Source organism: Caulobacter sp. GW821-FHT12A07, from assembly GCF_058807655.1.
The window spans coordinates 262441-317734 of record NZ_JBXAQX010000005.1; the positions used below are offsets into that span (position 1 = coordinate 262441).

A 55294-nucleotide genomic window follows, 5' to 3' on the forward strand; every position below is an offset into this window, starting at 1 on the left:
TCGAGGTTCGCGACCGACAGGCGGGCCTGGTAGACGTCGTCGACATAGATCCCGACGGGCGGCTCGGAGGTGATCATGCCGCCGGTCTGGTCCAGCGCGCCGCGCAGGGCGACCTGGATCGTCGAGGGCGAGGCGCTGATCTGCGAGACGTAGAGGCTGGGCACGGCCGCGCCCAGTGTCTCGACCTTGGTGATCTGCAGCTGGTCCAGCGCCTTGGCCCCGAAGGCGCTGACGGCGACGGGCGCGTCCTGCAGCTTCTGCTCGCGCCGCTGGGCGGTGACGACCAGGTCCTCGACCGTGGTCGGGTTTTCCTGGGCCAAGGCCGGCGTGACCCCGGCCAGGATCGCGCTGACCGCGGCCGCGCCGCATAGAACCGATTTTCGCATTTCCGCTCCCCCTCTGGTGGAGCGTTCAGGAGGGAAAGGCGCGAGCCTGCGCGCAAACCCGCCCTGCGCGGCGCCCGATGGTCGGACAGCGGCGCGGGTCGGCGTCGGCGGATTGTCAGGAAAGCGGCGCGGCTGCGCCGGAGGCTACCAGTTGGCCTTGACCAGCTTGACCATGAAGCGGCCGTCCTGGACGCGTTCGTCCTCCGCGCGGACGCTGACCGAGAACTCGGCCGGGATGTCGAACGGGCGGATCAGGCTGAAGTCGACGCCCTCGTCGCCCATGGTGCCGCCGCCGAAGCCGATGGCGACGACCTGGCGGCCGTCCAGCGTCAGAGCCGAGCGCAGGTTGGCGCGGGCCAGCGGGATGGCGGCCGGGACGATCATCGAGCGCGTGGCGTTCATGTCGACCGACAGGCTGACATAGTTCGACTTGGGCAGGTCGCCGAAGCCGAACAGGCGCGACATCGACGAGCGGAAGCCGGCCTCGCGCTTGTTGAGCGAGGCGCCCAGGGCCATGGCGTGCGGGCTGGGGCCCTGCTCGGCCTTGGCCGTCAGGTTCAGGTTCACGTCGTAGGTGGGCTGCTCGATATTGCCCGCCACCTTGGCCGTGAAGTCGACGCGCTCGGCGTCGGTCGACAGGTCCATCGGCAGGGCGGCCGAATAGCCCGTGAAGCGGCCGTCGTTGGACGACACCGACAGGTCGGGCTTCTTCAGCAGGGCCTGGGCGAGCGTCGGGGCGGCCGACATCATGAGCGCAAAAGCGCCGCCGACGATCAGGCTCTTGAGGATGCTGCCCCGCATGCCTCTTCCCTAGCCACCGAAGGTGTTAACGGCAAGCTGACTTCCGCGACGAAAGCCTGTTTCGAGGTCGAAATCGACACGAAGGTTTCGGAAGGACACAGACCCGCGCCGCGGCGCACGCATTTCGGGCGCCATAGTATAAGGCCTCCGCTGGGCCTCCATCGGGCCTCTACCGGGCCTGGACCCGATCCTCGCCTTGCCTCCCGGCCCTGTTTCCTGTAATAGCGCGCGCTCTCACGGAAGGCGGTCTTGCGCGAACCCTTCATTGGGCCGGGATTTTCCCGCTCGTCGCACAGGATCCATCGTGGCCGTCGGACTTCCGTCGCCGACCACGCCGCCTTCCTCAACGGAAGAAGGAAAACATGTCGTTCTACGAACACGTGGTCATCGCGCGGCAGGACATCTCGCCGCAACAGGCCGAAGCTCTCAACGAGCAAATCAAGACCCTGATCGAAGAAGGTGGTGGTCACATCGCCAAGATCGAATACTGGGGTCTGCGTAACCTCACCTATCGCATCAAGAAGAACCGCAAGGGCCACTACTCCCTGCTCGCCATCGACGCCCCGGCGCCGGCGGTGAAGGAACTGGAGCGCCAGCTGTCGATCAACGAAGACGTGCTGCGTTTCCTGACCATCCGCGTGGAAGAGCTGGACCTGGAACTGTCGCCGGTTCTGGCCCGTCGCGACCGTGAGCGCAGCGATCGCCCCGAGCGTTCGGACCGCCCTGAGCGTTCCGAGCGTCCGCGCGAAGACTTCGCACCGCAAGCGTAAGGGAGAAATAGATCATGACCGATACGACTGCTCCCGAAGCCGCGGCTCCGGCCGCCGCCGCCGGCGGCGCCCGCCGCCCGTTCTTCCGTCGCCGCAAGGTTTGCCCGTTCTCGGGCGCCAACGCGCCGAAGATCGACTACAAGGACGTGAAGCTGCTGCAGCGTTACGTTTCCGAACGCGGCAAGATCGTGCCGTCGCGCATCACCGCGGTGTCGGCCAAGAAGCAACGCGAACTGGCCAAGGCCATCAAGCGCGCCCGCTTCCTGGCTCTGCTCCCCTACGTCGTGAAGTAAGGGAGACGCCACGATGAAAGTGATCCTGCTCGAACGAGTCGAAGGCAAGGGCGTCCTGGGCGACGTGGTGACGGTGAAGGACGGCTACGCCCGTAACTTCCTGCTGCCGCGCCAGAAGGCTCTCCGCGCCAACTCGAACAACCTGAAGGCTTTCGAAGCGCAACGCGCCGAGATCGAAGCCCGCAACGTCCGCAACCGCGAAGCCGCCGGCAAGTCCGGTGAGTCGCTGGACGGCACGCAGTACGTCCTGATCCGTCAAGCTGGCGAAAGCGGCCAGCTGTACGGTTCGGTCGCGGGCCGCGACGTCGCCGACGCCATCAAGGCCGAAGGCGGCAAGGTCGACCGCTCGATGATCGTGCTGGACAAGCCGATCAAGACGCTGGGCGTCCACGAAGTGAAGGTGAAGCTGCACGCCGATGTGACCGTCACGGTCACCCTCAACATCGCGCGCAGCCAAGACGAAGCCGATCGCCAAGCGCGCGGCGAAAACGTCATCGCCTCGCAATTCGAAGAAGATCGCGCCGCCGACGCCGAAGCCGCCCAGGACATGCTGGAAGGTGGCGCCGGTTCGCACGAAGGCGACCACTACGAAGCCTGATCCGTCAGGTCATTCGCAGACTGATGAAAACGGCGCGGAGCAATCCGCGCCGTTTTTTTCTGCGCCAACAGCTAGAATTGCTCAGATTGTAAGCTGCGCCCCGGTCAACCAAGTTCGTGTCCGTCTAGCCACCTGTCGGATACAAGAGCCGCATCCATGCGACCCCGCCCGACAGAGTTCGAGAGGGGTTATCTCATGCGTATCAAATCCATTCTGCTGGCCGCCGCTTCGGTGTCCGCCTTCGCCGCCTCCGCCCACGCCCAGGAAGCCGCCGACCAGACCACGGTCGAGGAACTGGTCGTCACCGGCACCCGCACCGCCGGCCGCTCGCGCCTCGACACGGTCTCGCCGGTCGACGTGGTCGACAGCAAGGCCCTGACCCGCCAGGGTTCGACCGAACTGGCCCAGGCGCTGTCGACCCTGGCGCCGTCGCTGAACTTCCCGCGCCCGTCGGCCGTGGACGGCACCGACTCGGTGCGTCCGGCCACCCTGCGGGGCCTCGCCCCCGACCAGACCCTGGTGCTGCTGAACGGCAAGCGCGGCCACGCCGCCGCCCTGGTCAACATCAACGGCGCGGTCGGCCGCGGCTCGGCCGCCTTCGACCTCAACACCATCCCGACCGCCGCCCTCGACCGCGTCGAGATCCTGCGTGAAGGCGCCGCCGCCCAGTACGGCTCGGACGCCATCGCCGGCGTCGTCAACCTGCGCCTGCGCGAAGCCCGCACCGGCGGCGGCGCGACGGCCAGCTACGGCCTCTACGACACCGAGGTGAAGACCGCCCGCGACACCGACGGCCGCAAGGCCCACGACGGCGTCACCTACACCGCTTCGATCTGGCAGGGCTTCACCCTGCCCAACGACGGCTTTTTGACGCTCACCGGCGACTGGTCCAAGCGCAACCCGACCAACCGCAGCGACGTCTCGTCGGCCTTCAGCCCGGGCGTCGTGACCGGCCGCTACGGCGACGCCGAGGTCGAGAGCAAGTCGATCTTCGCCAACGCCGGCCTGCCGCTGAACGAGACCTGGAGCCTCTACGGCTGGGCCGGCTACCAGAAGCGCGAGGGCGAGAGCGCGGCCTTCCCGCGCCTGGCCAACAACGCCAACAACATCGCCTCGATCTATCCGAACGGCTTCCTGCCGAAGATCACCACTGACATCGACGACTACAACTTCGCCTTCGGAACCAAGGGCGAGCTGGGTGCCTACACGATCGACGCCAGCGTCACCTATGGCGAGAACGACATCGACTATGGCGTGAAGGACAGCCTGAACGCCTCGTACGGCCCGACCTCGCCGACCTCGTTCTACGCCGGCTCGATGAAGTACCGGCAGACGGTGGCCTCGCTGGACATCACCCGTCCGCTGGAGATCGCCGCCTTCGCCCAGCCCTCGACCCTGGCGTTCGGCGCGGAATACCGCAAGGAAGGCTATGAGATCGTGGCCGGCGAGACCGCCTCGTGGGCCAACGGCGGCTACAACAACCTGGCCGCCGGCGCGCAGGGCTTCCCGGGCTTCCGTCCGAGCAACGAAGTCGACGTCACCCGCGACAACTACAGCCTCTATATCGACCTCGACAGCCAGATCACCGACAAGCTGGACATCGACGTCGCCGCCCGCTTCGAGGACTATTCCGACTTCGGCTCGACCACGACCGGCAAGATCGCCGCGCGCTACGACTTCACCGACAGCTTCGCCCTGCGCGGCGCGGTGTCGACCGGCTTCCGCGCCCCGGCCCTGCAGCAGCAGTACTTCACCGCCACCTCGACCAACATCATCAGCGGCGTGGCGACGGAAGTCGGCACGTTCCCGGCCACCAGCGCCGTGTCGCAGGTGCTGGGCGCCAAGGCCCTGGAGCCTGAAGAGAGCACCAACTACTCGCTGGGCCTCGTCTATCGCCGCGGCCCGCTGGAAGTGACGGTCGACGCCTACCAGATCGACATCGACAACCGCATCGTGCTCTCGGAGAACATCCAGGGCAGCGCCACCGGCACGGCGACCCAGCAGGCGATCTACACCCTGCTGCAGCCCTACGGCGTGACCACCGCGCGCTTCTTCATCAACGGCGTCGACACCACCACCAAGGGCGTCGACGTGGTGGTGCGCTACCGCCTGGACGCCGAGGAAGCCGGTCGCTTCGACCTGACCCTGGCGGGCAACTACAACGAGACCGAGGTCACCCGCCTGCCGACGACCAACACCCTGTCGTCGCTGCCGGTCCCGCCGACCCTGTTCGGCCGGGTCAACGTCCTGACCTTCGAGCGGGGCACGCCGCGCACCAAGTTCGTCGCCAGCGGCGACTGGAGCAACGGCCCCTGGGGGGCGACCCTGAAGCTGACCGGCTACGGCACCGTGCTGCAGCCCAACGCCACGGCCTCGCTCGACTACTGGACCGGCCGCAAGGCGGTGATCGATCTGGAAGCCCGCCGCGCCTTCGGCGAGAACCTGACCTGGGCCGTCGGCGCCAACAACCTGTTCGACGAGTATCCCAACCGCACCCCGGCGGCCGTCAACAGCACCAGCGGCGTGGTCGGCTTCCCCAACTACTCGCCGTTCGGCTTCAACGGCCGGTTCCTCTACACCCGGGTCAGCTACAACTGGTGAAACCTGACCTGACGTAAGGCGCGAGGGGGACGTGGCGGACGCTGCGTCCCCTTTTGTCGTTCAACAGAGATATACACAGAACATCCCCATTCATCTTCGCCGTTCATCATGCTCTTCCAAGCGTCCGGACGGCGTTCGCGTTAACTTATGACGATGTCGCTCGTACCCGCTCTTGATCTGCGTCCTCCGACGCAGGACTCCCCCGTTATCGCCGTCGCCCCGCACAACCTGGAAGCCGAACAGGCGCTGCTGGGCGTGCTGCTCTACGACAACTCGGCCTATGAGCGGCTGACCGACAGCCTGCAGGGGCGCCACTTCTACGAGCCCTTCCACCAGCGGCTGTTCAGCTCGATCGAGACCCACATCCGCAAGGGCCAGCTGGCCGAGCCGATCCTGCTGGCCGACGAGTTCAAGCACGACACGGCGTTCCAGGAGCTGGGCGGCATCCGCTACCTGGCCGACCTGGTGGACCGCGCCCCGCCGGCCGCCAATGTCGGCGACTACGCCCGGGCGGTGTTCGACCTGGCCCTGCGCCGCGACCTGATCCGCATCGGCGGCGAGATCGCCGCGGCCGCCCACGGTCATGGCGACGAAAAGCGTCCGGCCCGCGACCAGATCGAGTCCGCCGAACAGCAGCTCTACACCCTGGCCGAAAGCGGCACGGCCAGCTCCGGCTTCGTCAGCTTCGGCGACGCCCTGCGCGGCGCCGTCGAGATGACCGCCGAGGCCTTCCAGCGCGACGGCGGCATGTCGGGCCTGGCCTCGGACCTGATCGACCTCGACCAGAAGATCGGCGGCCTGCACCCTTCCGACTTGATCGTGCTGGCCGGCCGCCCGTCGATGGGCAAGACCGCGCTGGCGACCAACATCGCCTTCAACGTCGCCAAGAAATACGCCTGGGAGCCCCAGCCGGACGGCAGCCGCAAGACCGTCAGCGGCGGGGTGGTGGCCTTCTACTCGCTGGAAATGAGCGCCGAGCAGCTGGCCCTGCGTATGCTGGCCGACGCCTCGGGCGTGTCGGGCGACAAGCTCCGCAAGGGCGAGATCGACGCTTCGGAGTTCGGCCGGGTGCGCGACGCGGCCATGGAGCTGCAGGAAGCGCCGCTCTATATCGACGCCACCGGTGGTATCTCCATCGCCAAGCTGACCGCCCGGGCGCGACGCCTGAAGCGCCAGGTCGGCCTCGACCTCGTCGTCGTCGACTACCTCCAGCTGGTCACCGGCTCGGACCTGGGGTCCAACGCCAGCCGCGTGCAGGAAGTCTCGCAGATCACCATGGGCCTCAAGGCCCTGGCCAAGGAACTGGCCTGTCCGGTCATCGCCCTGTCGCAGCTGTCGCGTCAGGTCGAAAGCCGCGAGGACAAGCGGCCGCAGCTGTCGGACCTTCGTGAATCCGGCTCGATCGAGCAGGACGCCGACATGGTGTGGTTCGTGTTCCGTGAAAGCTACTATGTCGGCCGGGCCGAGCCGCGCGAGGGCACGCCCGAGCACCTGACCTGGCAAGAGGAAATGGACAAGCTGCAAGGCCTGGCCGAGGTGATCATCGCCAAGCAGCGTCACGGTCCCATCGGCACGGTGCGCCTGTCGTTCAACAGCGACACCACCCGCTTCGGCAATCTGTCGCGCGACCACTATTTCCACCAGATGCGGTCGGGCAGCGACGAATAGCGTTTCCTTCCGGACGCGCGCCGGGCCAGGCTCGGCGCGCGATTCAGGAAGAGGCCTCGCTCGATGGACTTCAGCCCCCTGCCCGTCACGACCTTCGTCGGGGCGTTCCTGCTGGCCTTTCCGGCCCTGTTCTCGATCGTCAATCCGGTCGGGGCGGCGCTGATCTTCCACCAGATGCTGGCCGACCATCCGGCCGAGACGCGCCGGCGCCTGGCGCCGACCATCGCGCTCTACGCCTTCTGCATCCTGCTGGGCTCGCTGCTGCTGGGCGGCTACGTGCTGAACTTCTTCGGGGTCAGTCTGGGGGCGCTGCGGGTGGCCGGCGGCCTCGTCGTGGCGATCCGCGCCTGGGCGCTCTTGATGACGCCCGAGGAGCACGAGGAGCGCAAGGCCGACCAGGCCGCCTCGCCCGCCAAGGGCCGGGCCGAGGACATGGCCTTCTTCCCGCTGACCATGCCGTTCACGACCGGCCCCGGCGCGATCTCGGTGGCCATCGCCCTCTCCTCCCAGCGCCCAGCCGAGGGCCATTCCGTGGCCCCGTTCTTCCTGGGTGCCAGCCTGGCCGTCGCCGTCATCGCCCTGATGGTCTGGGCGTTCTACCGCGCCTCGGACCGGGTTCTGGCCCTGCTGGGCGTCAACGGCGCGCGGGTGATGTCGCGGCTGATGGCGTTCCTGCTGATGTGCATCGGCGTGCAGATCGTCGCCAGCGGCGTCGAGGCCCTGGTGACGCAGTTCCTCTCCACCCGGTGATCCGGGCGCGCGCCGGGACGCATCTCCACAGGATCTGCACTGGCCTTGGCGACGCGGGTCGGCTACCTCCGCAGCCGTGACCGAAGCTCGCCTGACCCTCGACCTGGACGCCCTGGCGGCCAACTACGCGACCCTCAAGGCGCAGGCCGGCGGGACCGAGCTCGCGCCGGCGGTGAAGGCCGACGGCTACGGCCTGGGCGCGGGCCTGGTCGCCCGCCGCCTGTGGGACGAAGGCGCGCGCGCCTTCTATGTCGCCCGGCTGTCGGAAGGCGTGGCCCTGCGCAAGGCGCTAGGCGAGCGCGAGGCGGCGATCCACGTGCTGGACGGGGCGACGCCGGGCTCGGGCCCCACGCTGGTGCAGGCCGGGCTGATCCCGGTGCTCAACAGCCTGCCGCAGGTCGAGGCCTGGAACAGCCAGGCCGGCAAGGGAACGCTGGAAGCGGCGATCCACATCGACACCGGCATGAACCGCCTGGGTCTACGCCACGAGGAGGCCGCCGTGCTGACGGCCTCAATGGACCGGCTGAAGCATCTGAACGTCTCGCTGGTGATCAGCCACCTGGCCTGCGGCGGCGAGCCGGAGCATCCGCTCAACGGCCGCCAGCTGACCCGCTTCACCGACGCGGCCGCCCTGTTCCCCAACGCCCGCCGGAGCCTGGCCAATTCGGCGGGGATCTTCCTGGGCGAGGCCTATCGCTTCGACCAGTGCCGGCCGGGGATCAGCCTCTATGGCGGCGGGCCGCGCGACGTGGCCGACGACCGGATCAAGGCCGTGGCGACGCTCGAAGCGCCGATCCTGCAGGTACGGGTGGTGCCGCGCGGCGAGTCGATCGGCTACGGAGCGGCCTTCACGGCCGATGAGACCACCCGCGTGGCGATCCTGGCCTGCGGCTATGCCGACGGCGTGCTGCGCTCGACCAGCCCGACCGGCCAGGTGTGGTTCGACGGCGCGCGCCGGCGGATCCTGGGCCGCGTGTCGATGGACCTGATCGCCGTGGAGATCACCGACTGCGACGCCGCCCGCCCCGGCGCGATGGTCGAGCTGTTCGGCCCCAACCTGCCGGTGGACGACGCGGCCGCCGCGGCGGGCACGACCAGCTACGAGCTGCTGGTGCGCCTGACCGGCCGCGCCCGCCGCGTGGTGCTGGGCGAGGCCTGACAGGCCCCGCCCTTTTTCACTACTTCGCCAGGCCTTCCAGCCGGCCCGCATCGACCGACGCCACGGCCTTCTTGAGGTCGTCGACGCTGTCGGCCTCGCCATTGGCCTCGATCGTGAAGCGGTTGCCCACGACGACGCTGTAGCTGCCGGACTTGGCCTCGCGGTCCCACTTTTCGGAGACCAGGCGGCCGCCGGTGGTGCTGGTCTTCTCGTAGCCGGTGGCGGTTTCGGTCGAGGTCTGGGCGTTCATGGCCGAGGCCATGGCCGTCAGCCCCGCCAGCGCGCCCAGATCGGTGACGGCCAGGCTGAAGCGGCGGCCGTCCTTCTCGTAGTCGCCCTGGGCCGAGGCCATGCCCGCGCCGCCGGCGCCGGCCGAGTGGGCCTCGAGCGTGGTGCGCGCGAAGCCGCCCGACGAGGCCGGCAGGAAGCCCTTGAGCACGTCGGTCGAAGTCAGCGGCTTGCCCTTGCCGGCTTCGGCCGAAGCGGCGGCGGCTTCCAGCTGCTTGGAGGCGGCCTGCATCTTGCCGAGGTCGACCGTGTTGCCGCCGACCGTCAGCGAGCCGCCGTCGCCGGAGACCTTGGAACTGGCCGCATAGCTGCCGAGCGCGACCGCGCCCGCGATCGTGCTGGTGACCAGGGCCACGGCGAAGAACAGCGCGATGGCGCAGACCACCGTCACGGCGGTGTAGCCGAGCGACTTCTCCTTGGACGACTTCATCAGCCGCGGCAGGCCGGTATAGAGCAGGTAGAGGCCATAGAGCCCCAGCAGGCCGCCGATGATCCCCAGCGCCGGGAAGATGCTGAAGATCCCGGCCACCCAGCCGGCGGTGTTGGAATAGGCGGCGACCTTGAAGGCCTGGAGCCTGTTCTTCTGGCCGTCGAAGGACGGCGCCAGGGCGTCGATGATCAGCGCCAGCAGGAACACCGACAGCAGCGACAGGCCATAGGCCACGACCGTGCCGATGATGGCCGGGATCGGCGCGGGCTTGATGACGGCGAGGCCCGGGATCCCGTTGCCGAAGACCAGGCTGCCCACCAGGCCCGCGACCGCCGGAATAGCCGCCAGGATGCAGACGTATCCGACGTAGAGCCCCTTGATGGTGGCGGGTTCCGGGTCGATCCGCTCCCACTCGGCGGATGGAGAAAGTAGAAGCCGCTTCACGCGGCCTACGAGATCGGACGAAACAACTCCGGGTTCGACCACGGACATTTAGGCGCCTCCAGAAAGATCCTGAGTCTGCGCCCCCCGGTGTCTATCTATACGCAACGCGCGCAAAACGGGAACAAGGTTCGGCGACAGGCTGGGCCGATGCAGCTGCGTCCGGCTTTGGCGCAGCGACGCTCCAGCCTGTAGTCTCCACCCATTCGAGAATCAGGAAGACCCCATGGCCCGCGACGGCGCCGTCTACGCCTGCCAGTCCTGCGGAGCGGTCCAGAGCAAGTGGGCCGGGCAATGCCCCGCCTGCCAGAGCTGGAACACCCTCGTCGAGGAGGTCGGCGTCCGCGCGCCCGGCAGCCTCTCGGCCACCAAGGCCACGCGCAACCGCGGCCTTCAGTTCACGGGCCTCGAAAGCGACACCCCCGCCCCGCCCCGCATCCTGACCGGCGTCGACGAGTTCGACAGGGTCTGCGGCGGCGGCGTGGTGCCGGGCTCGGCGATCCTGATCGGCGGCGACCCGGGCGTGGGCAAGTCGACCCTGCTGCTGCAGGTCTGCGCCAACGCCTCGAGCCGGGGCGTGTCCTGCGCCTACATCTCGGGCGAAGAGGCCGTGGAGCAGATCCGCGGCCGCGCCGACCGCATGGGCCTGGCCGGCGCGCCGGTGAAGCTGGCGGCAGAGAGCAGCCTGCGCGACATCCTCGACGGGCTGAAGCGGGACAAGTTCGACCTGGTGGTCATCGACTCGATCCAGACCATGTGGAGCGACGCCCACGAGGCCGGTCCCGGCACGGTCACCCAGGTGCGGGCCTGCGCAACCGAGCTGGTGCGCCTGGCCAAGAAGCAGGGCGTGGCGATCCTGCTGGTCGGCCACGTCACCAAGGACGGCCAGATCGCCGGCCCGCGCGTGGTCGAGCACCTGGTCGACGCCGTGCTGAGCTTCGAGGGCGAGCGCGGCTATCCGTTCCGCATCCTGCGCGGGGCCAAGAACCGTTTCGGGGCCACCGACGAGATCGGCGTCTTCGAGATGGGCGACATCGGCCTGCGCGAAGTGAAGAACCCCTCGGCCCTGTTCCTCAACGAAGGCGGGGAGCGCGCGGCCGGGGCGGCGGTGTTCGCCGGCATCGAGGGCTCGCGCCCCGTTCTGGTGGAATTCCAGGCCCTGGTGGCCCCGTCCGCCTACGGAACGCCCAGACGCGCCGTGGTCGGATGGGATTCCGGGCGTCTCGCCATGGTGCTCGCCGTGCTTGAATCGCGGTGCGGCCTTGGTTTTGGCGACAAGGACGTCTATCTGAACGTCGCCGGCGGGCTGAGGATCACCGAACCCGCCGCCGACCTCGCGGCGGCGGCCGCTCTGGCCTCTTCGGCCATGGATGTCGCCCTGCCGCAGGACTGCGTGGTGTTCGGCGAGGTCAGCCTCTCCGGCGAGATCCGGCCAGTGAGCCGAATGGAGTCGCGTTTGAAGGAAGCCGCCAAGCTGGGGTTCGGCCGCGCGCTGGGACCGCTGTCGGGCCTGCCCGAAGGCGGCGGCGCCCTGCCGGTGGCCGGCGCGGCGCGACTGGCCGACGCGGTCCGTAGAATCGAGAACGACATCTGGAGCTCGCACGCGTGACGCCGTTCGACATCATCGCCGGACTGATCCTGCTGGTTTCCGGCGCCGTGGGCTTCTTTCGCGGCGCCTCGCGCGAGCTGACCTCGGCGCTGTCGTTCATCGTCGCCGCCGTCGTCGCCCTGCTGGGCCTGCGCCTGACCGGCCCCCTCTTCCGCGAATTGATGGACCCGGACTGGGCGGCCACGGCCGCCGCGATCCTGGTCACCTTCGTCGTCGCCTTCGTGACCTTGCGCTTCATCGGCGGCCAGCTGACCAAGACCCTGCACGCCGATGGCGCGCTGGGCATGCTGGATCGCCTGGTGGGCCTGGGCTTTGGCCTGCTGCGCGCCCTCGTCGTTCTGGGCGTCTTCAACCTCGTCTTCCACATGGCCACGCCGCGCGACCGCGTGCCGGCCTGGGTGTCGGACTCGATCTTCTATCCGCTGTCCAACGCCAGCGCCCGGGTGCTGAAGGTGTTCGCCCCGAAGGGCGCCGGACTTGCCGGCAAGCTGGCCCCCGCCATCGAGGACGCGGTCCGCGACGGCGCCAGCGACAAACCGTCCGACGCCGACCGTGGCGAAGAAGGCTATGATAAGGACCAGCGTCGAAAGTCCGACGATCTGGTGGAGAAATCGCGATGACGTCTTTCGGCCAGTCGACCGACCGCTTCTCGTCCATGCCCTGGCGTGATCCCGAGGATGACACCCTGCGCCTGGAGTGCGGCGTGTTCGGCGTTTTCGGCGCACGGGACGCCTCGGCCATCGCGGCGCTGGGCCTGCACGCCCTGCAGCACCGGGGGCAAGAGGCCTGCGGCATCGCCGCCTTCGACGGCCAGCGCTTCCACACCGAACGCCACATGGGCCACGTCGGCGACGCCTTCACCGGCGCCGACCTCGTCCAGCGCCTGCCAGGCCACATGGCCATCGGCCACACCCGCTACTCCACGGCCGGCGGCAGCGGCATCCGTAACGTCCAGCCGATGTTCGCCGACCTGGAGACGGGCGGTCTGGCCCTGGCCCACAACGGCAACCTGACCAACTTCCTGACCCTGCGCGAGCGCCTGGTGCAGGAAGGCGCGATCTTCCAGTCGACCTCGGACTCTGAGGTCATCCTCCACCTGATCGCCCGTTCGCGTAAGGCCCGCATCGTCGACCGCTTCATCGACGCCATCGGCCAGATCGAAGGCGGCTACGCCCTGGTGGCCATCACCAACAAGAAGATGATCGGCGTGCGCGACCCGCTGGGCATCCGCCCGCTGGTGCTGGGCGACCTGGACGGCAAGCCCGTCCTGGCCTCGGAAACCTGCGCCCTCGACATGATCGGCGCCCGCTTCGTGCGCGACGTCGAGCACGGCGAGATGGTGGTGATCAGCGACACCGGCGTGAAGTCGCTGCGGCCGTTCGCGGCCCCGGCCGCCCGCCCCTGCGTGTTCGAATACGTCTACTTCGCCCGTCCCGACAGCGTCGTGAACGGCCGCTCGGTCTATGAGGTGCGCAAGCGCATGGGCCGCCGCCTGGCCATCGAGACCGGCGTCGAGGCCGACGTCGTGGTGCCCGTGCCCGACAGCGGCGTGCCGGCGGCGATCGGCTACGCGGCCGAAAGCGGCCTGCCCTTCGACCTGGGCATCATCCGCAACCACTATGTGGGCCGCACCTTCATCCAGCCGACCCAGGGCGTTCGCGAACTGGGCGTGCGCATGAAGCACAGCCCCAACCGCGCCGTGCTGGAAGGCAAGCGCGTCATCCTGATCGACGACTCGATCGTGCGCGGCACCACCTCGCTGAAGATCGTCCGCATGGTCCGCGAGGCCGGCGCCAAGGAAGTGCACCTGCGCTCGGCCAGCCCGCCGATCAAGTGGCCCGACTTCTACGGCATCGACATGCCGGAGCGCGAACAGCTGCTGGCGGCGACCAAGTCGCTGGAAGAGATGGCCAAGTTCCTGGAAGTGGACAGCCTGGGCTTCCTGTCGGTCGAAGGCCTGTACGAGGCCCTGGACTGCGCGCCGCGCGATCCGGCCGCCCCGCAGTTCACCGACCACTACTTCACCGGCGACTACCCCACGCGCCTGACCGATCGCGAAATCGCCGAGGGCCGCAACGACCAGGTCGAAAAGCAGCTGTCGCTGCTCAGCGCCTGACGCCAGCCTTTCGGGTCCTTCGGCTTGTTCGAAGGACCCAAGCTGCGCTACCCCGGTACACGGCCAATTCGCTTTGATCTTCCGGCCGCTCGGGTCGCCCGCCAACGCCGGGCGACGACCTTTGTGAGAGTCGCCCCTTGGCCAATCCCGTCTCCGCCGTCCTCTCCAAGCTGAAGATCGACGCCTACATCATCGCGCTGTTCAGCATGGTGGTGCTGGCCTCGTTCCTGCCGGTGCGGGGCCAGGCGGCCGAGATCACCGGCTGGGTGGTGAAGGTCGCCATCGCGCTGCTGTTCTTCCTGCACGGCGCCAAGCTGTCGCGCGAGGCCGTGGTCGCCGGGATCACCCACTGGCGGCTGCACCTGACGATCCTGGCCTTCACCTTCCTGCTGTTCCCAGTCCTGGGCCTGGCCATCAGCAAGGCTGGCGTGCTGTCGCCGACCATGGCGGCGGGGATGGTGTTCCTGGCCTGCCTGCCTTCGACCGTGCAGTCGTCGATCGCCTTCACCTCGATCGGGCGCGGCAACGTCGCCGCCGCCGTCTGTGCGGCCTCGGCTTCGAACCTGTTCGGCATATTCCTGACGCCAGTGCTGGTGGGCCTGCTGATGAACGCCCACGGCGACGTCGGCGGCTGGGAGTCGATCCAGTCGATCGTCGTCCAGCTGCTGCTGCCGTTCGTGGCCGGCCAGTTGGCCCGGCCGCTGGTCGGCAAGTGGATCGAGAAGCACAAGACCCTGGTCGGGCGCGTGGATCGCGGCTCGATCCTGCTGGTGGTCTATTCGGCCTTCAGCGCCGCCGTGGTCGAGGGCCTCTGGCATAAGGTTTCGCCGCTGGAGCTGATCGTGCTGCTGCTGGTCTGCGGCGTGCTGCTGACGCTGGTCATGCTGGCCACGATGTTCGGCGCCCGGGCGCTGGGCTTCTCCAAGGCCGACGAGGTGGCCATCGTGTTCTGCGGCTCCAAGAAGAGCCTGGCCACCGGCGTGCCGATGGCCGGCATCCTGTTCCCCGGCGCGACGGCCGGGGTGCTGGTGCTGCCGCTGATGATCTTCCACCAGATCCAGCTGATGGCCTGTTCGGTGCTGGCGCAGCGCTACGGAGCGCGGCCAGCCGACGAGGCCTGACTAGACAAAGACAAACGCCCGCCAGAGCGTGATAGCCGAAAGCGTAAGCGGTTTCGGCGGCCATCACGCTCTGAACGTAAAATGGAGGCGCAGGAAACGCTCATGACCACCACCGACACGCCGCTGGCCGGCCGCATCGCCCTCGTCACCGGCGCCACGCGCGGCATCGGCCGCGCCATCGCGCTGGGCCTGGCGCAGGCCGGCGCTCATGTCGTGGCTCTGGGCCGCACCCAGGGCGCGCTGGAGGCCCTGGACGACGCGATCCTGGCCGCCACCGGCGAACACGCCACCCTGGTCCCCCTGGACCTGCGCGAGGCCGACGGCCTGGATCACCTGGGCGCGGCCCTGCACCAGCGCTTCGGCAAGCTCGACATCCTGGTCGGCGCGGCCGGCGTGCTGGGCGCCCTGACGCCGGTGGGTCACCTGGACCCCAAGGGCTGGGACATGATCCTGTCGACCAACCTGACGGCCAACTGGCGGCTGATCCGGGCCATGGACCCGCTGCTGCGCGCCTCCGACGCCGGCCGGGCCATCTTCCTGACCAGCAGCGTCGCCAAGAGCCACCGGGCCTTCTGGGGCGCCTACGCCGCTTCCAAGGCCGGGCTGGAGGCCATCGTCGACTGCTATGCCGACGAGATGGAGAACACCGCCGTGCGGGCCTTCTGCATCGACCCGGGCGCCATGCGCACCAAGATGCGGGCGCTCGCCTTCCCGGGCGAGGATCAGGCCACCGTGCAGGATCCGGCCGAGATCGCGCCCTTCGTCGTCGACCTGGCTCGCCCTGAGCGCGAGCCTCCGCGAGGCGTCGTTCGCTTCAAGGAACGAGGCCAGGAAGCCGCCAGTCTCGGCTGAACGGATGGCTGTTAAGCAATCCCAGGTGCAGATTACGTATTCCAAGTAAAATCAGGATATCCGAAATCGCGGATTTCGCCGGATCGTCTACGATCTGCAATAGGCCACTAAGTCGACAATGGGACTTAAGGCGTTGAAATTGTTGTTCGCGTCAATCCGACGCACCTGATGCAAGATTTCGAAGAACGTTGTTAAGCGGGAGATAACGGATCGAAGCTCACCCTTGGGTCGTGGCGAAACTCGCCGCTGCCTCCGGCGGAGCTCGGATCCGAATGTCTTTCCTGTCGTTCAAGCGCGGTCGCGACACCGCCGACCAGCGCCTCGCCGAGCTCGAAGCCACCGTCGCGGCGATCCATCGCTCGCAGGCGGTCATCGAGTTCGAGCTCGACGGCACGATCCTGACCGCCAACACCAACTTCCTGAAGACGGTGGGCTATTCGCTGGACGAGATCCGCGGCCGCCACCACAGCATGTTCGCCGATCCGGAGTTCGCCCGCAGCGACGAGTACAAGCAGTTCTGGCTGAACCTGGGCCGCGGCGAGTTCTTCGCCGGTAAGTTCCAGCGCCAGGGCAAGGGCGGCGTCGAGATCTGGATCCAGGGCGCCTACAACCCCGTGTTCGACGCGGACGGCAAGCCCTGCAAGGTCATCAAATTCTGCACCGACATCACCCAGGCCGAGCATGAGCGGCTGGCCAACGAGACGCTGCGCAAGACCGAGGCCGAGCAAGGCGCCGTGGTGCTGACCCTGGCCGACAACCTCAAGCGCCTGGCCGCCGGCGACCTGACCGCCGACATCACCGCCGCCTTCGACGGCCGCTTCGCCTCGATCAAGAGCGACTACAACGCCGCCCTGGCCGCCCTGCGCGACGCCATGAACCAGATCGGCTCGTCGACCAACGGCGTGCACAACGGCTCCAACGAGATCACCGGGGCGTCGGAGGACCTTTCCAAGCGCACCGAGCAGCAGGCCGCCGCCCTGGAAGAAACCGCCGCGGCCCTGGACGAGATCACCGCCACCGTGCGCCGCAGCGCCGAGGGCGCCCGTTCGGCCTCGACCGCCGCTTCGACCACGCGCCAGGAGGTCACCCGCTCGGGCGAGATCATGCGTGACGCCATCGAGGCCATGGGCGAGATCGAGCAGAGCTCGGGCAAGATCGGCCAGATCATCGGGGTGATCGACGAGATCGCCTTCCAGACCAACCTTCTGGCCCTGAACGCCGGCGTCGAGGCGGCCCGGGCCGGCGAGGCGGGCCGCGGCTTCGCCGTCGTCGCCCAGGAAGTGCGGGCCCTGGCCCAGCGCTCGGCCGAGGCGGCCAAGGAGATCAAGACCCTGATCGCCAACAGCAGCGCCCAGGTCGACCGCGGCGCCAAGCTGGTGGTCGACACCGGCCAGTCGCTGAACGGCATCGTCGGCCGCATCGCCGAGATCGACACCCTGATTTCCGAGATCGCCCAGTCGGCCCACGAGCAGGCCACGGGTCTCAACCAGGTCAACACCGCCATCAACCAGATGGACCAGGTGACCCAGCGCAACGCGGCCATGGTGGAGGAAGCCACCGCGGCGGCCGCCTGCCTGCGCAACGAGGCCTCGTCGCTGGCCGAGCTGGTCTCGCGGTTCGACACCGGGACCCAGATCGCCAAGGTCGCGCCGGCCGCCGCCGCGCCCCGCGCCCCGGCGCCCCGCAGCCCAGTCGCCGCCGCGCACGAGCGCATCGCCCAGTCGTTCCGCCCGGGCGTGGCCGTGGGCCAGGACTGGGAAGAGTTCTAGACCCCTCCCCGCCCTGGCTGACGGGTTAGCGGCCCTTGGGCTTGCCGCCGGGCGTCTTGTTGCCGCGCACCACGCGCGAACCGGCCACCGGACGGCGCGGACCGCCGGCCTTGCCGCCCGCGGCCTTGGCCCCGACCTTGTAGCTCGGGGTGGTCGAGACCTTCTTCTGGGCCTTGGGGCCCTGCGGCTTCACCGACTTGACCGCCGCCTTGCCGGTGTCGGCCTTGGCCGGCGCCTCGCCCTTGGCGGCATCGGCCTTGATGGCGCCAGCGCGCTTACCAGAAGCGGGCTTGCTGGAAACAGCCTTGGTCGGGACAGGCTTGCTGGGCGCGGCCGCGCTGTCGTCCGCCGGCGCCTCGGCCAGGATCGCCGCCCTCTGGGCCGACTTCTTGACCGTGTTGCGCGAGGCCTTCAGGCGCGCCTTCTCGGCTTCCTTCTTCTCGAAGGCGCGTTTGCCACGAACCACATGCCCCTGCTCAGGCTCGGCATAGGGGTTGGCGCCCGACTTGATGGTGATGCGCAGCGGAACGCCCGGCAGATCGAAGCTTTCCCGCAGGCTGTTCACCAGATAGCGCCGGTAATGGTCGGGCATCTGGTCGGCGCGGCTGGAGAACAGCACGAAGGTCGGCGGACGGGCCTTGGTCTGGGCCATGTACTTCGGCTTCACGCGCTTACCGCCGACCGAGGGCGGCGGGTGGCGCTGCATGGCCAGCTGCAGCCAGTCGTTCAGGTCGCGGGTCTTGACCTTGGTCGACCAGTCGCGGTGCGTCTTGATCACGGCCGGCATCAGGCGCTCGACGCCACGGCCGGTCTCGCCCGACAGGGCCACGACGGGCGCGCCGCGCAGCTGGGGCAGCATGCGCTCGGCGTGCTCGTTGAATTCCTTCAGGATCTGGCCCGGATCCTCGATCAGGTCCCACTTGGCCAGCACGAAGACGACGCAGCGCCCTTCCCGCTCGGCCAGGTCGGCGATCTGCAGATCCTGGGTCTCGAACGGGTGGGTGGCGTCCATCACCAGCAGCACGACCTCGGCGAAGGTCAGCGAGCGGATGGTGTCCTGGGTCGAGAGCTTCTCGAGCTTCTCGTTGACCTTGGCCTTCTTGCGCAGGCCGGCGGTGTCGACGAGGCGGATCTTGCGGCCGTCCCAGGTCCAGTCGACCGAGATCGAATCGCGGGTGATGCCGGCCTCGGGGCCGGTCAGCAGGCGCTGCTCGCCGATCAGGCGGTTGACCAGGGTCGACTTGCCGGCGTTCGGGCGGCCGATGATGGCGATCTTGATCGGCTTGGTGTCGTCGTCGTAGTCCTCGAACTCTTCCTGCAGCTCGTCGGGCGTCACCGCCAGCAGCGCCGCATAGAGGTCGGCCATGCCCTCGCCGTGCTCGCCGCTGATCGGGATCGGCTCGCCCAGGCCCAGGCGGTGAGCCTCGGCGGCGCCGGCCTCGGCCTGCTTGCCTTCCGACTTGTTGGCGGCGACCACCACCGGCTTGTTCCGACGGCGCAGCATCTCGGCGAAGATCTTGTCGAGCGGCGTCAGGCCCTCGCGGGCGTCGAACACGAACAGCGCGACATCGGCTTCGTCGATGGCGAGTTCGGTCTGGGCGCGCATGCGCGCTTCCAGGCTCTCGTCGGTGACGTCCTCGAAGCCGGCGGTGTCGATCAGTTCCAGATCGAGGTCGCCGAGGCGGCCGTGCGCGAAGCGGCGGTCACGGGTGACCCCCGGCTGATCGTCGACCAGGGCCAGCTTCCTGCCGGCCAGACGGTTGAACAGCGTGGACTTGCCCACATTGGGGCGGCCGACGATGGCGAGTTTCAAAGGCATAGGCGGTCAGTAGTCGATTTTTCCGGTCCCGGCAAAGCAACAAGCCCGGGCCGGCGTTTCCGCCAGCCCGGGCCCGGGACGATTTGTGTTGCGCCGGGCTCCGAAGGGAGCCCGGAAAGTATCAGCGGATCGCGATCAGCTGGGCCTCGTCGGTCACCAGATAGACCTTGTCGCCGACCGCGATCGGCGACAGCAGGACCGGCGAACCGATCTTCAGGGTCTTTTCCTTTTCACCGGTCTTGGCGTTCAGGGCCACGGCCTCGCCGTAGCTCGACACCGTGATCAGGCGGCCCGAAGCCAGGATCGGGCTGGACCAGATGCGCGGATGCTTGGCCAGCTTCTTCTTCTGCTTCTTGCTGAGCTTGTCGCTCTCGTTGAGGTCGCGGATCCAGTGGACCTGGCCGCCGTCGCGCGAGACGCAGATCACCTGGCCGGCCTTGTCGACCACATAGACCACGTCGCCAGCCGCCCAGGGGGTGGTGATGGCGGTGACCGGCAGGCTCCAGCGGGCCTGGCCCGTGCGCAGGTCGGTGGCCGAGAACACGCCCGAGTGGCTGACGGCGTAGACGTCGCCCTTGTAGATCACCGGGCGGCCGGCGATGTCGCGGATTTCCGACAGGGCGTTGGTGCGGCTGGCGCGGCTGAGGGCCTCGCTCCACAGGTCGTTACCGTTGCCGGCGCGCAGGGCCACCAGTTCGCCCGAGGCGAAGCCGGCGACGACGGTGTCGCCGCTGACGGCAGGGCTCGAGGCGGCCAGGATGCGGGCCGGCTCGATCAGGGCCTGGTAGGTCCAGCCCGGGGTGCCGTCGGCCGCCGCGAAGGTCAGCAGTTCGTTGTCGGTCGAGACCACGAACACGCGGCCGTCGACCACGGTCGGGGCAGCGTGGACCGGCGTGCTGGTGGGCTGGCGCCAGTTTTCCTTGCCGTTGGCCGCATCGATCTGGGCCACGAAGCGGAAGCCCGACGAGACGTAGAGCTTGCCGTCGGCATAGGCGATGCCGCCGCCGAAGCCCTCGGTGTCGCCCTTGTCGCCGCCGATGCCGAAGAAGCCGCGCTTGCCCGGCTGGGCGGCCGGACGCAGATCCTTGCGCCACAGGGTCTCGCCCGTGTTCGCGTCAAGCGCCGAGACCTTGGCCTCGCCGTCCATGACGAAGATCTTGCCTTCGGCCGAGACCGGGGTCGCGGTGATGTGGAAGGTGCGGTTGGCCTTCTGGCCGAAGCCCTTGCGCCAGGCGATCTCGACGTCCTTGGCGGCGGCGACGTGCTCGACCGACTGCTCGGGCGAGCCGCCCGGCAGACGCCAGTCGGCCTTTGGCTGGGCTTCCGGCAGGAAGAAGTCGACGCCCTTCAGGCCGTCGGCGGCCTCGACCTTCTGGTCGAAGGCGATGACCGAGATCCGCTGGCCTTGCGTGGCCTGGGCCTTGTTCTTCTCGTCCTTGCCGAACGGATTGAGTTTCGAAACCGTCGAGCAACCGGTCACCGACACTGCGGCCGACATCATCGCGGCGAGCAGCAGGGAGCGCTTCAAAGTCATGGGTCGGCGGCTCATCGAGCTTGGGGTTGCAGGCCCGGCGGCAGCTGGCCGGGCGCGAGTTGGATCGGCGGCGGCAGAGCGACGGCGGCCTTGACGGCGGCCGGCAGCGACTTGGCCGAGCCGGAGTCGATCATCTGGATAGCGGCCTGGGCCCGCTGGCGCGTGTCGTCGGACGCATCCGACAGCAGCGACAGCACGACGAAGTCGCCGCGTGCGTCGGCGCTCTTGCCCGCCTGCAGCTTCGCGAAGGCCAAGGCCTCCTTGGCTTGCACGCGGTAAGGGCTCTTCTCGCCGGTCAACGGGGTCAGCCTCGACTCGATCTCCTGATAGGGAGCCGTGTCCATGAGCGCGAAGGCGGATTTGAGGCGAGCTATGTCACCCATGACAGGATCGGGAGCAATCTTGGCCGCTTCGTCGAAATAACCGACAGCTTCGGCCGTCTTGCGCTCGTCCAGGCGGATGCCGCCCATCTGCATCAGGGCCAGGGCGCGGTAGCCCGCATTGCCTTCCTTCGACAGCTTCTCGAACTCGCCGAAGGCCTTGGCCGGGCCTTCCTTCTCGTAGGATTCGAGGGTCGCCTGGACAGCTTCCGACGCCTTGTTGGCGCGGTTGGTCTCGTACGTCGTCCAGCCCCACCAGCCGCCGACGCCCAGGACCGCGACCGCGGCGACCGCGCCCAGGACGGGCAGCGACTTCAGCGCGAAGGTCTTGTAGCGGTCGGAGCGAAGCTGCTCTTCGACCTCGTCAAACACATCGACCACGAACGAGGCTCCGGTACGGGCGCGGAAAGCGCCGGGGCGTCGAGGACCGGAAGGGTTTCCGGACGACGCAAGGTTGAACATCAAGTCGCCACGGCCCCTGGCCGCGACGCAGGCGGCGAACCTATAGCGTGTCCGCCGCCGCCGCAACGGCGGGATCAGGGTCCTTCTCCCCTTGCGGGAGAAGGTGGCGGCGAAGCCGACGGATGAGGGGTTTCTCAAACGTTCGAGGCTTCGCCCAGGTTCGTGGCGGATAGTTTTGAGAGACCCCTCACCCGACCTCCTTCGGAGGCCACCCTCTCCCGCAAGGGGAGAGGGGAAAAGAGGTCAGTCCTTCTTGGCGTAGTACGTCTCGGCCGCGCCGGGGAAGCTGCGGTCCTTGACGTCGCGGGCGTAGTCGGCGGCGGCCTTTTCGATCTGGCCCTTCAGGTCGGCGTAGCGGCGCACGAACTTGGGCGTCCAGTCGAACAGGCCCAGCATGTCGTCGCTGACCAGCACCTGGCCGTCGCAGCCGGCAGAGGCGCCGATGCCGATGGTCGGCGGGGCGATCGTCTCGGTGATCTCGCGGGCCAGGGCCTCGGCGACGCCCTCGACCACCACGGCGAAGGCGCCGGCCTCGGCGGTGGCGCGGGCCTCGGCCAGGATCTTCTGGCGGCCTTCCTCGTCGCGGCCCTTGGCCTTGAAGCCGCCGTCGACCAGCACCGCCTGCGGGCGCAGGCCCACATGGCCCATCACCGGCACGCCGCGATCGACGAGGTAGCGGATGGTCTGGGGCACGGTGGGGCCGCTCTCGACCTTCACGGCCTGGGCCCCGGTCTCCTTCATGATGCGGACGGCGTTGGCGTAGGCCTCTTCCGGCGCGCCCTCGTAGGACCCGAAGGGCATGTCGACGACGACCATGGCCTTGCGGGAGCCGCGCATGACCGCCTGGCCGTGCAGGATCATCATCTCCATGGTCACGCCGACCGTGTTGGGCAGGCCGTGGACGACCATGCCCAGCGAATCGCCGACCAGCAGCACGTCGCAGGCGTCGTCGAGGGCGGCCGCCACCGGGGCGGTGTAGGCGGTGAGGCAGACGATCGGAACGCCGCCCTTGCGGGCGGCGATATCGGGGGCGGCGAGACGGCGGACCGTCTCCTGGCGATGGGCGGACAAGACTCGCTCCGGCTCTCTTCGATGACCGGAGCGCGACGGGGGCCGCCCTCCGGAATTAGAACTCTTCGACCAGTCGGGTGACGGCGAAGGCCAGAGCGATAGCCGCAAGCGCCGCGCCAAGCCACAGGGTTTCGACGCTGGCCGGCGTGGCGACGAACTGGTCGATCCGCCCCATCAGCTTGTCGACGCCCATGTCCATGCTGGTGACGCCCTGCGCGGAAGCGTGCTGCAGGTCCGAGGCGAAGCGGCTGGTGATCAGTTGCCCCACCGCCACCACGCCGGCGACGGCGCCGGCCGCGCCGATCAGCAGGCGACGCATGGCCCAGCCGCGATCGAGCCGCCGCTCGACCTTGGCCTGAAAGGCTTCGGCGTCGGAAAAGGCCGGCGGGGCGGCGAACAGCCGCGAAAGCTGGGCGTCGAAGTCGCGATCAACCATGACCTTCCCTCCGCGCAGATGAGTCCGGTGACGGGGCCAGTCTGGCCCGGAGCTTATCGAGACCACGTTTGACATGGGATTTGACCGTCCCGATCGGGATATTCAAGGCCTCCGCCGCCTCGGCGTGCGACCAGTCGGCGCCGTAGCACAGCGAGACGCACAGCTGCTCGCCGCGCGACAGGCCCTTGAGAGCCTCGTCCAGGTCGAGCCGGTCGCCCGGCGAGGCGCTGGTCGCGGGCGAAGGATCCTCCGGCGTCTCGTCCGAGAAGATCAGGCGCGAGTCGCGCTTGACCTTGCGCAGATAGAGCCGCGCGGCGGTCTTCTTGATCCAGCCGCCGAAGGAGCCCTCGCCGCGATATTCGGCGATCTGCTCGAAGCCGACCAGGAAGGCGTCCTGGGCGACGTCATCGGCCGTGGCCGGATCGGCGCCGAGGCGACGCAGCAGCCCCCGTACGGCCGAGCCGTGCCTGCGCACCAGCTCCCCGAAGGCGGCGCGGTCGCCGGTGGCGGCGAGGGCCGCCAGCTCGACGTCGTGACCGGTGGTTGGCGGGCGTTGAACACCCATGATGAAAAGTCCCCTCTTCCCCAGCGGACAGCCTCAGTTCAGAGGCCGCGCGCCCTTGTTGGGGTTGAAGAAGCTCAGGACCACATAGGCGACGCCGATCAGGGCCGGGATGGCGGCGACGCCGAGAATCGGGTGCAGCGCCTCGTCCTCGACCTGGCCGAGCATGAAGCCCAGCACGGCGAGACCGCCGCCGACGGCGATCAGGATCACGCCGACGCGCATGTCGCGCAGGGCCGAGGATTCCTTCGGCGGTTTGACTTCCTTGCTCAGCGCCTCGATCAGCTCGGGCGGCAGCGCCTGGCCCTTCTCGATGGCGGCGCGGACGGTGGCCTGCATCTCCCGGCGCTCGCGGCTCTTCAGCCACATCGGGATGCAGACGATGCAGACGACCATGATGAACGGCGCCAGCGGCACCAGGATGCCAAGTTCCATGACTCGTTCCCCTCGGAATGTTTTCGACGAGAGCCTGTCGCTTTCGTCTCGTACAGGGAAGAGGCTTTGGCGGCGCCGTTTGGAGGCGCCTAGCGAGATGAAACTTTCGTAAGGCGGATCAGGCCGTTGCGACGGCCGCGGCGGCCCGTTGCGGCGCGAGGCTGGCGACGATGTCCTCGACGGCGTCGAGCAGCACGGTCGGGGTGTGGTCGACCAGCAGTTGGCGGGTGGCGTAGCCCCAGGTGACGGCGCCGGACGCCAGGCCAAGAGCGTTGGCCGCGTCGATGTCGCGGGTCTCGTCGCCGATCGAGATCACCCGGCCGGGCCGCACGCCGGCGGTCTTGATCACCTTGAGGAACTTCTTGGCCTTGCCGAACAGCGAGGCGCCGCAGCCATAGTGGTCGATCAGCTTGGCGAGGTCAGGACCCAGCACGGTGCGGATCGTGGCTTCGCTGTTGGAGCTGACCACGGCCAGGCGCACGCCCCCGGCCGACAGGGCGCGCAGCATGTCCGGAACGCCCGGGAACAGTCCGATCGAGCCGATTTCGGCGGCCATCAGCTTCTTGCCGTGGGCGGCGATGATCGGGATCTTCCAGGCCGAGACGCCCAGGTACTTGATGATCTCGCGATTGGGACGACCACGGAGCATCTCGACTTCCTCGTCGGTGACGCTCTTGAAGCCGTAGATCCTGGCCATCGGATTGACGAGCTTCAGCACCACGGCGCCGCTGTCGGCCAGCGTGCCGTCGAAATCGAAGATCGCCAGATCGTAAGGAAGCCCCGAAGTCACGCCCACTCAATCATCCTGTCGCCGCCGCCCCTTCATGAAGGGAGTCCGGCCGTTTCCCAAAGACTTAGCCGCTGTTTGCCGCGGTTGTCGCCCCAAAGTTCGCCAACTCGCGTATTTCGTGCAAGCCCTGTTTCGCGCTTCAGGCGAGAGCCGCCGCATAGGCCTCGGGCTTGAAGCCGGCCAGCAGCTTGCCGTCGATATCCAGGATCGGGCGCTTGATCATCGACGGCTGGGCCAGCATCAGGTCGACCGCCTTGGCCGCGTCGATGCCGGTCTTGTCGGCGTCGGGCAGCTTGCGGAAGGTCGTGCCGGCGCGGTTCAGCACCGTCTCCCAGCCCAGCTGCGCGACCCAGCCCTCGACGCTGGCGCGGTCGATCCCGGCGATCTTGTAGTCGTGGAAGGCGTAGGCCACGCCGCGCTCGTCGAGCCAGGTGCGGGCCTTCTTCATCGTGTCGCAGGCCTTGATGCCGTAGATCGTCACCGTCACCGGACGCGCTCCAGAACTTCGCCCGCGAGTCGGGCTCTCCTCCGACGGATTAGCATTTTCGCCAAAGTACGAGGCGGATTTGATCCAGAGCAGTTGCGTCTCAATCGCGAGGGGGCGACATTCACCCCATGAACGCCATGACCGATCTCGCCAACGCTGAAAGCCTGGCCAAGCGCCTGAAGGCCGGAACCTCGCTGACCCACGAAGGGCTCGACAAGAGCATCATGGCCGGCCGGCCGTTCGAGGATCGCGAGCGCTATGGACGGTTCCTGGAGGTGCAGCAGCGCTTTCATCGCGACATCGACGGCCTCTACCAGCGGCCCGAACTGGCCCAGCGCCTGCCGGACCTGGAAGGCCGTCGGCGGCTGGCGGCGATCGAGGCCGACCGCGCGGATCTTGGCCTGCCCGCCCTGGAGGACCTGCCGCCGCCGGCTTTCACGGCCGACGCGGAGCCAGACCTGGCGACGGCGCTGGGCTGGCTCTATGTCGCCGAGGGCTCAAACCTGGGCGCGGCGTTCCTGTTCAAGGCGGCCGCCAAGCTGGGACTGAATGATACCTTCGGCGCGCGCCACCTGGCCGGGCACCCCGACGGCCGCGCCGCCCACTGGCGACAGTTCACAGCCGCGCTGGACGCGGCCGATCTCGACGCGGCCGGAGAGGCCCGCGCCATAGCCGGGGCGAAAGCCGCCTTTTCGCAGGTGCAGGCCTATGTCGACGCCGCCTTCCGCTGAGGCTCCCGCCGTTGAACTCCCCTCCACGGGGCTCGATGCCGTGAGCGCGCCCGCCACGTCGCGCGGGGTGCGGATCGGCTATCTCGTGGCCGGCTTCGCCTTCACGGCGTTGGGCATCGTCGGGGCGTTCCTGCCGCTGATGCCGACGACGGTGTTCCTGATCCTGGCCGCCGGCTGTTTCGGCAAGTCTTCGCCGAAGCTGGAAGCCTGGCTGCTGAACCACCCGAAGTTCGGCCCCTCGGTGCGGGCCTGGCGGGCGAACAAGGCCATTCCCCGCAAGGCCAAGATCGCCGCGTGCCTGGGCATGGCCGGCGGCATGGCGGTGTTCCTGCTGGCCGCGCGGCCCAAGCTCTGGCTAGGCCTGCTGGTCGGCGCGATCATGGCCGCCTGCGCGGCCTTCGTCGTCTCGCGGCCGGAGCCGCCGGCCGCCTGATACGCGCGCTCACCCCTTGAGGGGCCAGCGCCCGAGCACGATGTGCCGGGTCTGGCCCAGCAGGCTGTGGATCAGCACGAACTCGGAGACCGGCCACGACACCGGCTCCACCGCCGTCTCGGGCGCCAGGCCGCGGTCGTAGAGCAGCGTCACGTGCGGATTGAACTGCCTGGCGACCTGCTTGCCGAGGCCGGCATGGGCCATGGCCAGGCCCAGCGCCTTCTGGAAGGCGTGCAGATCAGCCAGCCCCTCCCCGCCTTGCAGGACGAACGGGTTGTTGCCGCGGTTGTTGAAGCTGGCGGCCTTGTCGAAGGTCACCTCGAACGGCGCCGAGGTCGTGGCGACAGCCGCACCGGCCTCCAGGGCCTGGGCGACGGTGCCGCGCGGCAGGCCGGCATAGTCGCCGATGTGATGCAGGGTGACGTGGAAGCGGTCGGGCGTCAGCGGCGCGCCGGAGAGGTTCAAGCGGCCCTTCAGGTCGCGCGCGCGTCCGGCGATGGTCTCGGCGACGGGCGCCTCGGGGAAGATCCCGAAGAACAGGCGGTCGGACGGCGGGACGTCGAGTTCGGGAAAGAGCGACATGCCCCGTTTCTTGAGCGGAATCGGCGGTCGTTGAAAGGGCGGACGGCGCTCGCCGCCCGCCCCTTCTCATAGCCTAGGGACGGGCTGGGATGTTGAGCCCGCGCTGCACGGCCGGACGGGCCAGACCCCGCTCCAGCCAGGCCGGAACGTTCTTCAGGCTCTTGTAGTCGACCAGATCGGCCGCCTCGTAGAAACCAACGAGGTTGCGCACCCAGCCGAGGGTGGCGATGTCGGCGATGGTGTAGTCGTCGCCCATGATCCAGTCGCGGCCTTCCAGGCGGGTCTCCAGCACGCCCAGCAGCCGCTGGCTCTCGGCGCGGTAGCGCTCCAGCGGGCGCTTGTCCTCGTATTCGCGGCCGGCGAACTTATGGAAGAAGCCCAGTTGGCCGAACATCGGGCCGACGGCCGCCATCTGGAAGAACACCCACTGCAGGGTCTCGTAGCGGGCGGCCGGATCGGTCGGCAGCAGCTTGCCGGTCTTCTCGGCCAGATAGACGAGGATCGCGCCGCTCTCGAACAGGCCGAAGGGCTTCCCGCCCGGGCCGTCGGGATCGATGATCGCCGGGATCTTGCCGTTGGGGTTGAGGCTGAGGAATTCCGGGGTCCAGGTCTCGTTCTTGCCGATGTCGATCAGGTGCGGCTCGTAGGGCAGGCCCAGCTCTTCCAGGATGATCGACACCTTCACGCCGTTGGGCGTGGGCAGCGAATAGAGCTGGATGCGGTCGGGATGGGCGGCGGGCCAGCGGCTGGCGATCGGGAAGGCCGAGAGGTCGGACATGGGAGCTCCTGGGAAGGGTCCCGGTCGATATAGGCGCCGCAGGGGCCAACCCCAGCCCCCTATCGCAACTTTATTGGTTTCAGTTCGGGTTTCAGCTCTTGGCGGCGGTGCGCAGGATGAAGCCCAGGATCTCGGCCACGGCGACGTAGAGCGCCTCGGGGATCTCCTCCTCCATCGGGATGGTCGACAGGGCCTGGGCCAGGGCCGGGTTCTCCTCCAGCGGCACGCCGTGCTCGCGGGCGGTCTCGACGATCTTGTCGCCCACCCAGCCACGGCCGCTGGCGACCACGCGCGGGGCGTCGGGCGCGTCGTAGCGCAGGGCGACGGCGATGCGGGGACCAGAGACGCGGGTCATGTGGCGCGGTCCACGAAGCGGCCGGGCGCGGGCGGCGCGGCGACCGGCGCCGGCGAGGCGTGGAAGGCCACTTCCGGTTCGAGGGCGGCCTCGCGCAGGGCGGCGTCGAGGATCTCCTGGCCGCCGCGCAGGCGGGTCATGGTCTCGGTCCGCTCGGCCCACAGCGACACGCGGGCCCGGTCGCCGGTCAGGGCCAACTGGGCGTCGATGCGGCCCATTGGCTCGACGTCAAGCGAGAAGCGGACCTTCCAGGTGCGGGCCTCGTCCGGTCCGCCGGCGGCTCCGCCGCCACCGCCGTCGCGGCTGATCTCGAACTGGGCGACGGACGAGCCCTGGGACGTGGCGAAGGGCACGTCGAACACCCAGCGGGGACCAGTCTTATCCTCGACCGGGCGGCCGTCGAGAGGCTGGACGGCCCGGGCGGCGTCGGCGCGCTCGGGCAGCGAGGCGGCCTGCATCAGTTCCTGGCGGGCCAGGGCGGCGTCGACGCCCTTGGACAGTTGATGAGCGACCGTGGCGGGCGGCGCGTCGTGGGCCAGGGTCGAGGTCACGGCCGCCTGGGCGACGACCGGTCCGCCGGCGAACGGCGGCGGCGGTCCCTTTCCGGGCGGCGTCAGAGGCGTCTGGACCAGGGGTTGGCGCACCACCGGTTCCTCGAAGCCCGCGGCGGCCTCCTGGGCCAGGACGAACAGGGCGGCGGCGGGCTGGGCGGCCTGCTGCGGCGTGGGGCGTGGAGCGACGGCGGCCAGGAAACGGGCGATGGGCGTCTCGGCTTCGTCGGGCGCGGCTGGAGCGGGAGGCACCGTCTCGGGCTCGACGGGCGTGGCGGAGGCCGACGCAGGGCGGGCAAGGGGGGTCGGAGCCCCCTCCTCCGCCACCGCGGGCTGTGCAGGCGCGCCGGCCGTCTGGATGGTCGAGGTCGAGACCGGATCAGCTTCGGCCTGGACCGGGGCGGACAAGGCCGGCGACGTCGCGGCGGCGGAGGTCGATCCGGAGGCCGACGGTGTCTGCGACGGCGTTGCGGAAGCCGCCGTGGACGACAGTCCGGCCGGGCCCGTCTGGGCGCTCCAGCTGGCGACGGCGGCGCGCAGCACCAGCATGGCGGCCTTGAGGTCCTTTGCCGCCAGCGGCGCGGCGCCGGGCTCGGCCTCCTCGGCCAGGCGCTGCTCCATGAACAGGCCCGAGCGGCTGAAGGCCTGCCGGATCTCGCCGGCGGTCACCGCGCCGTCGATCGGCGAGCGCAGGGCCAGCATGTTGGCGGCGGCCTGGCGGACGACGGCGGGGGCGTCCGGCGAGGTCGAGACCCGCTCCAGATCGGCCAGCAGCGGCGCCATGCCGCCCTGGGCCGGCGCGGCGCGGCCGACGAGGTCGGAGACGGCCTTGGCCTGCACCGTGGGGCTGGACAGCAGGATCTCGCGGGCCTGGCCGGTGGCGCCGCCCTTGAGCAGGCTCTCGACGGTGTCGGCGGTCTCGGGCGCGGTCTGGGCGCCGGCCTCGGTCGCGATCCGTCCCAGGGTCTCGGCGGCTTCGGCCAGGGCCTTCTGGGCCAGCATGGCCGGCGGCGGCAAGCCCGGCTGCCCGGTCTGGCCGCCTTGCGGACCGGCGGGCGCGACCATCGCCGTCGGCATGACCGAGGCGGACGTCGGGACAGCGGGTCCAAGCGGTTGAACCGACACGGCGGGCTCCACGAGCGCGCGATGCGCGCAGGGTTTCCGCAAGATTAATCCACAGGCGTGAAGCGGGTCTTAAGCCCGCCCAGCGCCTCGACTTTGGGCGGCTCGGCTTTCGAGGAAATCGAGCATGGCGTCGGCGGCGGCTTCGGCCGGATCGGGCAGACCGCGCCCCAGCTTGTCGAGGGCAGCGTATTGCTCGGCCACCTGGCGCTGGCGCAGGGCCGGGTCGTCCAGGCGCTTGGCCAGTTCGGCCGCCAGGCGCTCGCCGGTGCAGTCGTGCTGCAGCAGTTCGGGCGCGACCTCGCGGTCGGCGGCGATGTTGAACAGGGTCACCCAGCGCGGCGTCATCAGCCGCTTGAGGAGCGCGTAGCTGATCGCGCCGATCTTGTAGCCGACCACCATCGGCGCGCCGGCCAGGGCCAGCTCGATGGTCACCGTGCCCGAACAGGCCAGGGCCACGGTGGCGGCCTTCATGGCGTCGTCCTTGGCCAGGTCGTCCTCGATCACGTGAGCGCGGAACGGCCAGCCCGCGACGCGCGCCTTGACGGCTGTGACCACGGTCGAGGCGGCGGGCACGACGACGTGCAGGCCCGGCCGTTCGGCCTTCAGCAGGCGCACGGCGTCCTCGAAGGCGGGCAGCACGCGCTCGATCTCGGACGGACGGCTGCCCGGCAGGACGGCCAGGATCGGATCATCCGGCCCCGCCCCGATGGCCGCGCGGGCACGGGCGGCGTCGGCGCCGCTGAAGTCGCGGGCCAGGGCCGGGTTGCCGACGAAGACGCTGGGCAGGCCGACGGCGTCGAAGAACGGCTTGTCCATCGGCTGGGTGGCCAGCAGCAGATCGACGGCCTGGGCCAGGGTCGCCGCGCGGCCCGGACGCGAGGCCCAGACCTGGGGGGCGACGTACTTGATCAGGGCGATCGACGGGTCGAGCGCGCGCAGCCGCTTGGCCAGGCGGATGTTGAAGCCCCAGGAGTCGATCAGCACGGCGACGTCGGGCTTTTCGCGCACCGCCACGGCCTCGACGTCCTTCAGGCGGCGCAGGACGCGCGGATAGGCCTTCAGCCCCTCGAACAGGCCCAGGATCGACAGCTCGGCGATATCGAACGGGCTCTGCACCCCTTCGGCCGCCATGCGCGCGCCGCCTAGGCCGACGAAGCGGACCTGGTCGCCCAGGCGCGCCCGCAGGACCCGGGCCAGGCCCGCGCCAAGATTGTCGCCCGAGGCCTCGGCCGCGACCAGCATGACCGTCAGCGGTCGAGCGCTGGACACCTCGGCGGTCATCAGCCCGGCTCGACGCCGTAGACGAAGAGGCCCAGGTCGTCGGCGCAGGCGATGACCTGCTCGCGATCGACGATCAGCAGGCGGCCGGCCTCGCCGACCACGCCGGCCAGGCCCGCGCGCGCGGCGCGCTGGATGGTGGCGACGCCGATGGTCGGCAGGTCGACCTTGGTCTCCTGGATCGGCTTGGGCGCCTTGGCCAGCACGCCCTTGGGCGCCTCGGGACAGCCGCGGATCGCCTGGGGCAGGTCGGCCACCCGGCGCAGCATGGCGTCGGTGCCCTCCTGGGCCTCGACGGCCAGGACGAGGCCGTCGCAGACCACGGCCCCCTGCCCCACGTCAAGCCCACCGATGGCGCGGGCGACGGTCAGGGCGCGGTCGATGTCGGCGCCATGCTCGGCGCGCGGGGCGTAGCGGCCCAGCGGTCCGGACGGCAGGGTCATCTCGCCGCGCACCTCGTGGGCGCCCTCGACGACGAAGCCTTCCTTCTCGAACTCGGTCAGCACGCGGCGCAGCAAAGCATCGTCGCCCTCGCGCGCGGCCTTGATCAGGCCCGGCAGCACCTTCACGCCCCGGAAGTCGGGGATCAGGGCCGAGAAGTCGGGGCGATCGACCGTGCCGGCGAAGCAGACGGCCTCGCAGCCCTCTTCCTTCAGCGCCTTGAAGGCCTTGCCGAATTCGGCCAGGCCGACCTCGATGCCCGCGTACTGCTCCAGCGTCGCGTCGGCGAAGCCCTTGAGCCGCATGACGGCGAACGGACGGGAGGCGCGCTCGCAGTGGGCGGCCAGTTCGATCGGCAGGGCCCCGCCGCCGGCGATCAGTCCGAGCTTGCGCAAGGCTAGACCTCGCGCTCGGGCAGGCAGAGCGGGCGGTTGCCCTCGTCGCGGATGAACGCGATGATTTCCATCACCTCGGGAATGGAGGCGTAGGTCTCGGCCGCATCGTCCAGGCGCTCCTGGAAGGTGCCTTCGTCGGCGAACATCATGCGGTAGGCCGAGCGCAGGGCGTTGATCGCCTCGCGCGAGAAGCCACGGCGCTTGAGGCCCACCAGATTCAGGCCCTCGAGGTGGGCGTGGTTGCCCCACACCGAACCGTAGGGGATGACGTCCTTGGTCACGGCGGCCAGGCCGCCGATGAAGCTGTAGCGACCGACGCGCGAGAACTGGTGGATGGCCGCCAGGCCGCCGACGAACACGAAGTTGCCGACGTCGACATGGCCGCCCAGGGTCGCGCCCTTGGCCAGCACGACGTTGTCGCCGACCGTGCAGTCGTGGGCCACGTGGGCCTCGGCCATGAAGAAGCCGTCGGCGCCGATGGTGGTCACGCCGCGGCCCGAGGCCGTGCCGGTGTTCATCGTCACCTGCTCGCGGATCGTGTTGCGCGGACCGATGACCAGCTGGGTGCGCTCGCCCTTGTAGCCCAGGTGCTGCGGCGGCCCCCCCAGGGCCGAGAAGGCGTGGACCACGGTGTTCTCGCCGATGGTGGTGACGCCATCGACCACCACATGCGACAGCAGGCGCACGCGGTCGCCCAGGGTCACGTCGGGGCCGACGATGCAGAACGGCCCGATTTCGACGTCCTGACCCAGCTTGGCGGCGGCGTCGACGATGGCGGTCGGATGGACTTTGGTCATTTCGTCGGGGTCTCCACGACCATGGCGGCGAACTCGACCTCGGCGGCGACCTTGTCGCCGATCTTGGCCACGCCCTTGAACTTGAAGATGGTCGAACGCGCGCGCAGCACCTCGACCTCCATGCGCAGGACGTCGCCCGGGCGCACGGGGTTGCGGAAGCGGGCGTTGTCGACCGACATGAAGAAGATCGTCTTGCCCTCGGTGTCGACTTCCAGCGACTTGCTCATCAGCACCGCGCCCGTCTGGGCCAGGGCCTCGATGATCAGCACGCCGGGCATCACCGGGTTGCCCGGGAAGTGGCCCTGGAAGAACGGCTCGTTGACGGTCACGCACTTGATGCCGACGATCGACTGGTGCGGGACATAGGCTTCGGCGCGGTCGACCAGCAGGAACGGATAGCGGTGCGGGATCCGGTTGAGGATCTCGGCGATGTCGATGTCGGTCTGCGGGGCCGCGGTTTCGGTCTGGCTCATGCCTCGTCTTTCATCCCCCGACTGCGCGCACTGCGCGACAGCCATGCCGTTTCCCTCAGCCACCGCTTGATGGGGCGCGCGGGAAACCCTGTCCATGTCTCGCCGGCCGGCACGTTCTTGAACACCGAGGCCGAGGCCCCGATGCTGGCGCCGGCGCCGATCGTCAAGTGGTCGGCGACGCCGGCCTTGCCGCCGAAGGCGACGCCGTCGCCGACGACCGTGCTGCCCGACAGCCCGGTGTAGGCCGCCAGCAGGCAGTTTCGGCCAAGCTGCACGTTGTGCGCAACGTGGACCAGATTATCGATCTTGGTGTTTTCGCCCACCGTGGTGTCGTCGAACGCGCCGCGGTCGATGCAGCTGTTGGCGCCCAGGGTGACGCCGTCCTGCAGGACCACGCGGCCCAGCTGCGGCAGGTCGACGACGCCCTTGGGGCCGCCGGCCGCGCCGAACCCGGCCTCGCCCACCGCCGAGCCGGCGTGCAGGCTGACGCGGTCGCCGATCAGGGCGAAGCCGACCACGGCGTTGGCGCCGATCACGCAGTCGCGGCCGATGGCCACGCCGGGACCGATCACCGCGCCAGGTCCGATCACCGTATTGCGGCCGATGCGGACGTCCTGGCCGATCACCGCGCCGGGCGACAGGCGCACGCCCTCCTCCAGCACGGCGGAGGGATGGATGGCGGCCGAGCCCGGCTCGTGGCGGCGCGGCGCGTAGAGGCGCGCGACGGCGGCGGCCCAGGCGGCTTGGGGATGGGGGGTGAGCAGCGCGGCGCAGCCTTCCGGCGCGAACTCGCGATGCTGAGGCTTCATGAAGATCGCGCCCGCCTTGCAGGCCGACAGGCCGGCGGCCCGGCGCGGATCGGAAAGGAAGGAGACGGCGTCCGGCCCGGCGCCGTCCAGCGGCGCGACGGTGGCGATCAGGCGCTCGCCCAGGGTCGGATCGGCAAGTTCGGCGCCGCCGGCCAGGGCCAGATCGGACACGGAAACCGGACCCAGGGTCTCGAAAAAGCGGGGGTCCGGCATGGAAACCTCTCGACGACGGCCGTCCCGGGAATCGCCCGATACGGACGAAGTGTAGGCGGCCGAAAGCCGTCCCGAGTCAATGCCGTAACGGAAGGCGCCCGCCCGGCGAGAAGCCGGGCGGGGCCCTCTTAGTCCTTAGTTCCGTTGCAGTTCGGCGGCCAGCTGGGCGGCCTGCTGCGGGGTCAGCTTGGTGCGTTCCAGGGCCTGGAACGACGTGGCCTTGCCACGGGCGTCCAGCAGGCTGACGACCTGCGGGGTGATGTCCATGGCCGGGTTGAAGATGGCCACGGCGTTGCGCTCGACCAGCAGGCCGCAGGCCTTTTGCTGATAGGCGGCGATCACGGCCGGCTGCAGTTCCACCTGGTACTGCTGCTGGGCGGTGTTGGCCGTGGCGACCAGTTCCATCTGGGTGTGGGCGGCGTCGCGCTGCAGGGCGCTCTGCTCCAGTTCCAGGTCCGACTTCTGCTTTTCGCGAGCGGTGATGTCGGCGGCCGGGGTCTTGGCGGCGGCGTTGAAGGCGTCGATCTTGGTCTGCAGGGCCTTTTCACGGGCGGCCAGCGGCGACTCGGCCGTGGTCTGCAGGGCCTTCAGGCGGGCGTCGAGCGCCTTGCCGGTGGCCGAGGTGCCGCGAACGGCGCCGGCCGAGAACACGCACAGGCTCGGGATCGCCGCGCCGTGGGTGATCGGCGGAGCGGCCGGGGCGGCCGGAGCCTTGGCGAGCGGAGCGGCGGCTTGAGCGAAAGCGCCGGAAGCCACGGCGAGCGCGGCCAGGCCCGAAGCGGCCGCGGCGAAGAACTTGGAGGACATGCTGTCAGGAGCCTTGTGGAGATTAGAAACGGGTTGAAGTGGAGAAGCGGAAGGTTTCCGTCCGGTCGTAGTCTTCCTTCTTCAGGATCTGGCTGATGTCGAACCGGATGGGACCCATGGGCGACTTCCAGTCGATGCTGATGCCGGCGGAAGCCCGCAGACCGAGGTTGTCCCGGATGTTTTCGTCGAAGACTCCGGTCGAACTTTGGCGATCGACGTCATCCAGCTGACCGGCGGTGCCGAAGTCGGTGAACAGGGCGGCCTTGATGCCGTACTGCTCGGGCAGGAAGGTCGGGATGCTCAGCTCCAGCGAACCGATGGCGTACAGCTTGGCGCCCAGGGCGCTGCTGTCGGTCGAGGTGTCGCGCGGGCCGATACCTGCGGTCTCGAAGCCGCGGAAGCTGGAACCGCCCTTGTAGAAGCGGTCGTTGATGCGGACGCTGTCGCCGCCCCAGCCCTCGATGTAGCCGGCCGAACCGGTGGCCTGCAGGACGAAGTCCTTGTTGAAGCCCCAGTACCAGCCGCCGTCCACCTCGGTCTTGAGGTAGTTCACGTCGCCGCCGAAGCCGGCCAGGTCCTGGTTCAGGTCGGCGAAGAAGCCGCGGGTCGGACGCAGCGGATCGTTCCGCTTGTCCAGGCGCAGGCCGTAGCCGACCAGCGAGGTCATGTAGGCGCCGCGCTGCAGGCAGAGGATCGCCGAGACGGTGCCGGCGGTGCAGTAGCTGTCGGCCACGTCCACCTCGTCCTGGCGCAGGGTGTAGCGCAGGCTCATCGAGGTGTTCTGGGTCAGGCCGAAGCCCAGGGTGAAGCCGCCGCCGATCGACTTGGTATCGTAGGCCGCGTAGTCGCTGAGGTCGTAGCGGTACGAATAGAGGTTCACGCCGGCGGCCAGGTTGCGGCCCAGGAAGCGCGGCTCGGTGAAGGCGAAGTCGACCTGCTGACGCAGCGAGCCGACCGAGACGCGGGCGCGCAGGTTCTGACCGCGGCCGCGGAAGTTCCGCTCGGTGACGCCGACGTCGAGCACCAGCTGATCGACCGAGCTGTAGCCGGCGCTGAACGACAGTTCGCCCGTCGGCTGCTCCTCGACCTTCACGCGCAGGGCGGTGCGGTCGGGGGCGCTGCTCGGCACTTCCTCGATGTTGACGTCCTTGAAGAAGCCCAGGCGGCGCATGTTGTTGCGCGACCGGTCGACCAGCACGCGGTTGTAGGCGTCGCCTTCGGCGACTTCCATTTCACGGCGCAGGACGTAGTCGAGGGTGCGGGTGTTGCCGACGATGTCGATGCGGTCGACGTAGACGCGCGGGCCTTCACGCACCTGGAACACCACGTCGACCGTCTGGGTCTCGCGGTTGGGCACGTAGCGCGGACGCACGTCCACGAAAGCGAAGCCGGCCGCGCCCGCCGCGAAGGTCAGGGCGTCGGTGGCCTGCTCGATGCGCTCGTCCTCGTAGATCTGGCCGGTCTTGATCGGCAGGATCTGGGCCAGCAGGTTGCCGTCGAGCTTCTTCAGCTCGGTTTCGACGGTGACCTTGCCGAACTTGTACTTGGGGCCTTCGTCGATCGTGTAGGTGACCGCGAAGCCGTTCTTGTCGGTGGCCAGTTCGGCCGTCGAGGCCACGACGCGGAAGTCGAAGAAGCCGCGGTTGCGATAGTACTTACGCAGCTGCTCGCGGTCGTACTCGATGCGGTCCGGGTCGTAGTTGTCGTTGCTGGTCAGGAACTTGTACCAGTGCGACTCCTTGGTGACGATGACGTCGGCCAGCTCGTTGTCCGAGAATTCCTTGTTGCCGAGGAAGTTGACGCCGAGGACGCCGCTCTTGGGGCCTTCGTTGATCTCGAACACCAGGTCGACGCGCTTCTGCGGCAGCTCCACGACCTTGGGGGTCACGGTGGCCGAGATGCGGCCCGAGCGGCGGTAGAGCTCGATGATGCGCTGGACGTCGGCCTGCACCTTGGCGCGGGTGAAGATGCCGCGCGGACGGATCTGGACCTCGTCCTTCAGCTTGTCTTCCTTGAGCGCCGAGTTCCCCTCGAAGACCACCTGGTTGATGATCGGGTTCTCGACGACCTTGACCACCAGGTCGCCGCCGACCAGCTCGATCGAGACGTCGGCGAACAGGTCGGTGCGGGCCAGGGTCTTCAGCGCCAGGTCGAGGCGGGCCGGATCGACGGTCTCGCCGGCCTGGATCGGCAGGTACGACAGCACGGTGCCCGCTTCGATCCGCTCGTTGCCCTGCACGACGATGCGCTGCACCACGCCCGAGGTCTGGGCCTGGGCGAACGCCGCCTGCGGCGCGATCAGGGCGGTGGAGCCGAAGAGGAGCGCAACGCCGGTGGCGAACGCGGCGCTGTGTGCGCGAATTTTGCTCATGGGACCAATCATGGACGGGCGGGCGGCGTTCACGTGAACAGGCCGCCGATGAATTTGAACACGTCGAAGCGGTTGAGGTCGTTCCAGGCCGCGAACAGCATGAAACAAAGGATCAAGGCAAGGCCCGCCCGGAACCCGGCGGCCTGGAAGTCGGCGCGCAGAGGGCGTCGGAAGACGGCCTCGTAGGCGTAGAGCAGCAGGTGGCCGCCATCGAGCACGGGGATCGGCAGCAGGTTCATGAAACCGATGCTGACCGACAGGCTGGCGATGAACAGCAGCTGGTTGAACAACAACCGCAGCATCACCGTGCCGACGTCAGGCGCGCCTTCGACGCTGGCCTTGGTCACCGCGCCGGCCGAATGGCCGATGCCGATGATGCCGCTGATCTGGTCGGCCGGCAGCTGACCGGTCAGCAGGCGGCCCAGATAGAAGGCGATGGTCTTGAGCATGTCCCAGACCTGACCGACGGCGTCGGGAATGGCGCTGAGCAGGCTGGACTTCTGCAGGTAGGGCCGGCTGCGGCTTTCGAGGCCCAGCTGGCCGACCTTCACGCGGCCGCTGAACTGGTCCTTCTGCTCGACCAGGCGCGGCGTGGCCGTCAGAGAGACGGTCTGGCCGGCGCGCTCCACGCCGAACGCGATCGGCAGCTTGGCGCGCAGGGTCACGTAGCGCTGGACCTGCTGGAAGTCCTTCACCTTGCGGCCGTCGATGCGGACGATGGTGTCGCCGGGACGGAAGCCCGCTTCGGCGGCGGCGCTGCCCGGCGTCACGGCCGAGATGGTGGCGGGCGACTTTAGATCGCCGATGACCAGCAGCACGACGGCGAAGATCAGCGTCGCCAGCACGAAGTTGGCGAACGGACCGGCGGCGGCGATCACCGCCCGCTGCCAGATCGGCTTGAAATGGAAGTACTTGCCGACGGCCTCGGCGCCTTCGCGCTGGGCGATCTCGGCCTTCATGGCGTCGAGGTCGTTCTGGTCGGGCACGCTGGCGGCGTTCTCGTCGCCGGCGAAGCGCACGTAGCCGCCCAGCGGGATCGAGGCGATCCGCCACTCCACGCCGTGCTTGTCGCGCCACGAAAACAGGGCCGAGCCGAAGCCGATCGAAAAACGATCGATCGCGACGCCGCACGCGCGCGCCGCCCAGAAGTGTCCGAGCTCGTGCACCGTCACCACGACGGACAGCACGATGATCATCGACACGATCGAGATCAGAAGACTGATCATCGGCTTGGAATCAGAGCTCCCCGGTCACTTCACTAAAGGCGCTTGTGAGCGACAACCTCGGCCGCAATACGGCGGGCCGAGCCGTCGATCATCATGGCTGTGTCAAGAACGTCACCCGCCGTTACGGCGAGGTCCCCTACCCCATTCATGCGTTCAAGCGTCCCCTCAACCGAGGCGGCAATATCGAGAAAGCCGATCTGCCGGTCAAGGAAAGCCGCGACGGCGACCTCATTGGCCGCGTTCATCGCCGTCGGCGCGCCGCCGCCGAGGCGCAAAGCCTCCCGCGCGACGCCCAAAAGCGGGAACCGCTCGAGGTCCGGATCCTCGAAGGTCAGCTGGCCGTAAGCGCCCAGATCCAGGGGCTTGGCAGGCCAGGCCAGGCGCTCGGGCCAGGAATAGGCGTAGGAGATCGGGCTGCGCATGTCCGGCGGCCCCAGCTGCGCCAGGGTCGAGCCGTCGGTGTACTCCACCAGGCTGTGGATCACGGACTGCGGGTGGATCACGACGCCGATGCGCTCTTCCGGGGTGTCGAAGAGGTAGGAGGCTTCGATCATCTCCAGCCCCTTGTTCATCATCGAGGCGGAATCGACCGAAATCTTGGCGCCCATCGACCAGTTGGGATGGGCCACGGCCTGTTCGGGCGTGGCGGCGGCCATCTGCTCGCGGGTCCAGGTGCGGAACGGGCCGCCCGAGGCGGTGAGGATCAGGCGCGCGACGCGGTCCAGGCACGCCGGCTGCAGCACCTGGAAGATGGCCGAGTGCTCGGAATCGACCGGGATCACCGTGCCGCCGGCCTCGCGCGCGATGCGCAGCAGTTCGGGGCCGGCGCAGACCAGGCTTTCCTTGTTGGCCAGGGCCACGACCGCGCCGGTGCGGGCGGCCGCCAGGGTGGGCGCGAGACCCGCCGCGCCGACGATGGCCGACATCACCCAGTCGGCGCCCATGGCGGCGGCCTGCTCGACCGCGGCCGGACCGGCGGCGGCCTCGACGCCCGAACCGGCCAGGCGTTCGCGAAGCTCGCCCAGCAGGCGCTCGTCCTCGATCACCGCCAGCTTGGGCCGCCAATGCAGGGCCTGCAGCGCCAGGCGCTCGACGTTGCGGCCGGCGGCCAGGGCCAGGATCTCGACCGGAACCTTGGACTGCTCGAAGAGATCGAGGGTGGAGACGCCGATCGAACCCGTCGATCCCAGAACAACAACCTTACGGGACGCGGTCAATGAGCCCATCCCCAGTGGTCGATCAAACGCACGGCGGCCACCACGATGGCCGCGAACATCAGGCCGTCGACGCGATCCAGCAGGCCGCCGTGGCCGGGGATCAGATCGCCGCTGTCCTTCACGCCGAAGCGGCGCTTGAGCATCGATTCCCAGAGGTCGCCGGCCATTGTGGCCAGGCCGCCGAGCAGGCCGATCAGCGCCGCCGCCGGCCAGACCAGCCGCAGGCCGGCCAGCTCCGACACCGCCACGGCGCCCAGCGTGGCCGCCACGAGGCCGCCGACGAAGCCCGACCAGGTCTTGTTGGGCGAGATGCGGGGCCACAGCTTGGGGCCCTTCAGCACGCTGCCGGTCGCATAGGCGAAGATGTCGGCGAACCAGGTGACGACGAACAGCAGCAGCGTCCACCACAGGCCGTCCGACAGCGAGCGCACCCAGACCATCGCGATGACGGCGGGGGCGATGTAGATGACGCCATAGGCCGCGTCGGCCCGGCGCTCGACAGCGCCGCGCGCGATCAGGCCAGCCAGGAAGGCTCCGGCCAGCACGACGGCCCAGGCGACGAAGAAGTGGGCCAGGAAGGCGGCGATCACCGCCACGGCGCAGAAGACGGCGACGACGGCGCCGACGGCGTTGGGCGCCTTGGGGGCGCTGATCTTGCCCCATTCGCGGGCCAGCAGACCCACGCACACCAGGGCCAGGGCCAGGAACCAGTAGCTCCCCAGCCAGACGGCGGCCACGACCGTGGGAACGAGCACGGTGGCCGAAGCCACGCGCGTCCAGAGATTGCCCCAGTTGAAGCGCTTAGCCGGCGACGGCGACGTCATCGGCCGCAATGCCTCCATAGCGCCGGTCACGGCTACGATATTCCGCGACGGCGGCGGCCAGGTGCTCGGGGCCGTAGTCGGGCCAGAGAACGTCCTGGAAGATCAGTTCGGCGTAAGCGCATTCCCACAGCAGGAAGTTGGAGATGCGGTGCTCGCCGCTGGTGCGGACGATCAGGTCCGGCGCGGGCGCGGCCGAGGTCGACAGGAAACCGCCGAACATCTGCTCGTTGAGGTCAGCCGCCCTCGCCTCGCCTCGCTCGACCTGCTCGGCGAAGCGGCGCGCGGCGTCGGTGATGTCGGCCTGGCCGCCGTAATTGAAGGCCACCTGCAGCAGGAAGCGGTCGTTGCCCGCCGTGCGACGCTCGGCGCGCTCGATCACCTCGAGCACGTCGGGCGACAGGCCGGTGCGCCGGCCGACGATCCGCACACGGACGCCTTCGCGGCTCAGACGCTCGAGGTCCGATTCGACATAGGCCTTGAGCAGACCCATCAGCTCGGAGACTTCCTGGGCCGGGCGGCGCCAGTTCTCGGTCGAGAAGCCGAACACGGTCAGCACGGCGACGCCGGCCGAGGGCGCGCCCTCGACCGTGCGCTTCAGCGCGTTGACGCCGGCCCGATGGCCCAGCGCGCGCGGCATGCCGCGACGCTTAGCCCACCGGCCGTTGCCGTCCATGATGATGGCCGCATGCAGACCCGCGCCGGCCTCGCCCCCGGGGCGCGCGGTCTTGGTCTGCAGGCCGGTCTTCGGCGACATGCGCTCTTAGCCTTCCCTTCTCATCCCCCAGGCGTCCAGCTTAGAGGACGATCAGACCTGCATGATCTCTTGTTCTTTGGTTTTCAAGGCCTCGTCGATGCGCTTGATGGCCTCGTCGGTCAGCTTCTGGACCTCGGTTTCCATCTTCTTGCGCTCATCCTCGTTGATGGCGCTGTCCTTCTCGGCCTTCTTGAGGTCGTCGTTGGCGTCGCGGCGAACGTTGCGCACGGCGATCTTCTGTTGTTCGGCGTACTTGCCGGCGATCTTAGAGAGGTCCTTGCGGCGCTCCTCGGTCAGCGGCGGGATCGGAATGCGCAGGTTCTGGCCTTCGACCACCGGGTTCAGGCCCAGCCCCGAAGCGCGGATGGCCTTCTCGACCGAGACCACGACGCCGCGATCCCAGACGCTGACGTTGATCTGGCGCGGCTCGGGGACGCTGACCGAGGCCACGGCGTTCAGCGGCGTGCTGGAGCCGTAGGCCTCGACCATCACCTGGTCGAGCAGGCTGGCCGACGCGCGGCCGGTGCGCAGGGAGCCGAACTCGTCCTTAAGGGCGAGCACGGCCTTGTCCATGCGGTCTTTGTAGCGGGAAAGGACGGGCTTTTCGGCGGCGGCCATGGCTTGGGCTCTCTTCGCTTAGATAAAATCAGGCGTTGGCGACGACGGTGTGCGTGCCTTGGCCACGCAGCACGTCGAGCAGGTTACCCCGCCCCTTGATCGAAAACACCACGATCGGGATGTTGCTGTCGCGCATGAGGGCGACGGCCGAGGCGTCCATGACGCGCAGGTCCTTGGCCAGCACGTCCATGTAGCTCAGGCGGTCGTAGCGCTGGGCGGTGGGATCCTTCTTGGGATCGGCGGTGTAGACGCCGTCGACGCTGGTGCCCTTGAACAGGGCGTCGCACTGCATCTCGGCGGCGCGCAGGGCGGCGGCGGTGTCGGTGGTGAAGAACGGGTTGCCGGTGCCGGCGGCGAAGATCACCACGCGGCCCTTCTCGAGGTGGCGCTGGGCGCGGCGGCGGATGTAGGGCTCGCAGACGGTGGCCATCGGGATGGCCGACTGCACGCGGGTCTCGACGCCGATGCGCTCGAGGGCGTCCTGCATGGCCAGGGCGTTCATGACGGTGGCCAGCATGCCCATGTAGTCGGCGCTGGAGCGCTCCATGCCCTTGGCCGCGCCGGCCATGCCGCGGAAGATGTTGCCGCCGCCGATCACCAGGCACAGCTCGACGCCCGACTTGACGATCTCGGCGATGTCGAGGGCGACGGACTGGACGGTGTTGGTGTCGATCCCGTAGGGCGTGTCGCCCATCAGCACTTCGCCAGAAACCTTGAGCAGAAGACGACGGTACGGCTTGGCGGGGGTGGGATCGGACATGGACCGGGCTCTTCCTGAGTCGTCGGCACGCACCATAGTGTGCGTTACACAAAAGTGGGATCGGTTTTGCGCCATCCGGGCGCGACGCCGTTCAAGCGCAAAAAAAGGGCGCGGCGCGCGTTCGATGCGCGCCGCGCCCTTGATTTGACGACAGCGAAAGCGGCGAGACCTGCCCGCCGCCTTGCCTGTCTTCTCCAGCCTTAGGCTTGGCCGGTCATCGAGGCGACTTCGGCGGCGAAGTCGTCCTGCTTCTTTTCCACGCCTTCGCCGAGGGCGAGACGGGTGAAGCCCTTCACGACGATCGGCGCGCCGAGGGTCTTGCCGGTTTCGGCGACCAGCTGCTCGACGGTCTGGTCCGGGTTCATGACGAAGGCCTGCTTCAGCAGCACGACTTCTTCCAGGAACTTGCGGATGCGGCCTTCGATCATCTTCTCGACGACGGCCGCCGGCTTGCCCGATTCCAGGGCCTGCTCGGTGAACACGGCCTTTTCGCGCTCGATGGCGGCCGGGTCCAGATCGTCCGGCGACAGCGACAGCGGGGCGGTCGCGGCGACGTGCATGGCGATCTTGCGGCCAAGCTCGCGCAGGGCGGCCTTGTCGCCGGCCGACTCGAGGGCGACCAGCACGCCGATGCGGCCGAGGTCCGGCGCGGTGGCGTTGTGGATGTACGAGGCGACGACGCCGTTCTCGACCGTCCACTTGGCGGCGCGACGGACCATCATGTTCTCGCCGATCGTGGCGATCAGGTTGGTCAGGTGGTCCTGAGCGGTCTCGCCGCCGGCCAGCTTGGCCGCGCCGATGGCTTCGACCGAACCGTCGGTGCCGAGGGCGGCCTGGGCGATCTGACGGGCAGCGCCCTGGAACAGGTCGTTGCGCGACACGAAGTCGGTTTCGGCGTTCACTTCGACGGCGGTCGCGGTTTCACCAGCGCCGGCTTCGGCGACGGCGATGGCCACCAGGCCTTCGGCGGCGGCGCGATCGGCCTTCTTGGCGGCCTTGGACAGGCCCTTGGCGCGCAGCCAGTCGATGGACGCTTCGATGTCGCCGTTGTTCTCGGACAGGGCCTTCTTGCAGTCCATCATGCCGACGCCGGACTTTTCGCGCAGTTCCTTGACCAGCGCAGCCGTGATCTCAGCCATGGAAAATCTCCAGATTCAAACGTTTAGCGACCGGGCTTGATAGCCCGGTCGCGTGTCGGTAGCGCGACGGCCGCCCGCCCTCCGTCAGGAGAGCCGGCGGCCGAAGAGAAATCAGCCGGCGGCCGATTCGTCGGCGGCCGGAGCAGCGACTTCTTCAGCGGCAGCTTCCGGGGCGGCCGCTTCGGGAGCGACTTCCGGGGTCAGTTCGCGAGCCAGAGTCGGCTCGATCGGAGCGACCGAAGCGCCCAGGTCGACGCCCGAGGCGGCTTGGCCGGCGGCCAGGCCGTCGAGGACGGCGTCGGCGACCAGGTCGCAGTACAGCTGCAGGGCGCGGGCGGCGTCGTCGTTACCCGGGATCGGATAGGTGATGCCGTCCGGATCGCAGTTGGTGTCGAGGATGGCGACGACCGGGATGTTCAGCTTGCGGGCTTCCAGGATCGCGATCGCTTCCTTGTTGGTGTCGATCACGAACATGATGTCGGGGATGCCGCCCATGTCCTTGATGCCGCCCAGCGACAGCTCGAGCTTGTCGCGCTCGCGGGTCAGCTGCAGCAGTTCCTTCTTGGAACGGCCCGAACCGTCGCCGCCCAGGACGCCTTCCAGCTCGCGCAGACGAGCGATCGAGCCCGAGACGGTGCGCCAGTTGGTCAGGGTGCCGCCGAGCCAGCGGTGGTTCACGTAATACTGGGCGCAGCGCTTGGCGGCCGTGGCGACCGGATCCGAAGCCTGACGCTTGGTGCCGACGAACAGCACGCGGCCGCCGGCGGCGGCGACTTCACGGACCTTCACCAGGGCCTGGTGCAGCAGCGGGATGGTCTGCGACAGGTCGATGATGTGGATGTTCGAGCGCGAACCGAAGATGTAGCGGTCCATCTTCGGGTTCCAGCGGTGGGTCTGGTGGCCGAAGTGGGCGCCGGCTTCCAGGAGCTGACGCATGGAGAATTCGGGAAGAGCCATCGGGCCTTAATCCTTTTTCCGGTTGAACCTCCGCGGACACCCCCGCTCCAGACCATTCTGGAGGCGGGACCGGAACGGCGACGTCGGGATGTCTCCCCGGCGCTGCCGAACGTCCGCGTGTGGAATGGCGCGCAGATAGTCGCGAAACGCGCTGAATGCAAGCCTTTCCCGACGCTCGCCGGCAGCGAGGGTCGTTCTTTCCGGACATTCGCGGCTGCGCGCATGCACCAGCCGGCGATGGCGAGATCGCCGACAGGTCAGGGCGGAATCACCGACCGCCCTCCCCGACCGTTGCCGAACGCCGGCCGAAAAGGTTGAGTGCGCACCCGCGCCGCATCCTCGCCGCGCACCGTACGGGATCCCGATGTCAGACCTCTCGCGCCTGTCCGAAGCCGAACGTCGCGTCTTGCTGCTGCTGGCGCGCGGCCACACGGCCAAGAGCGCGGCCGCCGAACTGGGCGTCAGCGAAGGCGCTGTCAACGAGCGGCTGCGCGAGGCGCGGCGCAAGACCGGCGTCGGCAGCAGCCGGCAACTGGCGCGCCTCGTGGCGGACGACGGGGTGGACGGTGGAACGGGCGTCGCGGTGGGTGATGGAACGGCCGCCGTGGCCGACGGCGCGCCGGCCGAAGTCCTGCCTGGGGCGCTCCCGGCTTCGCCACAAGAAAGTCGGGACGAGAAAATCGGGATGGCCGCGCGTCGCCCGCCGGGCCAGGACGGACGGCGCAACCCCGCCCTCCGGGCCGCCTGGCCCCTCCTCGCCGGAGCTTCAGCAATGATCGTCATGGCCGCCGCCATCGGCGCCTTCGCCGCCCTCGCCGTCGCCGACCACAAGGAACCGCGGCCGCCCGCGCCGCCGCGTGTCGTCGCCGTCTCGCCAGCGCACGGCGCCGTGGTCCGGGCCGGGCCTCTCGCCCTGAGCGTCACCTTCGACCAGCCGATGCAGGCCGGCTGGTCGTTCGTCACCCGCGATCCGGCCGCCTTCCCGGCCTGCGCGCCCAAGCCCGCCCAGTCCAAGGACCGGCGCAGCTTCACCCTCTCCTGCACCGTGCAGGCCGGACGCAGCTACGAGGTCGGCTTCAACAACGACCGCCACCGCAAGTTCGCCTCGGAAGCGGGCGTTTCGGCGATCCCGGCCGTGGTCAGGTTCTCGGCGCGGTAGGAGGACGGGGCTGGCATCCTGTCAGCGCACACGATCTCGTCGCGGCCACCATAGCGTCCAGGCGGTTCGTGGACCTGAGACCCGAGACTGCCCAGGTTCCTAAAGCGGAGCGGCGGGAGGTCTTCCACTGAGACCGCACGACGACAGGTTCCGGGCGAGCCGCCGGGGTGAAGTGATGAAGTGGCGGGACTTGAGCCTGCCCGCTCCCAAGCGCTCCTGCCCGCGCGCCCTCGAAGCAACATCGACTGGAGCGGCGACAGACGTTGGCGCCTGTTCAGACCGACCCGGCCGCCTTTTACGTCAGAACGATTTGCCGTCGACCTGCTGCGGCTCCAGGGCGAAGACGTCGACGCCGTCGACGCAGCGGACATTGATCGCCGCCATCTTCGCGCCGTTCGGCGCTTCGCCGCGGGCGAAGGATTCGATGCCGCAGTCGGCGCAGAACAGGTGCTGAATCTTGCCGGTGTTGAACCGGTACTCGGTTAGAGCGTCCTCGCCCGAGACAAGGCTGAACTGGTCGATCGGCGCGAAGGCCAGGACCGAGCCCAGCTTGCCGCAGCGCGAACAGTTGCAGGTGATGGTCTGCGACAGGTCGGCCTCGACCTCGAAGCGGACCTTGCCGCATTGGCAGCCGCCGGCGTGCTTGGTCATGTCGTCCTCCCTTTCGCCAGCTGCGACTCGCGGCCAGCGTCCTCGATCAGGCTCCGCGCCTATGCCGCACGATGAGCCCCTAGTTCGCATCGTAGATCTATCCGGCTCGCCCCGCCCAGCGCGCCGAAAAGCCCGCGCCAGTTCAGGGACGGACAGCGACGCTAGACGTCTTCCAGCAGCGCCACGCCCGGCGCGGTCTTCAACGCCCCGCGCAGCGAGGCGTCCAGAGTATAGCGGCCCGGCAGCTTCAGCTCGATCTCGCGGCCGCCGCCCAGCGCCGCCACGAAACTGATCTCGCCGCCCTTCTGGGCCGCGGCCGGCTCGATGCGGCGCTTGAGCGCCTCGATCTCGGTGGCCGAGGGCGACAGGTGCACACGAAGGCCTGCGACCACGTTCTCGATGGCCTTCTCGATCGGCTCGGCGTCGTCGCCAAAGAACCGCACCTCGCCGTCGCGGGCCTTGGAGCGGACCTTGATGACCACGCCCTTGCCCGGCTCGAGCACGTCGCGGCACTTGCGCAGGGATTCCGGCGGGAACAGCACCTCGTACTCGCCGGACGGGTCCGACAGCGACACGAAGGCGAAGCGCTCGCCGCTCTGCGAGGCGCGCTCCTGGCGGCGGCGGACGATGCCGCACATCCGCAGGGCCTCGGCGCCGGCCTCGGCCTGGGCCAGGGCCTCGGTCAGCATGACGGTGCGCCGGCGGCGCAGCATGCCGATCATGTCCTCCAGCGGGTGGCCGGTCAGGTAGAAGCCGACGGCCGACAGCTCTTCGTCGAGCAGATCGACCTGGGTCCAAGGCTCGACCTTCTTCAGGCGCGGACGGCTGGCGGCGGCGTCGCCGCCGAACAGGGCGTGCTGGCCGCCCTGGCGGTCGGCGGCGATGCTCTGGCCGTGGGCGATCAGCACGTCGGCGTTGGCGAACACCTGGGCGCGGTTCTTGTGCAGCGAGTCGAAGGCCCCGGCCCGGGCCAGGTTTTCGATGGCCCGCTTGTTGACCTGCTTGGGATCGACGCGCTCGACGAAATCGAAAATGTCGCGGAACGGCCCGCCCTCCTCGCGCACGGCGACCAGGTGCTTCATGGCTTCCAGACCGACGTTGCGCACCGCCCCAAGGGCGTAGAGCACTTCGCCGTTCTCGACCTCGAAGTCGGCGCCCGAGCGGTTGACGTCCGGCGCCCGCACCGTGATCGAGAAGCGGCGGGCGTCCTGATGGAAGACCGCCAGCTTGTCGGTGTTGGAGATATCGAGGCTCATCGACGCGGCGAGGAACTCGACCGGCGTATTGGCCTTCAGCCAGGCCGTCTGATAGGCGATCAGGGCGTAGGCGGCCGCGTGGCTCTTGTTGAAGCCGTAGCCGGCGAACTTGGCCACCAGTTCGAAGATCGAGCCCGACTGGTCCTCGGGGACGCCCTTCTCCTTGGCGCCGGAGACGAAACGGATCTTCTGGAGATCCATCTCCTCCTTCTTCTTCTTGCCCATGGCGCGACGCAGCAGGTCGGCCTCGCCCAGGCTGTAGCCAGCCAGGATCTGGGCGATCTGCATCACCTGCTCCTGGTAGACGATGACCCCGTAGGTCTCGCGCAGCACGCCTTCCAGCGACGGGTGCAGGGTATCGACGGGCTTTCGGCCGAACTTGCAGTCGACGAAAGTGTCGATGTTGTCCATCGGGCCGGGGCGATAGAGCGAGATCAGCGCGGTGATCTCCTCGATCGAGCCGCAGCGCATCTTGCGCAGGGTGTCACGCATACCCTGGCTTTCGAGCTGGAACACCCCGACCGTCTGGCCCGAGGCGAGCAGTTCGTAGCTCTTGGTGTCGTCGAACGGCAGGCGGCCGAGATCGACCTCCATGCCGCGCTTGCGCAGGTGCTTCACCGCCCGGTCGAGTACGGTCAGAGTCTTCAGGCCCAGGAAGTCGAACTTCACCAGGCCGGCGCTTTCGACCCACTTCATGTTGAACTGGGTAGCCGGGAAGTCCGAGCGCGGATCCTTGTAGAGCGGAGTCAGCTGGGTCAGCGGCCGATCACCGATGACCACGCCGGCGGCGTGGGTCGAGGCGTTGCGGAACAGACCTTCCAGCTGCAGGGCCACGTCCAGGCAGTTGGAGACGTTCGCGTCCTCGTTCTTGGCCTGCTTGAGGCGCGGCTCGATGTCGATGGCCTGGGCCAGGGTCACCGGCGCGGCCGGATTGTTGGGCACCATCTTGCAGAGACGGTCGACCAGACCCAGCGGCAGCTGCATCACCCGGCCGACGTCGCGCAACACGGCCCGGGCCTGAAGCGAACCGAAGGTGATGATCTGGGCCACGCGGTCGCGGCCGTACTTGTCCTGGACGTAGGCGATCACCTCTTCGCGTCGCTCCTGGCAGAAGTCGACGTCGAAGTCGGGCATGGAGACCCGTTCGGGATTGAGGAAGCGCTCGAACAGCAGGCCAAAGCGCAGCGGATCCAGGTCAGTGATGGTCAGCACCCAGGCGACCAGCGAACCGGCGCCCGAACCCCGCCCCGGACCGACCGGAATGCCGTGATCCTTGCCCCACTTGATGAAGTCGGAAACGATCAGGAAGTAGCCGGGGAAGCCCATCTTGACGATGATGCCCAGCTCGAAGTCGAGCCGTTCCCAGTAGACGTGCTCTTCCATCGCCAGGGTCAGGCCGTCGAGGCGCTTGCGCAGGCCTTCGCGGGCCTGGTGGGCCAGTTCCTCGGCTTCGTTGCGGCCGTCGCCGGTGGGGAAGCTGGGCAGGATCGGGTCGCGCTTCTTGACCATGAAGGCGCAGCGCCGGGCGATGTCGAGGGTGTTGTCGCAGGCCTCGGGCAGGTCGGCGAACAGCTTGCGCATCTCGTCGGCCGGCTTGAACCAGTGCTCGGGCGTCACCCGCCGCCGCTCGTCCTGGCCGACGAACGAGCCGTCGGCGATGCACAGCAGCGCATCGTGCGCATCGTAGAGCTCGGGCTTGGCGTAATAGCAGTCGTTGGTCGCGACCAGCGGCGCATCGTGGTCATAGGCCCAATCGACCAGCCCGGGCTCGGCCGCCGCCTGCTGCGGCAGGCCGTGGCGCTGGAGCTCGACATAGAAGCGGTCGCCGAACACCCGCTGCATCTCGGCCAGGGCCGCATGCCCCTCGGCCGTCTTGCCGGCCGCCAGCAGCGAGTCCACCGGACCGTCGGTTCCGCCCGACAGCAGGATCAGCCCTTCGGCGTGCTCGATCACCTTGGCCCACGGCACCACCGGCTCGGCCAGTTCGCCGCTTTCCAGATAGGCCAGGGACGACAGTTCCGAGAGGTTCAGATAGCCCTTCTCGTTCTGCACCAGCAGGGTGATCGTCGGCTCTCGCGCCCAGCGCTCGGACGGCTTGGCGCCGATGCCGTTAACAGGCAGGGCGCAGCCGATAAGCGGCTGCACGCCGTTGTCCTTGGCGTAGACGGAGAATTCCAAGGCGCCGAAAAGGTTGGCCCGGTCGGTGATCCCTACGGCGGGCATGCCGCCAGCGGCTGTCATGCCCGGGATCTTGTCGGCCTTGATGGCCCCTTCCAGCAGCGAATAGGCCGACCGGACGCGGAGGTGGACGAAACCCTGACCTTCCACACCCGACATGACAATGACCTCGCTGCTTCTCGACTCAGGCCACCAACTGGGCGACCGAACACATCATCCAGACGAAGCCGGCGACAGATACAAGCGCCAAAGACTCACGCGCGATCCGGACCATAACATCCCTCCACAGCTCGTTGGCCAGTTGCCTTTTTGTTCTCTATTCCCCTTTCGTTCTCATCGCAATAGTCCACAGGCAAATTGCGAGCTTTTTTGCCGCGTGGGGTTGATAGTCGCGCCACAACCTTCCGGCTCTGGCCTTGCCGGCTGGAACACGGCAGAAGCCGTTTCATGCGCCTGATCATCGACACCGACACCGCCGGAGACGACGTCTTCTCCCTGATGCTCGCCCTGCGCCGCCCCGGCGTGACCGTCGAGGCGATCACCATCAGCCATGGCAATGTCGGCTTCGAGCAGCACGCCGAGAACGCCCTGGTGACGCTGGAGGCCTGCGAGGCGGCCGGCGTTCCGGTCTATCTGGGGACCCAGAGGCCGTTCAGCCGTGTTCCGCTGGACGCCGCCTATGTGTTCGGCGCCGACGGCATGAGCGACGCGGCGTTCCCGAAGACCGCCCAGCGCCCCTCCCCCGGCCACGCGGCCGACGAGATCGTGCGGCGGGTGATGGAAGCGCCCGGCGAGATCACCCTGCTGGCCCAGGCGCCGCTGACCAACATCGCCCTGGCGGTGCTGCGCGAGCCGGCCATCGCCCAGGCCGCCAAGGCCCTGTGGGTGATGGGCGGCACCGACAACGGCGTCGGCAACGTCACGCCCGCGGCCGAGTACAATTTCTATGCCGATCCCGAGGCGGCCAAGATCGTCGTCAACGCCGGCTTCGACCTGCACGTGGTGACCTGGACGCAGACCCTGCGCGATGGCCTGCTGACCACGGCGCAGTTGGCGGAGCTGGACGCGATCGGTACGCCGCGCGCCAGGTTCTTCACCAAGGTCAACGAGGCCTCGCTGGCCTTCGCCCGCGACACCGAGGGCCTGGACGGCAGCCTGCACCCCGACGCCCTGACCTGCGCGGCGATGCTGGACGAGGCCCTGGTCCTGGACGCCGAGCGCTGCGTCATCGACGTCGAGACCATGGGCGAGCTGACGCGCGGCTATCTCAGCGTCTCGCACTCGATCCTGCCGGACATCGAGATCGCCGACCCGGCCCTCAAGCGCCGCGAACCCAACGCCAGGGTGATCAAGAAGATCGACCAGGCCGGGTTCTTCAACGCGATGCGCGAGGCGCTGCTCTAGACCCTAGAAGGTCTGCGGCTCCAGGTGGCCGTCGCGCAGGGCGAAGACGCGGTCCATGTAGCGGGCCAGCTCCATGTTGTGGGTGGCGATCAGGGCGGCGACGCCCTGGCCGCGCGCCAGGTCATAGAGCGCCTGGAAGGTGGCCGCCGAGGTGCCGGGATCGAGGTTGCCCGTCGGCTCGTCGGCCAGCAGGAGCTTGGGCGAATTGGCCAGGGCGCGGGCGATGGCCACGCGCTGCTGCTCCCCGCCCGACATCTGGCCGGGCTGGTGATCGACGCGAGCCGCGAGGCCCAACTGGCTGAGCAGCCCCACGGCGTGCTCGCGAGCCTCGCCGCGACGGCGACCGGCGATCATCAGCGGCAGTTCCACATTCTCGGCGGCCGTGAACTCCGGCAGCAGGTGGTGGAACTGGTAGACGAAGCCGACCGTCGACAGCCGCACCTTGGTGCGCTGGCGCTCGGAAAGCTTGGAGCAGTCCTTGCCGTCGACGGCGATGACGCCAGCGTCGGGGCGCTCCAGCAGACCCGCGGCGTGCAGCAGCGACGACTTGCCCGAGCCCGAGGGTCCGATCAGCCCGACCACTTCGCCCGGATAGACGTCGAGATCGACGCCGCGCAGCACGGTCAGCTTGCCGGCCTCGGTGACATAGGTGCGCTCGACGCCGCGCAGGGCCAGGACCGGACTACTCATAGCGAAGGGCCTCAACGGGATCGAGGCGCGAGGCCCGCAGCGCCGGCGGCAGGGTCGCCAGCACGCTCATCAGGGTGGAGATCGAGACGACGCCAGCCACCTCGGCCCAGTCGATCTTGGCCGGGATATGGGCCAGGAAATAGATGTCGGCGCTGAACACCGCCGTGCCGGTGACCCACTCGACGAAGTTCTGGATGGCGGTGATGTTGGCGCAGAACAGCGTGCCCAGCAGCAGGCCCGCCAGGGTGCCGGCCACGCCGATCGAGGCGCCGGCCATGATGAAGATGCGCAGGATCGAGGACCGGCTGGCCCCCATGGTGCGCAGGATGGCGATGTCGCGACCTTTGTTCTTCACCAGCATGACGAGGCCGGAGATGATGTTGAGGGTGGCGATGGCGACGATGAAGAACAGGATCAGGCGCATGACCTTGCGCTCGACCTGCAGCGCGTTGAAGTAGCTGCTGTTCTTGTCCATCCAGTCGGTGATGAAGGCGCCGGGGCCGACGGCCTGCTCGATGGTGGCCTTGGCCGTCTTGGCGTTGTCGGGATCGGTGAGCTTGACCTCGACATAGTCGATGGCCGTGTCGCGCCCGAAGAACGGCTGGGCCTGGGCCAGCGGCATCATCACGTAGGACTCGTCGAACTGGCTCATGCCGACGCTGAAGATCCCGCCGACCACGTAGTCCTTCTCGCGGGTCGAGGTGCCGAAGGCGGTGGCCGGGCCGGCGGGCGAGATCAGGGTGATCGGGTCGCCGACCGAGAGACCCAGGTTGCGCGCCATGCGGTCGCCGATCAGCACCATGTCGCCGCCGTACTCGCCCTCGCCGAAGCCCTCGAGCGAGCCCTGCTTGATGTTGGCGGAGATCAGCTTCATGCCGCGCAGGTCGCCCGGATTGACGCCGCGGACAATGGCGCCGGTCACCTGGTTGGGACCGATGACCATGGCCTGGGCCTCGACCAGGGGCGCGGCCTGGATGACGCCGGGCACAGCCTTGATGCGGGCGATGACGCCTTCGCGGTCGGGGCCGTTCACGAGCGGTCCCTGAGCGTAGATGTGGCCGTTGAAGCCGAGCAGCCGGCCGAGCAGTTCGGCGCGGAAGCCGTTCATGACGCTCATCACGGTGATGAGGGCGAAGACCGCCAGCATCACCGCGCTGAACGAGATCACCGAGATCAGGGCGACGCCGCCGTTCTTGCGCTTGGTGCGCAGGTAACGCCAGGCGACCGTCCGTTCCCAGGTTCCGAAAGGCCCCGCGCCGATAGCCATCAGGCGGCCTTGCCGGTCAGGCGGGCCAGGACCGCGTCGAGCGGCTCGGACACGCGCTCGCCGGTCTTGCGGTTCTTCAGCTCGACCACGCCCTCTGCGACGCCCTTGGGACCGACGATGAGCTGCCAGGGCAGGCCGATCAGGTCCATGGTGGCGAACTTGGCGCCGCCGCGCGCATCGGTGTCGTCATAGAGCACGTCGACGCCGGCCGCCTGCAGGGCCTTGTAGGCCTCGTCGCAAGCCGCGTCGCAGGCGCCGTCGCCCTGACGCATGTTGACGATGCCCACGTGATAGGGCGCGACGCTTTCCGGCCAGATGATGCCGCCGTCGTCGTGGCTGGCCTCGATGATCGCGCCCAGCAGGCGCGAGACGCCGACGCCGTAGCTGCCCATCTGGACCGGGACTTCCTTGCCGTCGGGACCCATGACCAGGGCCTTCATCGGCTCGGAATACTTCGTGCCGAACGAGAAGATGTGGCCGACCTCGATGCCGCGGGCCGACAGGCGGTCGCCCTCGGGAATCGCGTCGAAGGCGGCTTCGTCGTGCATTTCCTCGGTGGCGGCGTAGAGGGCGGTGCGCTGGTCGACCAGCGGCTGCAGGTCGCCGTACCATTCGACGTCCGGGCCAGGCGCGGCCATCTCGACCAGGTCCTTGTGGCAGAAGACGGCGCTTTCGCCGGTTTCGGCCAGGACGATGAACTCGTGGGAAAGGTCGCCGCCGATCGGGCCGGTGTCGGCGCGCATCGGCACGGCCTTCAGGCCCATCCGCGAGAACAGGTTCAGATAGGCCACGAACATGCGGTTGTAGGACTTGCGCGCGCCCTCGGCGTCGAGGTCGAAGCTGTAGGCGTCCTTCATCAGGAACTCGCGGCCGCGCATGACGCCGAAGCGCGGACGGCGCTCGTCGCGGAACTTCCACTGCACGTGATAGAGGTTCTTGGGCAGGTCCTTGTACGACCGCACCGAGCCACGGAAGATCTCGGTGACCATTTCCTCGTTGGTGGGCCCGTACAGCAGCTCGCGCTCGTGGCGGTCGGTGATGCGCAGCATCTCCGGGCCGTAGGCGTCGTAGCGACCCGACTCGCGCCACAGGTCGGCCAGTTGCAGGGTCGGCATCAGCAGCTCGATGGCGCCCGCGCGATCCATCTCCTCACGGACGATCTGCTCGATCTTGTTGAGCACCCGCAGACCCAGCGGCAGCCAGGCGTAGATGCCGGCGGCCTCCTGGCGGATCATGCCCGCGCGCAGCATCAGCTGGTGGGACGCGATCTGGGCGTCGGAGGGAGCTTCTTTCAGAACGGGCAGGAAGTAGCGCGACAGGCGCATGGACGGAACGTCTCCGGGGGAATTCGAGGCGTTGAGATAGCCGGTCGCCGTTCAGCTTGGCAACGCGCGCGGCGAAAAGATGACGAACTCTCGCTCATCGAG

At 68.7% G+C, this 55294-nt stretch carries 54 protein-coding genes (1 of these 54 cut by a window edge); 17 read left to right on the forward strand and 37 right to left on the reverse strand.

From position 1 onward, the window contains the following. Both AC1RRS_RS12870 and AC1RRS_RS12875 read right to left on the reverse strand, forming a co-directional pair. Positions 1–386 carry the 5' end (the start) of a TonB-dependent receptor gene (locus tag AC1RRS_RS12870; RefSeq protein WP_492855511.1) on the reverse strand. It extends 1777 nt beyond the left edge of the window, so the window shows 386 of its 2163 coding nt (coding positions 1–386); its start codon is at positions 384–386; the stop codon falls past the left edge of the window. A 144-nt stretch (positions 387–530) separates the two neighbouring features. Beyond that, positions 531–1187 carry a hypothetical protein gene (locus AC1RRS_RS12875; RefSeq protein WP_492855512.1) on the reverse strand — a complete coding sequence of 219 codons (657 nt, stop codon included), beginning with the start codon at positions 1185–1187 and terminating at the stop codon, positions 531–533. Positions 1188–1549: 362 nt separating this feature from the next. Here AC1RRS_RS12875 and rpsF point away from each other — a divergent pair, with 362 nt between their 5' ends. From rpsF to alr, 7 genes are all read left to right on the forward strand, one after another. After that, on the forward strand, positions 1550–1957 hold the full coding sequence (gene rpsF, locus AC1RRS_RS12880) for a 30S ribosomal protein S6 (protein WP_110117828.1): 408 nt from the start codon (positions 1550–1552) through the stop codon (positions 1955–1957). A gap of 14 nt (positions 1958–1971) precedes the next feature. Next, positions 1972–2250, forward strand: coding sequence for a 30S ribosomal protein S18 (gene rpsR / locus AC1RRS_RS12885; protein ID WP_058346420.1), 279 nt, complete (start codon positions 1972–1974; stop codon positions 2248–2250). A gap of 13 nt (positions 2251–2263) precedes the next feature. Beyond that, on the forward strand, positions 2264–2848 hold the full coding sequence (gene rplI / locus AC1RRS_RS12890) for a 50S ribosomal protein L9 (RefSeq protein ID WP_487288722.1): 585 nt from the start codon (positions 2264–2266) through the stop codon (positions 2846–2848). Positions 2849–3043: 195 nt separating this feature from the next. Further along, a complete protein-coding gene (locus tag AC1RRS_RS12895; RefSeq protein ID WP_492855513.1) occupies positions 3044–5449 on the forward strand; it encodes a TonB-dependent receptor plug domain-containing protein in 2406 nt (801 codons plus the stop codon). Between the two features lie 147 nt (positions 5450–5596). Further along, a complete protein-coding gene (locus AC1RRS_RS12900) occupies positions 5597–7117 on the forward strand; it encodes a replicative DNA helicase (RefSeq protein ID WP_492855514.1) in 1521 nt (506 codons plus the stop codon). A 63-nt stretch (positions 7118–7180) separates the two neighbouring features. Beyond that, a complete protein-coding gene (locus AC1RRS_RS12905) occupies positions 7181–7867 on the forward strand; it encodes a MarC family protein (RefSeq protein WP_492855516.1) in 687 nt (228 codons plus the stop codon). A gap of 76 nt (positions 7868–7943) precedes the next feature. Further along, positions 7944–9026, forward strand: coding sequence for an alanine racemase (gene alr, locus AC1RRS_RS12910; RefSeq protein WP_492855517.1), 1083 nt, complete (start codon positions 7944–7946; stop codon positions 9024–9026). Positions 9027–9045: 19 nt separating this feature from the next. On the opposite strand, the gene AC1RRS_RS12915 is transcribed toward alr, so the two are convergent. After that, positions 9046–10236 carry a Yip1 family protein gene (locus AC1RRS_RS12915; RefSeq protein ID WP_492855518.1) on the reverse strand — a complete coding sequence of 397 codons (1191 nt, stop codon included), beginning with the start codon at positions 10234–10236 and terminating at the stop codon, positions 9046–9048. A gap of 175 nt (positions 10237–10411) precedes the next feature. Here AC1RRS_RS12915 and radA point away from each other — a divergent pair, with 175 nt between their 5' ends. The 6 genes from radA (at position 10412) to AC1RRS_RS12945 (ending at position 17652) form a co-directional block, all read left to right on the forward strand. Then, positions 10412–11794, forward strand: coding sequence for a DNA repair protein RadA (gene radA, locus AC1RRS_RS12920; RefSeq protein ID WP_198575098.1), 1383 nt, complete (start codon positions 10412–10414; stop codon positions 11792–11794). After that, positions 11791–12414, forward strand: coding sequence for a CvpA family protein (locus AC1RRS_RS12925; RefSeq protein ID WP_492855519.1), 624 nt, complete (start codon positions 11791–11793; stop codon positions 12412–12414). Before radA ends, AC1RRS_RS12925 begins: the two co-directional genes overlap by 4 nt. Further along, complete coding sequence (purF, locus tag AC1RRS_RS12930) at positions 12411–13910, forward strand: amidophosphoribosyltransferase (RefSeq protein WP_487288731.1); 1500 nt, start codon at positions 12411–12413, stop codon at positions 13908–13910. The genes AC1RRS_RS12925 and purF overlap by 4 nt, the downstream gene beginning before the upstream one ends. A gap of 137 nt (positions 13911–14047) precedes the next feature. Further along, positions 14048–15031 carry a bile acid:sodium symporter family protein gene (locus AC1RRS_RS12935; protein WP_110117817.1) on the forward strand — a complete coding sequence of 328 codons (984 nt, stop codon included), beginning with the start codon at positions 14048–14050 and terminating at the stop codon, positions 15029–15031. Between the two features lie 102 nt (positions 15032–15133). After that, positions 15134–15883 carry an SDR family NAD(P)-dependent oxidoreductase gene (locus tag AC1RRS_RS12940; RefSeq protein WP_492855520.1) on the forward strand — a complete coding sequence of 250 codons (750 nt, stop codon included), beginning with the start codon at positions 15134–15136 and terminating at the stop codon, positions 15881–15883. 272 nt (positions 15884–16155) lie between these two features. Further along, the gene (locus tag AC1RRS_RS12945; RefSeq protein ID WP_492855522.1) at positions 16156–17652 is read left to right on the forward strand and encodes a methyl-accepting chemotaxis protein; all 1497 of its coding nucleotides are present in this window, start codon (positions 16156–16158) and stop codon (positions 17650–17652) included. A gap of 25 nt (positions 17653–17677) precedes the next feature. Here AC1RRS_RS12945 and der read toward each other — a convergent pair whose 3' ends face one another. From der to AC1RRS_RS12990, 9 genes are all read right to left on the reverse strand, one after another. Beyond that, positions 17678–19471: a ribosome biogenesis GTPase Der gene (gene der, locus AC1RRS_RS12950; protein WP_492855523.1), complete on the reverse strand. Its 1794-nt coding sequence runs from the start codon at positions 19469–19471 to the stop codon at positions 17678–17680. Between the two features lie 121 nt (positions 19472–19592). After that, the gene (locus AC1RRS_RS12955) at positions 19593–21005 is read right to left on the reverse strand and encodes a PQQ-like beta-propeller repeat protein (RefSeq protein ID WP_487288738.1); all 1413 of its coding nucleotides are present in this window, start codon (positions 21003–21005) and stop codon (positions 19593–19595) included. A gap of 11 nt (positions 21006–21016) precedes the next feature. Further along, a complete protein-coding gene (locus AC1RRS_RS12960; protein ID WP_110117811.1) occupies positions 21017–21766 on the reverse strand; it encodes a tetratricopeptide repeat protein in 750 nt (249 codons plus the stop codon). A gap of 324 nt (positions 21767–22090) precedes the next feature. Continuing rightward, positions 22091–22918, reverse strand: coding sequence for a 3-methyl-2-oxobutanoate hydroxymethyltransferase (gene panB / locus AC1RRS_RS12965; protein WP_487288739.1), 828 nt, complete (start codon positions 22916–22918; stop codon positions 22091–22093). A 55-nt stretch (positions 22919–22973) separates the two neighbouring features. Then, on the reverse strand, positions 22974–23354 hold the full coding sequence (locus tag AC1RRS_RS12970; protein ID WP_487288740.1) for a hypothetical protein: 381 nt from the start codon (positions 23352–23354) through the stop codon (positions 22974–22976). Beyond that, positions 23347–23919: an RNA polymerase sigma factor gene (locus AC1RRS_RS12975; protein WP_487288742.1), complete on the reverse strand. Its 573-nt coding sequence runs from the start codon at positions 23917–23919 to the stop codon at positions 23347–23349. The genes AC1RRS_RS12970 and AC1RRS_RS12975 overlap by 8 nt, the downstream gene beginning before the upstream one ends. Before the next feature lie 33 nt (positions 23920–23952). Continuing rightward, positions 23953–24351: a DUF6249 domain-containing protein gene (locus AC1RRS_RS12980; protein ID WP_492855525.1), complete on the reverse strand. Its 399-nt coding sequence runs from the start codon at positions 24349–24351 to the stop codon at positions 23953–23955. Positions 24352–24469: 118 nt separating this feature from the next. Continuing rightward, on the reverse strand, positions 24470–25147 hold the full coding sequence (locus AC1RRS_RS12985; RefSeq protein WP_233248271.1) for an HAD hydrolase-like protein: 678 nt from the start codon (positions 25145–25147) through the stop codon (positions 24470–24472). Between the two features lie 133 nt (positions 25148–25280). After that, a complete protein-coding gene (locus AC1RRS_RS12990; protein ID WP_492855526.1) occupies positions 25281–25628 on the reverse strand; it encodes an ArsC family reductase in 348 nt (115 codons plus the stop codon). 128 nt (positions 25629–25756) lie between these two features. Between AC1RRS_RS12990 and AC1RRS_RS12995 the strand changes: the two genes are divergently transcribed. Beyond that, positions 25757–26359, forward strand: coding sequence for a biliverdin-producing heme oxygenase (locus AC1RRS_RS12995; RefSeq protein ID WP_492855527.1), 603 nt, complete (start codon positions 25757–25759; stop codon positions 26357–26359). A 40-nt stretch (positions 26360–26399) separates the two neighbouring features. Continuing rightward, a complete protein-coding gene (locus tag AC1RRS_RS13000) occupies positions 26400–26792 on the forward strand; it encodes a YbaN family protein (RefSeq protein WP_492855528.1) in 393 nt (130 codons plus the stop codon). A 9-nt stretch (positions 26793–26801) separates the two neighbouring features. Here the strand turns inward: AC1RRS_RS13000 and AC1RRS_RS13005 are convergent, their stop codons facing one another. The 19 genes from AC1RRS_RS13005 to rpsB all read right to left on the reverse strand — a co-directional run bounded on the left by AC1RRS_RS13005 (position 26802) and on the right by rpsB (position 45262). After that, entirely contained in the window at positions 26802–27374 is a 573-nt protein-coding gene (locus AC1RRS_RS13005; RefSeq protein WP_492855529.1) for a 2'-5' RNA ligase family protein, read from the reverse strand. Positions 27375–27447: 73 nt separating this feature from the next. Beyond that, positions 27448–28152, reverse strand: coding sequence for a glutathione S-transferase N-terminal domain-containing protein (locus tag AC1RRS_RS13010; protein ID WP_492855530.1), 705 nt, complete (start codon positions 28150–28152; stop codon positions 27448–27450). Positions 28153–28243: 91 nt separating this feature from the next. Next, complete coding sequence (locus AC1RRS_RS13015; RefSeq protein WP_110117814.1) at positions 28244–28507, reverse strand: EscU/YscU/HrcU family type III secretion system export apparatus switch protein; 264 nt, start codon at positions 28505–28507, stop codon at positions 28244–28246. After that, positions 28504–30183, reverse strand: coding sequence for a flagellar hook-length control protein FliK (gene fliK / locus AC1RRS_RS13020; RefSeq protein ID WP_492855531.1), 1680 nt, complete (start codon positions 30181–30183; stop codon positions 28504–28506). Before fliK ends, AC1RRS_RS13015 begins: the two co-directional genes overlap by 4 nt. A 69-nt stretch (positions 30184–30252) precedes the next feature. After that, positions 30253–31464 carry a lipid-A-disaccharide synthase gene (gene lpxB / locus AC1RRS_RS13025; protein WP_492855532.1) on the reverse strand — a complete coding sequence of 404 codons (1212 nt, stop codon included), beginning with the start codon at positions 31462–31464 and terminating at the stop codon, positions 30253–30255. Further along, on the reverse strand, positions 31464–32297 hold the full coding sequence (gene lpxI / locus AC1RRS_RS13030; protein ID WP_492855534.1) for a UDP-2,3-diacylglucosamine diphosphatase: 834 nt from the start codon (positions 32295–32297) through the stop codon (positions 31464–31466). Before lpxI ends, lpxB begins: the two co-directional genes overlap by 1 nt. Positions 32298–32299: 2 nt before the next feature. Further along, positions 32300–33094: an acyl-ACP--UDP-N-acetylglucosamine O-acyltransferase gene (gene lpxA / locus AC1RRS_RS13035; protein WP_492855535.1), complete on the reverse strand. Its 795-nt coding sequence runs from the start codon at positions 33092–33094 to the stop codon at positions 32300–32302. Continuing rightward, positions 33091–33567, reverse strand: a complete 477-nt coding sequence (gene fabZ / locus AC1RRS_RS13040) for a 3-hydroxyacyl-ACP dehydratase FabZ (protein ID WP_487288756.1) — start codon at positions 33565–33567, stop codon at positions 33091–33093. Before fabZ ends, lpxA begins: the two co-directional genes overlap by 4 nt. Then, complete coding sequence (gene lpxD, locus AC1RRS_RS13045; protein WP_492855536.1) at positions 33564–34589, reverse strand: UDP-3-O-(3-hydroxymyristoyl)glucosamine N-acyltransferase; 1026 nt, start codon at positions 34587–34589, stop codon at positions 33564–33566. Before lpxD ends, fabZ begins: the two co-directional genes overlap by 4 nt. A gap of 135 nt (positions 34590–34724) precedes the next feature. Further along, positions 34725–35396, reverse strand: coding sequence for an OmpH family outer membrane protein (locus AC1RRS_RS13050; RefSeq protein ID WP_110117793.1), 672 nt, complete (start codon positions 35394–35396; stop codon positions 34725–34727). 22 nt (positions 35397–35418) lie between these two features. Beyond that, positions 35419–37779 carry an outer membrane protein assembly factor BamA gene (bamA, locus tag AC1RRS_RS13055; protein ID WP_110117794.1) on the reverse strand — a complete coding sequence of 787 codons (2361 nt, stop codon included), beginning with the start codon at positions 37777–37779 and terminating at the stop codon, positions 35419–35421. Between the two features lie 17 nt (positions 37780–37796). Further along, a complete protein-coding gene (locus tag AC1RRS_RS13060; protein WP_492855537.1) occupies positions 37797–38993 on the reverse strand; it encodes a M50 family metallopeptidase in 1197 nt (398 codons plus the stop codon). A 32-nt stretch (positions 38994–39025) separates the two neighbouring features. Then, positions 39026–40219 (reverse strand): 1-deoxy-D-xylulose-5-phosphate reductoisomerase, encoded by a 1194-nt coding sequence (gene dxr / locus AC1RRS_RS13065; RefSeq protein ID WP_492855539.1) that lies wholly within the window; start codon positions 40217–40219, stop codon positions 39026–39028. Then, positions 40207–41052, reverse strand: coding sequence for a phosphatidate cytidylyltransferase (locus tag AC1RRS_RS13070; protein ID WP_487288839.1), 846 nt, complete (start codon positions 41050–41052; stop codon positions 40207–40209). Before AC1RRS_RS13070 ends, dxr begins: the two co-directional genes overlap by 13 nt. Continuing rightward, positions 41012–41788, reverse strand: a complete 777-nt coding sequence (uppS, locus tag AC1RRS_RS13075; protein WP_492855540.1) for a polyprenyl diphosphate synthase — start codon at positions 41786–41788, stop codon at positions 41012–41014. Before uppS ends, AC1RRS_RS13070 begins: the two co-directional genes overlap by 41 nt. A 51-nt stretch (positions 41789–41839) precedes the next feature. Beyond that, entirely contained in the window at positions 41840–42406 is a 567-nt protein-coding gene (gene frr / locus AC1RRS_RS13080; RefSeq protein ID WP_058346382.1) for a ribosome recycling factor, read from the reverse strand. 28 nt (positions 42407–42434) lie between these two features. Continuing rightward, positions 42435–43166, reverse strand: a complete 732-nt coding sequence (gene pyrH / locus AC1RRS_RS13085) for a UMP kinase (RefSeq protein WP_110117788.1) — start codon at positions 43164–43166, stop codon at positions 42435–42437. A gap of 200 nt (positions 43167–43366) precedes the next feature. Next, a complete protein-coding gene (gene tsf, locus AC1RRS_RS13090; RefSeq protein WP_110117787.1) occupies positions 43367–44305 on the reverse strand; it encodes a translation elongation factor Ts in 939 nt (312 codons plus the stop codon). 111 nt (positions 44306–44416) lie between these two features. Continuing rightward, on the reverse strand, positions 44417–45262 hold the full coding sequence (gene rpsB / locus AC1RRS_RS13095) for a 30S ribosomal protein S2 (protein WP_487288763.1): 846 nt from the start codon (positions 45260–45262) through the stop codon (positions 44417–44419). Positions 45263–45626: 364 nt separating this feature from the next. On the opposite strand from rpsB, the gene AC1RRS_RS13100 reads away from it, so the two are divergent. Then, positions 45627–46421 carry a helix-turn-helix domain-containing protein gene (locus AC1RRS_RS13100; RefSeq protein WP_492855541.1) on the forward strand — a complete coding sequence of 265 codons (795 nt, stop codon included), beginning with the start codon at positions 45627–45629 and terminating at the stop codon, positions 46419–46421. 300 nt (positions 46422–46721) lie between these two features. Here AC1RRS_RS13100 and AC1RRS_RS13105 read toward each other — a convergent pair whose 3' ends face one another. The 3 genes from AC1RRS_RS13105 to sidA form a co-directional block, all read right to left on the reverse strand. Next, positions 46722–47072, reverse strand: a complete 351-nt coding sequence (locus tag AC1RRS_RS13105; protein WP_110117782.1) for a GFA family protein — start codon at positions 47070–47072, stop codon at positions 46722–46724. Between the two features lie 161 nt (positions 47073–47233). Continuing rightward, on the reverse strand, positions 47234–50665 hold the full coding sequence (gene dnaE / locus AC1RRS_RS13110) for a DNA polymerase III subunit alpha (protein ID WP_487288840.1): 3432 nt from the start codon (positions 50663–50665) through the stop codon (positions 47234–47236). 25 nt (positions 50666–50690) lie between these two features. Further along, on the reverse strand, positions 50691–50780 hold the full coding sequence (sidA, locus tag AC1RRS_RS13115) for a cell division inhibitor SidA (protein WP_058346375.1): 90 nt from the start codon (positions 50778–50780) through the stop codon (positions 50691–50693). A 173-nt stretch (positions 50781–50953) separates the two neighbouring features. Here sidA and AC1RRS_RS13120 point away from each other — a divergent pair, with 173 nt between their 5' ends. Continuing rightward, positions 50954–51910, forward strand: a complete 957-nt coding sequence (locus AC1RRS_RS13120) for a nucleoside hydrolase (RefSeq protein ID WP_492855542.1) — start codon at positions 50954–50956, stop codon at positions 51908–51910. Positions 51911–51913: 3 nt separating this feature from the next. Here AC1RRS_RS13120 and AC1RRS_RS13125 read toward each other — a convergent pair whose 3' ends face one another. Genes AC1RRS_RS13125 through proS form a run of 3 tightly spaced genes read right to left on the reverse strand, consistent with a single transcriptional unit; the run spans position 51914 to position 55192 of the window. Continuing rightward, positions 51914–52600 (reverse strand): ABC transporter ATP-binding protein, encoded by a 687-nt coding sequence (locus tag AC1RRS_RS13125; RefSeq protein ID WP_110117780.1) that lies wholly within the window; start codon positions 52598–52600, stop codon positions 51914–51916. Continuing rightward, positions 52593–53867 (reverse strand): lipoprotein-releasing ABC transporter permease subunit, encoded by a 1275-nt coding sequence (locus tag AC1RRS_RS13130; RefSeq protein WP_492855543.1) that lies wholly within the window; start codon positions 53865–53867, stop codon positions 52593–52595. The genes AC1RRS_RS13125 and AC1RRS_RS13130 overlap by 8 nt, the downstream gene beginning before the upstream one ends. Beyond that, positions 53867–55192 (reverse strand): proline--tRNA ligase, encoded by a 1326-nt coding sequence (proS, locus tag AC1RRS_RS13135; protein WP_492855544.1) that lies wholly within the window; start codon positions 55190–55192, stop codon positions 53867–53869. The genes AC1RRS_RS13130 and proS overlap by 1 nt, the downstream gene beginning before the upstream one ends. Positions 55193–55294 lie beyond the last annotated feature (102 nt).

Excerpts from the sequence above, each read along its gene's own strand:
- AC1RRS_RS12875 (WP_492855512.1), bottom strand. The coding sequence starts at position 1,187 with ATGCGGGGCAGCATCCTCAAGAGCCTGATCGTCGGCGGCGCTTTTGCG.
- rpsF (WP_110117828.1), top strand. The coding sequence starts at position 1,550 with ATGTCGTTCTACGAACACGTGGTCATCGCGCGGCAGGACATCTCGCCG.
- rpsR (WP_058346420.1), top strand. The coding sequence starts at position 1,972 with ATGACCGATACGACTGCTCCCGAAGCCGCGGCTCCGGCCGCCGCCGCC.
- rplI (WP_487288722.1), top strand. The coding sequence starts at position 2,264 with ATGAAAGTGATCCTGCTCGAACGAGTCGAAGGCAAGGGCGTCCTGGGC.
- AC1RRS_RS12895 (WP_492855513.1), top strand. The coding sequence starts at position 3,044 with ATGCGTATCAAATCCATTCTGCTGGCCGCCGCTTCGGTGTCCGCCTTC.
- AC1RRS_RS12900 (WP_492855514.1), top strand. The coding sequence starts at position 5,597 with ATGACGATGTCGCTCGTACCCGCTCTTGATCTGCGTCCTCCGACGCAG.
- AC1RRS_RS12905 (WP_492855516.1), top strand. The coding sequence starts at position 7,181 with ATGGACTTCAGCCCCCTGCCCGTCACGACCTTCGTCGGGGCGTTCCTG.
- AC1RRS_RS12915 (WP_492855518.1), bottom strand. The coding sequence starts at position 10,236 with ATGTCCGTGGTCGAACCCGGAGTTGTTTCGTCCGATCTCGTAGGCCGC.
- radA (WP_198575098.1), top strand. The coding sequence starts at position 10,412 with ATGGCCCGCGACGGCGCCGTCTACGCCTGCCAGTCCTGCGGAGCGGTC.
- purF (WP_487288731.1), top strand. The coding sequence starts at position 12,411 with ATGACGTCTTTCGGCCAGTCGACCGACCGCTTCTCGTCCATGCCCTGG.
- AC1RRS_RS12940 (WP_492855520.1), top strand. The coding sequence starts at position 15,134 with ATGACCACCACCGACACGCCGCTGGCCGGCCGCATCGCCCTCGTCACC.
- AC1RRS_RS12945 (WP_492855522.1), top strand. The coding sequence starts at position 16,156 with ATGTCTTTCCTGTCGTTCAAGCGCGGTCGCGACACCGCCGACCAGCGC.
- der (WP_492855523.1), bottom strand. The coding sequence starts at position 19,471 with ATGCCTTTGAAACTCGCCATCGTCGGCCGCCCCAATGTGGGCAAGTCC.
- AC1RRS_RS12955 (WP_487288738.1), bottom strand. The coding sequence starts at position 21,005 with ATGACTTTGAAGCGCTCCCTGCTGCTCGCCGCGATGATGTCGGCCGCA.
- AC1RRS_RS12970 (WP_487288740.1), bottom strand. The coding sequence starts at position 23,354 with ATGGTTGATCGCGACTTCGACGCCCAGCTTTCGCGGCTGTTCGCCGCC.
- AC1RRS_RS12975 (WP_487288742.1), bottom strand. The coding sequence starts at position 23,919 with ATGGGTGTTCAACGCCCGCCAACCACCGGTCACGACGTCGAGCTGGCG.
- AC1RRS_RS12980 (WP_492855525.1), bottom strand. The coding sequence starts at position 24,351 with ATGGAACTTGGCATCCTGGTGCCGCTGGCGCCGTTCATCATGGTCGTC.
- AC1RRS_RS12995 (WP_492855527.1), top strand. The coding sequence starts at position 25,757 with ATGAACGCCATGACCGATCTCGCCAACGCTGAAAGCCTGGCCAAGCGC.
- AC1RRS_RS13005 (WP_492855529.1), bottom strand. The coding sequence starts at position 27,374 with ATGTCGCTCTTTCCCGAACTCGACGTCCCGCCGTCCGACCGCCTGTTC.
- AC1RRS_RS13010 (WP_492855530.1), bottom strand. The coding sequence starts at position 28,152 with ATGTCCGACCTCTCGGCCTTCCCGATCGCCAGCCGCTGGCCCGCCGCC.
- AC1RRS_RS13015 (WP_110117814.1), bottom strand. The coding sequence starts at position 28,507 with ATGACCCGCGTCTCTGGTCCCCGCATCGCCGTCGCCCTGCGCTACGAC.
- lpxB (WP_492855532.1), bottom strand. The coding sequence starts at position 31,464 with ATGACCGCCGAGGTGTCCAGCGCTCGACCGCTGACGGTCATGCTGGTC.
- lpxA (WP_492855535.1), bottom strand. The coding sequence starts at position 33,094 with ATGACCAAAGTCCATCCGACCGCCATCGTCGACGCCGCCGCCAAGCTG.
- fabZ (WP_487288756.1), bottom strand. The coding sequence starts at position 33,567 with ATGAGCCAGACCGAAACCGCGGCCCCGCAGACCGACATCGACATCGCC.
- lpxD (WP_492855536.1), bottom strand. The coding sequence starts at position 34,589 with ATGCCGGACCCCCGCTTTTTCGAGACCCTGGGTCCGGTTTCCGTGTCC.
- AC1RRS_RS13050 (WP_110117793.1), bottom strand. The coding sequence starts at position 35,396 with ATGTCCTCCAAGTTCTTCGCCGCGGCCGCTTCGGGCCTGGCCGCGCTC.
- bamA (WP_110117794.1), bottom strand. The coding sequence starts at position 37,779 with ATGATTGGTCCCATGAGCAAAATTCGCGCACACAGCGCCGCGTTCGCC.
- AC1RRS_RS13060 (WP_492855537.1), bottom strand. The coding sequence starts at position 38,993 with ATGATCAGTCTTCTGATCTCGATCGTGTCGATGATCATCGTGCTGTCC.
- dxr (WP_492855539.1), bottom strand. The coding sequence starts at position 40,219 with ATGGGCTCATTGACCGCGTCCCGTAAGGTTGTTGTTCTGGGATCGACG.
- AC1RRS_RS13070 (WP_487288839.1), bottom strand. The coding sequence starts at position 41,052 with ATGGAGGCATTGCGGCCGATGACGTCGCCGTCGCCGGCTAAGCGCTTC.
- uppS (WP_492855540.1), bottom strand. The coding sequence starts at position 41,788 with ATGTCGCCGAAGACCGGCCTGCAGACCAAGACCGCGCGCCCCGGGGGC.
- frr (WP_058346382.1), bottom strand. The coding sequence starts at position 42,406 with ATGGCCGCCGCCGAAAAGCCCGTCCTTTCCCGCTACAAAGACCGCATG.
- pyrH (WP_110117788.1), bottom strand. The coding sequence starts at position 43,166 with ATGTCCGATCCCACCCCCGCCAAGCCGTACCGTCGTCTTCTGCTCAAG.
- tsf (WP_110117787.1), bottom strand. The coding sequence starts at position 44,305 with ATGGCTGAGATCACGGCTGCGCTGGTCAAGGAACTGCGCGAAAAGTCC.
- rpsB (WP_487288763.1), bottom strand. The coding sequence starts at position 45,262 with ATGGCTCTTCCCGAATTCTCCATGCGTCAGCTCCTGGAAGCCGGCGCC.
- AC1RRS_RS13100 (WP_492855541.1), top strand. The coding sequence starts at position 45,627 with ATGTCAGACCTCTCGCGCCTGTCCGAAGCCGAACGTCGCGTCTTGCTG.
- AC1RRS_RS13105 (WP_110117782.1), bottom strand. The coding sequence starts at position 47,072 with ATGACCAAGCACGCCGGCGGCTGCCAATGCGGCAAGGTCCGCTTCGAG.
- dnaE (WP_487288840.1), bottom strand. The coding sequence starts at position 50,665 with ATGTCGGGTGTGGAAGGTCAGGGTTTCGTCCACCTCCGCGTCCGGTCG.
- sidA (WP_058346375.1), bottom strand. The coding sequence starts at position 50,780 with ATGGTCCGGATCGCGCGTGAGTCTTTGGCGCTTGTATCTGTCGCCGGC.
- AC1RRS_RS13120 (WP_492855542.1), top strand. The coding sequence starts at position 50,954 with ATGCGCCTGATCATCGACACCGACACCGCCGGAGACGACGTCTTCTCC.
- AC1RRS_RS13125 (WP_110117780.1), bottom strand. The coding sequence starts at position 52,600 with ATGAGTAGTCCGGTCCTGGCCCTGCGCGGCGTCGAGCGCACCTATGTC.
- AC1RRS_RS13130 (WP_492855543.1), bottom strand. The coding sequence starts at position 53,867 with ATGGCTATCGGCGCGGGGCCTTTCGGAACCTGGGAACGGACGGTCGCC.
- proS (WP_492855544.1), bottom strand. The coding sequence starts at position 55,192 with ATGCGCCTGTCGCGCTACTTCCTGCCCGTTCTGAAAGAAGCTCCCTCC.